Source organism: Microcystis wesenbergii NRERC-220 (assembly GCF_032027425.1).
Lineage (GTDB): Bacteria > Cyanobacteriota > Cyanobacteriia > Cyanobacteriales > Microcystaceae > Microcystis > Microcystis wesenbergii_A.
The window spans coordinates 632,596-690,266 of record NZ_JAVSJA010000001.1 but is presented as its reverse complement, the minus strand read 5'-3'; the positions used below and the strand labels follow the sequence as shown (position 1 = coordinate 690,266).

The window sequence follows — 57,671 nt, the reverse complement described above, 5'->3', positions numbered from 1 at the left end:
GCAGGTAAAATTTCTGTTCGTTTTGCCGGTAAACCCAACCAACTCAAAGGTAAATTAAGAGGAAAACTCCATTGATTAGGAGCAACATAAACTATAGCCTTAGGAAAATAACGGGCAAAAGGACCGACAAAAACCTTATGTTCAATCCCAGAAATCGTCGGCAAAATAATATATTTAACTTCCCCGTGTTCACCTTCCAACTCACGCATTAAGCGAATACATTCCGGAGTCGGGGCCACAGGTGCATAAACAAATAAACCCCCGGATGCTAACTTAATTACCGTCATGCGAATCGGCACGACCACATAAAAAATACCCTGCAATTGCTCAAATGTCCAGAGCGTATCTTTCACCACTTCTTGGCGAATTGTCCGTCTTTGACCGTAGGGATAAAGTGGTACAATTGGCCAAAAAGGCCATGATAAATCTTGCGGAGTTATTGCGGCTTTTGTCATCGTCTGATTCTATCGCTGAAAATCTCTATTTTAGTTATCATAAACCCTTCTAATCCCCATGACTAATAAACTGCCCATTGATTCTTTGGTCAATACTTGGAATAGTCTCACCGGGGAAGTGATGAAAAGACTCCCCATCGACCAGTTGACTAATACTGTCCTCCAGTGGTTTAGTGTTAGTGACACTCAAGTGGCGGAAATTTTAGAAAAAGTCCGTCAAGAATTACCCACCACCGAGGCGCTGTTAATCGGCAAACCGCAAACGGGAAAAAGTTCGATTATTCGGGGAATAACGGGAGTTTCGGCGGAAATCGTCGGGCAAGGTTTCCGTCCCCACACCCAAAACACCCAGCGCTACACCTACCCCGCGGAAGACTTACCCCTGTTGATTTTTACCGATACGGTGGGGTTAGGGGATGCCTATCAACACACAGACACGGTAATCGCGGAATTATTAGCAGATTTAGCCGAAAATACGGGACGGGCCCAGGTTTTTATCGTGACGGTAAAAATTAATGATTTTGCCACCGATAGCCTTCTGGAAATTACCAAACAACTGCGGCAAAAATATCCTAAAATACCCTGTTTACTGGCTGTCACCTGTCTTCATCAGCTTTATCCTCCTAATACCACCGATCATCCCCCTTATCCTCCCGATTGCGAGGATATCAATCGCGCCTATCAAGAAATTAAAGAAACTTTTAAGGATTTATATGACAATTCTGTGCTAATAGATTTTACCCTAGAAGAAGACGGTTATAACCCCGTTTTTTACGGTTTAGAGGCATTTAGAGACAATTTAGCCGATTTATTGCCAAAAGCCGAGGCTAACACCATCCACCAACTTTTAGATCGGGAAACCAGCAATAAATTAGGCAATCTCTATCGGGACGTGGCCCGACGCTATATGTTAGCCTTTTCCGTCATAGCGGCGACCTTGGCGGCGATTCCCTTACCCTTAGCGACTATGCCCGTTTTAACCGCCCTACAAGTGTCAATGGTGGGGGTTTTAGGCAAATTATACGGTCAAGTCTTAACCCCATCCCAGGCCGGTGGAGTCGTAAGTGCGATCGCTGGAGGCTTTTTGGCCCAGGCCATCGGTCGGGAATTGGTGAAATTTATCCCCGGTTTTGGCAGTGTTATCGCCGCTTCTTGGGCCGCCGCCTATACCTGGGCCCTAGGAGAGGGCGCTTGTGTCTATTTTGGCGATTTAATGGGGGGTAAAAAACCCGATCCTAAAAGGATTCAAATGGTGATGAAAGAGGCTTTTTCTGCTGCCCAAGAAAGATTTAAAAATGTCGCTACGGGAGGAGATAATTAAGCGGTATTCAAAGATTATAGCGGTAAGCGCTTGAGTGAGATACAGACCAAGCTTTGCCTAGCATGGTTTATAGCTTGTGACACTGTACCTAATACGACTGCACACCGCTATAAGCTAGTGAGGTACACATATTTTTCTTCCCTTTTGACTTTTGCCTCTTGCCTTTTGCCTAAAACCCATAACTTTTGTACCTCAGCAGACTGAAAAACGCTATATAGTCATTTCAAATAAATCTGATACACTCTAGAGCGATGGGAAAATATCTTAAGAATTTGTGGTATGTAGATATAGATTTGTCCAGTGTGCCAAAGTGAAATGACTAATAACAGTTATCAGTTAGACGTTTTCAGTGCAATACCGAAGGCACTGCCTAATACTGTGCCGAGCTTGTAGCCCACATTCCGCACCCTAAGTGTCACAACGTCTCAAAAGAGGAAGGGGCGTGAGTCATACTAAATCCAGTTATTAAAAACTGATTATTTATTCTCCCCTTTGCCTTTTGCCGTTCGGACCTCGGCGTGAGACTTCGGCGTGAGACTTCGGACGTTCGGCGAGCTCAGTCGAGCCGCGTGAGCTTTTGTCGAACGCTTTTGTCGAACGCTGATCTCACGGCCGAAGCCTGTTGCTTTTTGCCTGTCCTGATATGTAGCCTATACTCAACGGATTTAGTATCAAAATACTTATCTAGAGGAGTGAGTTGGCGGCAAGCTGCCGCCAACTAAGCCGAAATTTTCAGGGTTCCCCCGGTCATTCTCAATAAACAGTGCTTGTTGAGAATGACCGGTCCATCAGACTTAACATCTAGCGGGAGATGTTCGAGTTGCTCGCTTTGTTTTGTCACCCCTTGAAGTCAATCCATCTGGTCAAGATAAGAGATAATATTCCTGGCAAGGTTTGGGGAAAAATCTCAAAATGTTGCGCCTCTCGTCCGTTAAGTTGCTAATCTTTTGATTGTCTTGAATAGGTCGGAGATGAATTCCTTGGAAGCCCTGAAATATCCAGCGTAACGTCGGTCGGTCAGTCAACTTACCCAACGGATTTTTCAGTCCCGTCTCCTGCTGTTTTAAACTTAAACGAAGTTGTCTTTGACCAATAGTATAAACCAGCAGGCACAAGCCCCTTAGCCTGGCCAGGACCTCAATTCTCTGGGGAGATTTGAGAAAGACACTGTCGGCAAAAAAGCTGGGGTCTTTGAGAAAAGAAAATCCTCTTTCCGGAGCTTGTTGCCCTTTATATTTTTTGATAATATCCTCACTTTCAGACTTGAATTGGCCATTCATGGTCGAACAGCCCACTCGCCTAAGTTTTCCAACAATTCCTATTTTTTCATAATTAGGGGTCTCAAGACCCCCCTAGCGGACGCAGAGAAAATCCTCACCAGCTAAGTCTTTTTACTCAAGTCTCTAGACGGGGACAGCCAATGTGACAGTTGAGGATGCGGAATGTGGGTTACACGGATGTCGGCTGTACCTCAGTATGCCATAATGAATGTAGGAAAAGTATTGCAGACTACCAAATCATGCCAAATCCCAATTTCGATTCGGTGATTGATACGTTCACAATCGACGATCTGTTTTTTCTCCGTTATCAATATCGCGTCTACAAGGAATGGAACAACGATCCCCGTCTCGCCGTTCTGCCTGGCTTCAATCCGGGTGTGACGGGTGCCAAGGCCACCAGTGGCATCCGCTTTGTCGATGGCACGGATCAATTGCGTTACCAGGTGGGTGGCGGCATCACCCCCACCACGGCACCCTACCCCTTGTCCACCACAGATCCGAAATTCATGGCTGGGGGGACGGGCACGCTGTTTCGCCGTCTCACCAGCCAGAGCTTCACGCAAGCCACGGGTGGTTTCACGATCAACTTCCAGACGGGAGCGGTCGTCTACGACCAAAACTATACGCTTGATTACAGCCTTCGCGGCTATGCCAATCCCAGCAATCCCGACATCTTCGATGCCAGCCCCAGGCTGATCAGCAATCTGGTTTCCAATCAAAGCGGCAAGACAGCGCTGCAGGTGTTGGATGATCCCTACGCCAAGGAGTGGACCCAGGCCGGCACCCAGGCTGGCAAGCGGGTGAGCCAGAAAAACAACACCCGCCATGAAACCATTCTCACCGGTGGCAATGGGGTGAATGGCTCCAATACTGGAAATCCCCTGCCGAATTCAGGCTTTTTCGCCCTGTTTGGCCAATACAACGACCACGGCATGGATTTTCTCGCCAAGGGCAAGGATGGCAGCCTGCTGATCCCCCTGCTCCCTGGAGACAGCCTTTACAACCCTGGCTCGCCCACCAACTTCATGGCTCTCTCCCGCACCAACACGGTGCAGGTGGAGATCGGCGAGGGCAGCCGCGATGCCCTGGTGGCGGAGCTAGGCCTAGCGGGCTACAGCCGCCCCAGCCAATGGGATGTGGACAATGAGAACGCCGCCATCGGCACCAGCTTCACTGGCACCAGTGGGGGGACCTTGGTGCTCAATGAGCAGCTGATCGTGATCAATGCGGGCGCCACCCTCAACGATGTGGTGGCCACCATCAACAGCAAGGCGGCCTTCACCGGCGTGGTTGCCTCCACCACCACCAACGGCAGCAGCCAGAGCGTGCTGAAGCTCACCCCACGCAATGGCGAGAGCATCAACCAAACCTCCGCCTTTCTTGATCTCAACCAGGTCTATGGCTCGGTGGAGAGCCATGCCATTTTCATGCGGGAATACAAGGGCAATGGCGAACTCACGGGCCGGCTGCTCACCGATCCGCAAAACTCCACCGCCCGCTGGTTTGACCTGAAAAAGAATGCCGAGCGCATTGGCCTTACTTTGCGCGATCGCGATGTGCTGTCTGTGCCCCTGGTGGAGATCATCCCCCAAGGCCAGCCCAATGCGGGGCGCTATGCCTTTGTGGTGCTCGACAAGGTGTCGGGGCAGAAGAGCTACGTCTTTGATACGGCGGCCGTCACCTCCAATCAGGTGCTGGCCAAGGCCGGTTCAGCCTTTCTGATCGATCTGGCCAGTGACTGGAAAGGCTCTCCCCAGCCTGCTGGCAGCGATCCCTTCAAAGCCAACGGTGATCTGAAGGATCCCTCTCGGCTGAATCAACACGCTGTGGGCGGAGATGGGCGCCTGAATGAAAATATTGGTCTCACGGCAATGCATGAGATCTTTGTCACAACCCACAACAATATCCTGTCTCAGATTCAGGCCAATCTCGCCCAAAATGCCGGAAACAATGGTAATAACCAGGCCCTTTCCGGACAAGAGCTGTTTGAAATCGCCAAGCTGGCCAATGAAAACTTCTACCAACACCATGTGTTGCAGGAGTACGCGCGGCGCATTACCCCCAACCTGGGTGCATTCGCCGGTCCCAATGCGGGCAACAACAACAACGCCGGCTTCAATGCCAGCATCTTGGCGGAATTCGCCTCCAGCGCCTTTCGCTTCGGCCATTCCCAGCTCACCGAAACCGTGGCCCTCACCTCGGTGAACCAGCAAACGGGCCTGGCTAACCCCGGCGGGCAGATGGACATCCCGCTGCTGCAGGCCTTTCTCGCCCCCCAGCTCTACACGCGCGACACGGCAGGGCAGATCGCCGCGGGGATGAGCCAGCAGGTGGGCAACGCCACCGATGAATTCATCACCAACACCCTTCAAAACGCCCTGGTAGGCCTCCCCTTGGATCTGGGTGCCCTCAACATCGCCCGCGGCCTGGATACCGGCATCACGCCCCTCAATGAGGCCCGTCGCCAGATTCAAACCTACCTTCGTGGCGTGCGCACCTCTCCAGATGGGACCACCGGGTTGGTGCAGGCCAACAATGCCATTGACGCCAACCTGGCGGCCCTGGAGGCCAACCTGCGGCCCTATATCAGCTGGAAGGATTTTGGAGCCCATCTGCTTCATCCCGAATCGTTGAAGACGTTCATCATGGCCTACGCCCGCGATGCCATCCTCAGCGGCTATTCGGGCAATGCCGATCTCTCCTATTGGAATCAACTGCAAGCCAGTCCGGCTCCCGGCGCGGCAGCCACCTACGCCGCCGCCCTCTCCGCTGCGGCGGATTTGGCCATGGGGGATGACGCCTTCATGGGCCTGCTCTACAGCGGCAGCAGCACGGATGCCCTCAATCCCGCAGCGCCCGTGAACACGCCCAGCGGCAACCAGGACTTCCAAAAGATCTCCCTCTGGCTGGGTGGATTGGCAGAGGCCAAAACCCCTGGCGGTATGCTTGGCCCCACCCATGATTTCATCTATGCCTACCAGATGCAGCAACTGCAGCGGGGTGATGAGGCCTACTACCTGAGCAAGCTGGCTGCCACGGATCTGGTGGAGGAAATCAAGGGGAAGACGGTGGCCGACATGGTAATGGCCGCCACGGGAGTGAAGCATCTCTACCACAAGATCTTTGCGGTGAATGATGCTGATTATGAGCGATCCCTGCAGAGCTTCAACACCTATTCTTCTGAAGCTTTATTGCTTGGGGCCACTCAGACGGTGGTTGATATCACCGGAACTCAACGGTTGGTGGGCAGGGCTGGCTATGTGAATGGCGTGCTTGTCGGCAATGGTGGCAACTACCTTGATGCCCGCGGCGTGTTCAGTCCCAACGGGGAGGGCAAGGCCAGCGAGCTCTTTGGCGGCACCAGCGGCGCCGATCAATTCAAGGGCTTGGGTGGGGATGACTGCATGTGGGGCGATGCAGGCGCGGACACCTTCTGGGCCGGCGATGACAATGACTTTGTCGATGGCGGTGAAGGGGATGACACGATCTACGGTGAAAACGGCTTTGATATGTTGCGTGGGGATGCCGGCAAAGATCAGATGTATGGCGGCACCGGCAACGACGATATGTATGGCGGAGAGGGGAACGACAGCCTCTTCGGTGAGGATGGTGCCGATGATCTCAACGGCGGCAATGGCGACGACGTTGTCAGCGGCAGCCTCGGCAATGATCTGGTGAAGGGACAGGCTGGTAACGACACCCTCATCGGCGGCCAGGGGAACGACATCATCACAGGGGGTGGAGGAAACGATCTCTTCACCTTCAACGAAGCCCCAGGCCTCAATGGGGTGGATCAGCTGCGGGACTTCACCTCCGGTGTGGACAAACTGGTCTTCGACAAGATCGTCTACGCAGGCCTGAGCGGCTCCACCCTCACCGCGGCCCAGCTGCGGGCGGAGGCCGGGGCCACGGTGGCCACTACGGCGAACCAACGCTTCATCTACAACCTCTCCAACGGTGATCTGTTCTTTGATCCCGACGGCACCGGCGTTGTCGCGGCCACGCAGATCGCCAACCTGAACCGCTTCAATCCGGCCTTCCCCTCGGATGTGGCGTCGGCCAACGCGGTCTTCCCCAACCTGGTCAGCAGCGATTTCTTCCTGATGTGAGCGGCCCTGGAAGCGTAATAAATCATACTGGATTTTATTGCAATTGAGAATCAATTACGGCGGTTGCTTTATTCGTCTGGCACAGCTAATTCCTTATTGGATAAGCTTTTCCGCGTGGAGAATGTACCAGACTAATCCTGAATCCGCCGTAGTTATTGAGAATATGGAAGGCAATTATGAGCGTTTCAGAGACTACATTCTCAATAAGTTGCCACAAAATCTCGGCTTAATGAGAACCAGAAAATTTCAGGACTCACGGTTCGCTCATTTGAAAAGCGTTTAGCACATTGACACTCCCGTCGCTAAAAGCGAGGGATTCTTGGTTCCGCCGAGTTTCCTTAATCTGGCAGGACGTATCCAACATTCGCCAGGGGGGGGTTTCGGTATGCTCTACCGTACTTAGTCCTCTTTTCAGAATATTGATAGCGGCGTTAATGTCTCTATCTTCTACATAGCCACAATCGGGACAAATCTATGTTCTTGTAGATAGAGATTTAACGCGATGTGCAACTATATTTTTAGTCTTGATTTACAAGGCTTTCAGAAATTAGCAGAGATAAAGTATCCTCTGGAACCCTGATTCTGTCGTTTTTAGTTGCACATCGCGTGATTTAGGTACTTTTTGAGCACAATTAGAGCAATTTTGACTTGTGTTGTGAGGTGGTACGGCTACCGTAGCCTTACCATATTTAGGGTTTGCGGCAAAAAGTTTTTCGTGGGGGCAGGGTGTGGGCTTCGGCCGTGAGCTTTTGCGTTCGACAAAAGCTCACGCCGAGGTCCGAACGGGTGTAGGGTGTGGGGTGTAGGGTTTTACCCATTTTCAGGGAAAAAGTCCCGGAATTTTCCCCCCGATCCCTCCAATGGCTGGCACTTTTTGATGTCCAAAAAGTCTAAAAGTCTTACCCAACAAGGTTTTTAGATTTATTCAGCCAACCCTATCTCGATCGCATTTCCTATCAGCGCAAAATGAGTAAACGCTCGCTCCTCCCCCCATTGCCCACAGTTAAAAACGAAAGGAAAAAGGCAGTAAATCCGAGAGATTAAAACGATAATTTTGCTGGGTTCCACAGATAATAATCTCTGCTTTCGGCGCTAATTCGGCCATCCATTGACGACAGGCTCCGCAGGGAGTTAACTGACTAATATCATCCTTGTCCACCCCATCGATACAGGCTATAGCGATCGCCCGTACTTCTCGATCGCCCGCCGCGATTATTTGCGCTAAAGTTGCCCTTTCCGCGCACAAACTCAAGCCATAACTAGCGTTCTCTACATTAGTACCAGCATAAATCTTTTTATTTGTCAAGACCGCTGCCCCCACCCGAAAACGGGAATAGGGAGAATAGGAAAGTTTCGCCACTTCCCGAGCAGTGTCACAGAGTTGTTGTCTTTCTTGGTCAGATAGGGTCATCGGCTGCCGATAGCAGGGAGAGGGGAGAAAGGAGAAGGGAGAGGGGAGAAAAAAGCCGAATCCTGACTCCTAAATACTGACTCCTAACCCAATGGTAGATGTTGGATTGTTGCAGGAGTTCTATTTTCCGACAAAGATAAGCAAAAATTATTTATTGACTGCAAAAACTTGAGAATATTTAAATTAACATTCCGCAATATTTATAAAATCTTAAGAATTAATTGAGAAAGATTTTTATTTAACAACGATGTTATTATGGTAACAGCGATTTTACTGAATTTCATAATGGGGTATTCTGTGCTTTTTTGGGCAGCAGTGGTTGAAACCGTTGCCACACCTAGAAGGTGATCCTAATTAAGACGGGTAAATCAGTCAATTTCACCCACAACGATGATCTTTTTTTTATGTAGTTTTATTGCAAAAAAAAAGTTTTTTTGACAAAAAGCACAAAGTATGATATTCCCCAACGTATTTCTGGCTGCGAGTAATTATTGTAGAGAGGGGAGAAAAAAGCCGAATCCTGACTCCTAACTCCATCAACAAACTTTTTCAGCAAAACCTAACTTACCACTTAACATTTCCCTGACCATTTTAGCGGTAGCAGGGGCCAATAAAACCCCGTTACGGTAGTGTCCCGTGGCCAGAATAACGTTATCGTATCCGGGCAAATATTCGATGATGGGAGCGGATTTTTTCTCCGGTCGCGGTCGCTTACCGGACCAAGTACGCACGATCGCACCTGCAGCCAAAGAGGGACAAAAAGTGATCGCCTGTTGATACACTTGCTCTAATAGGGCAGTATCGGCGATAATTTCGCCCTTTTCGTCCATAAATTCCACCGTTGCCCCAATCCAGTATTCCGATCCAGCCAAAGGCAGAATATGCAGGTCATTTCCTGTTAAAATCGGCTTAAAATCGGAACTTTCTAGGGGTTGCGTCAATTTTATCTGTAAAGCTTGCCCTAAAACCGGTCGGATATCCACTGGATGGGTAAGAGTTTCGGTTAAAGCAGTGGCACCGATTCCCGCACAAAGAACCAAAAAGTCAGTTTCCTCTATACCATTGGAACTATAAACCTGGGTGCATTGCCTCAAATTAGAGCCTTGAAGCCCTGTCTTGCCGAAATTTTCCACTTTTAACCCAAATTGACATTTTACCCCCCTTCTTGCCGCAGCAGCGACGAGAGCCTCCGTCAGCAGGACCGGGTTAATTTGACGATCCCTGGGAGAATAGATAGCACCCTGGAGATGCTCCCCGGCCACCTGGGGACATTTTTGCTTCAAAGTCTCTTTATCCCAGATTTCTAGACAATATCCCTGTTCTTGGCGGATTTGGGCTAACTTGCGCCAATTTTCTTCGTCTTCGGCACTCGATCTCAGTAGGACAATACCATCACGGTTACAGGGAATAGTCAGTCCGGTGAGGGATTCTAGCTCAGGAAGGAGGGTTTCGTAACGTTTTAAACTTTCTTGCCGCAGTTTCCAGGCTCTACCTTTAGTTTTATGGCTGATAATACCCATTAAAATCCCTAAAGCTGCCCCGGTTGCTCCTTGTCCCGGTTTTTTTTCATCGATGAGGGTAATTTCTAATCCTTCGATGGCGCTTAATTCGTAGGCAATGGTGGCCCCCACTATCCCCGCACCGATGATGACAATTTTAGTCATAAACTCCAGAGGCTATTTTTCTAGTGGGAATAGGACTAAAAAAGGGTTGAACCGGTTTCAACCCCGATAATTAATTACAGAACCCGGAAAATAAAAGGATAACGGAAAACCTTATAGGCATCTTTCCAGACTTGCAGGATAGCAAGAATGGGGAGAACAATATTCACCACAGCAAGAATCGGTAAGAGCAAATAACCGATTAAAACCCAAACTAGAATCCCGGCAATTAGGTAGTATAACCACATATTCAGGTGAAAGTTTAAAGCTTCTTTGGCGTTTTCCTTCACCGTTCCATCATCAGAAATGAAATAAATAGCTAAGGGAATCCCCACCGATACCAGCGTAGCACTCAAAAAGATCGAGGCATGACAAGCCACGGATAGGAGTCTTTTTTTGGTTAAATCTTCACTCATGACCATCGGGTTTATCCCCCTAAAATTGGCGGAGAAAGCGGATATCACTATTATAACAACGGCGAATATCGTCTATCTCATGTAATACCATAGCAAATCTTTCCACACCAAAACCGGCAGCAAAACCCGTATAGATTTGGGGGTCATAACCGACTGCTTTTAAGACATTGGGATCCACCATACCACAGCCCATCACCTCCAACCATTTGCCTTTCCACTGCACATCTACCTCGGCCGAGGGTTCGGTAAAAGGGAAGTAGGAAGCGCGGAATTTAACCGGTAAATCAGCCCCAAACATTTGCTTAAGAAATTCTTTAATTGTTCCTTTCAAATCCGTAAAGGTTAATCCCCGGTCCACCGCTAATAATTCCACTTGATGGAAAACCGCAGAATGGGTTGCATCCACGGTATCGCGACGATAAACACGGCCCGGGGCCACAATCCGAATCGGGGGTTCGTGACTTTCCATGTAGCGAATCTGCACCGGAGAGGTATGGGTCCGCAATAAACGACCATCCCTCAAGAAAAAAGTATCCTGCATATCCCGGGCCGGATGGTCAGCAGGGATATTTAAAGCCTCAAAATTATAATAATCGGTTTCTACCTGCGGCCCAGTGGCGATGGTGTAACCCAGACCGACGAAAATATCGATCATGCGATCAACTGTGCTATTTAAGGGGTGAATTCGCCCTAAAGGACGGCTAAGAGCAGGTAGGGTGACATCGAGGGTTTCCGCCGCTAATTTCGCCTTAATTTGGGCATTCTGGAGACTTTCTCGCCGGGATTCCAGCAGCGATTGTACTAATTCTTTTACCTCATTAGCGATCGCACCGAGGCGCGGTCTCTCTTCGGGGGTTAATTTGCCCATTTCGCGTAAAATCTGCGATAATTCTCCTTTCTTACCGAGATAATTCACCCTTAGCTGTTCTAAGTCTTCTAGGGTTGTTGTTTGTTCGATGGAATTTTCCGCTTTCCCTGCCAGGGTTTTTAGGGCAGTTTCGATCGGATGGGGGGATAAACTCATAATTAGGGCATTTTATAGGGCAGCATTCTAGTCTAGTTTATCTGCTCGGGTGGCGGGAGAGGCAGAATCGATCAAAGCTAATAGCTATGTGCTAGGATGGGAGTCGAGAATAAAAGTCGGCACTGCGGCTCGTTGTCAGTATTAATGGTCAAAGCGTTTCTGTTTAGTATTGGTTCAGCTAGTTCCCGAAATCTTCGTTCTCTACAAATCTGTTGTTTTTATCTGTGCAAGGATAGGTTTTATGTCAATTTATGTTGGTAATCTCCCCTTCGAGGTTGACCAAGAAGACGTAGTGGAGGTTTTTACCGAATATGGTAAAATCAAGCGCGTTCACCTCCCCATGGATCGGGAAACGAAAAGAAAACGCGGGTTCGCTTTCGTGGAAATGGAAACCCCAGAGCAAGAATCGGCCGCTATTGCCGCTCTTGACGGCGCTCAATGGATGGGACGAGAATTAAAAGTCAATCAAGCTCGTGAAAAAGAACCCAGATCTTCCTTCGGTGCTGGCGGCGATCGCAATCGGGAGCGTCGCTACTAATCCCCGACCGTAACCATTCTAGGTTATCGGAAATTTGGGTTGAAAACCCCGTCCTTTTAGGACGGCTTTGTGCGAGAATGTTTGTCGGTGGTTCCGAGCGTGAGAACGTGAGGAAACAGGTTAAACGTCCTACTCCGTGATCTCAAAATTTCTAACAGTCAATGGTGTTCAATTAAGTCCAAACTGTAAGAACGCAAAACAATTAAATACTGTGGGACACACAGAAATTTACGCTTGGGGAGTAGTCCATAAGAGTGCTTGCCTTATCGGTGTAGTCGGACTAGACATGAAACCGTAAGACCAAAATTAGCGTTGCTAGTGGAGGCAGGATTCAGCCCAAGAATCTCCGCACTTTTAGGGCGGAGAGTGTCAATGTCAATAGGGGGAGCGAGCGCTCGTTTCCCCGCTTGTCTATCTAATATCCCAAGGAGATTCTTGTGGCCAAACGTCGTAATTTGAAAAAAGAAAAAGCGGAACGCAACCGCGCCTACGCTCGTCAATTCCGGGCCGCCTCTAATCGTACCACCACCAGAGGAGGTAGAGGCGGTTATTCCAGCGATCAAAGACAATCTTCGGAAAATGAAGGGGCAGCCGATACCTAATCTGCTGACTTAGTTAGGGTCTGCGGCAAAAAGTTTTTCGTGGGGACAGGGTGTAGGGTGTGGGGTGTGGGGTGTAGGGTTTTACCGATTCTCATCTGGTCAATTACCTAATTTTCAGAGAAAAAGTCCCAGAATTTTCCCCCTATCTCTCCCACAACTGGTACTTTTTGATTGACAAAAAGTCTAAAAGTCTTACCCAATAAGGTTTTTAGATTTATTCAGCAAGCCCGAGTTAATCTAGCAATAAAAGCCATAGCCTCGCTTTTATTGCTGACTATTCCATCTAAAGTTGCCCCCAAGACTGCCGCAAGTAACGATTTAAACTGGGGACCCGGTTGATAACCCAAAGCTTTTAGGTCATTGCCGTCGATAGGAGCCTCGATCTGCGACCATTTAGTTAAATATTGCCAGATTAAAGCCCGCATCCTAGTCTGACTCCGCATCGCCACCAGTAACAAACTAGGAACCTTATAACCATTGAAAAAGCTGACAATTTGACTAACGGGTCGAGCATAAGCAAAATTATTGCTAATCTCCCTTTCCATAACTTCTAGTTTTTGTAAACGCTCCACACTATCTTTGGGCAATTGTAAATTATTAGCGATCGCTATTCTTTCCCCCACAGCCAGAGAAGCGATTAATAATTCCAACCGCATTAACCAGGCATTCACCGGCAATTCCAGACTTAAACAATCTAACCAACGACTGAGAGAGCGCAATTGTCGCCATAAAGCCTGATTTAAACTTAAATCCCCGTGTAAACAGTGCAAAGCCCCCAACTCAGCCAACTTTTCTAAGGCACTTTCCCAGTAATCCGCCTCTAAAATATAATTCAACTCCGCTTTTAAACGGGACTGTAAAGCAGGTGCATTCTGATTTTGTTGCCGTGAGCGATCATAAACTCCACTTTCGATCGCATACCTAATATAGCTTTCTGTCAAGGGTTCAATAACAAATCCTAACCGAGTGGCAAAACGCACCGCTCGATAGATGCGCGTCGGATCCTCGATAAAACTATTAGCGTGTAAAACCCGGATTTGTTGGGCGCGTAAATCCAACATACCGCCAAAAAAGTCGAGTAATTCCCCCTCTTTCGGCGAAGTTAGGCGAATTGCCAGAGCATTAATCGTAAAATCCCTTCTATACAAATCCTGTCGAATCGAACTAGCCTCCACTTGGGGATTGCTGGCAGGATAGGGATAGAATTCCGTGCGTGCCGTGGCGATATCCACCCATAACGAGCCAAAACGCTCATCTTTGTGCCATAACAAAGCCGCCGTCTGAAATTCCCCGTGAATCGATAACCGGGCCCCCGGATAAATTTCCTGTAAACAATTAGCCAATTCTACCCCCGCACCCACATCGGCGGCGCGATGGCAGCCATCCACCACTAAATCGATATCCTGTAACAATAAAGTATCCCTTTCTGCCGCTAACAATAAATCGCGCACCGCACCCCCAACCAGATAGAGATGCCAACCGCGTTTTTGAGCGGCAGCGGCGGCAGCTTGCAGGAATGACCATAAAACCGGCTCTAAACGCTCTTTAATCGTCGGTAAAAGACAGGAAACCAAAGCAACCCCTTCAAAACGCACCCGCTCATTTTGATGAATCTGTCTTAATACATCTGTACGAGTGACGATACCGACTAACTGCCCGTTTTCTAGTACAGGTAAACGCCCCAAATCATACGTTACCATCAGCGACTCGATTTCCTGAAGAGAAGTGTCCGGGGTAATAGTTTTCGGATTACAAGTCATGTATCCCTTCACGGGAGAGTGAGAAAAGCCGTGATGGAGAGCTAAATCGAGGTCACGACGAGAAATCACCCCAACTAAGCGATCCTGCTCATCTACCACTGATAACCCCGAATGGCCGTAACGAAAAAGGATGCGCTCGGCTTGAGATATGGAAGTATCGGGACGAATTGTCCGCACCGGAGAAGACATTAAATCCCTAGCGGTGGGAGGAGGAGGAATTTGAGCAATTAAGTCCCCCAGTAGTTGATTTAACTGTTGAACTGGCTGAACATCGCGAAAACTCACCGAAGCGGCCTGAGCATGACCACCGCCGTTATAGGGGGAAAAAAGCTGATATAGATTCACCCCATCGATCCTAGAGCGACCAATCACAGTTAAACGCTGTCGGGAATTATCTTCCTCGTTTTTACTATAACTATGGCCGAAAAGTAGCGCATCACTATCGGATAATTCCAGTAGGCGCTCGGCCACACTAGACAAACCGGGGATAAAATCGGCAGTATGGAGAAGAACATGGGCGATTTTACGGCCATGGATCGTTTTAATCTCCAGATTTTCCCAAGCAAGGCTAAATAACTCCTGTAAGCGGGGGGAAAAACTCGGTTGACAGTATTGGGCGATCGTTTTAATGTTAGCACCATAGGTCATTAACCAGGCCAAAGCATAGGCATCCCTGGGGGTACTACCGGCAAAAGTCAGGGAACCCGTGTCAACGTGAATACCGAGCGCCATTACCGTCGCTGCCATCGAGTTTGGTTGAATATGGGCTTTTTGTAAAGCTTCGACAATTAAAGTCGTGGTAGCTCCCACTGCCTCTAAATGGACGCTAGAGGCATGAATATCACTTTCACTATCTAAATGATGATCATACAATTCGATCGCCTGTAAATGCCCTAAATCTAGCCACTGGGAGGCTTTTCCCAGACGCTCCCGCCACTGATTATCAACGACAATTAAAGAGCGAATACGGTCCGGATTGACACTACGCAGTTCAATTAAAGCGAATTCATCCCGATGCAGGGCCAAAAATTCCCTTACTGTTGGGTGCGCTCCCCCCGTTAACACAATGCGACTACCCGCTTTCAGCAACGATAAACCCACCGCTGCCCCCAAAGCGTCAAAATCCGCCGTTTGATGACATAAAATTAAATCCATAGTTTTTTTTGGGGTTTTAGGGGTTGAGGGTTTTTCGGTAATCAGTAATCAGTTTTTTTCTTCCTACTCCCCTACATTTCCATTAAGTAACAAAATTTGGTAGGGTACTATATCAGGGAGAATTATCTAATATCAAGTGTTTTAGGAGAACCCAATCATGTCTATTGTCTTTCAATTTTTTCTCATTGCCCTAGTTTTATTTTCCTTGCTAATGGTGATTGGTGTCCCCGTTGCCTATGCTTCCCCCCAAAACTGGGACCAATCGAAACCCCTTCTCTATGTGGGTTCGGCAATTTGGGCGATTTTAGTCGTTGCCGTCGCTATTTTAAACTTTTTAGTGATTTAGTCTTGATCAGGAGACGGGAGACTCCGAGACAGGAGACTATTTTTATTGATTCTCCCCTCTCCCCCTCTCCCCACTCCCTTCTCCCCCACTCCCCACTCCCCAACCCCTATCCCCTTCTATCTATGACTGTTTTTGAGGGAAATTTTACCGAGGATATATCCTCTTGGCGCTTTGCGATCGTGATTGGTCGTTTTAATGATCTCGTCACTGATAAACTGTTATCAGGCTGTCAAGACTGTCTCAAGCGTCACGGGGTTGATATTAATCCCGATGGCACTCAAGTGGATTATATCTGGGTACCGGGTAGCTTTGAAGTGCCAATGGTAGCCCGTCAAGTCGCCCTTTCCCACCGTTACGATGCCGTTATTTGTCTAGGGGCAATTATTCGCGGCCAAACGCCCCATTTTGATTACGTTGCCGCCGAGGCCGCTAAGGGTATCGCTGCGGCCGCTTTTCAGACAGGTGTTCCCGTTGTCTTCGGTATTCTCACCACTGATACCCTACAACAGGCCCTCGAACGGGCCGGTATTAAAAGTAATTTGGGCTGGAATTATGGCCTATCTGCCCTAGAAATGGCTAGTCTCATGCGTCAATTGCGCCCCCGGGATGAAGATAAACCCCTAGGATTATTGCAAAATAATCCCCAACAGGCACTGATAGAAGGCTAAGAAAATTCCCCCAGTATTTAGGGTTTTAGTTATCCCCACTCTCCAGGAGTTCCACTGATGAGCGAAGCCCAACAGAACAAATATATTAACCAACTGAGACGGCAATTAGTCAACGCTGTCGAGAGAATCAAGACTCTGGAATTAGATTTAGAACCAGAGGGGCGGATTACGGAAGCTTTTGACGCTATGGAACGCCATATCGCTGAAAAATTCGCCGCCATTGACAAGCGCTTTGATCGCTTGGAACATCAGTTCAACCGACTACAGGCTAAGATAGAAGTGGTTCTCGAAGCTATTACCGGTTTGGGGGATTTGCCAGAAGATGAATCATTGTCAAAAAATGCTGCAAACTACTTGACAAATGCTCTGAGATTTGGCATACTTAGGGAAGTGTAAAAAAACGGCTTGCGGGCATAGCTCAGTGGTAGAGCGTCACCTTGCCAAGGTGAATGTCGCGCGTTCGAATCGCGTTGCCCGCTTGAAAAAATCTTGAAATAGATTTTAAAATTGGGATGAATAATTTAGAGGTATCCCTTAAGATAGGAATTACCCGTGAGAAACAGGTTTCAGGATTTTGGGCAACCATTGAATCCCTGAGCTATTGCTCACGAGCGACTAAAAACAACCGTTTATAAACAAAAAATTAGCTTGTGCGACCGCATAAATATACCAAAATCGACCAACACCAAGACTATCCCTGTCCCTGTCGTCGGAAAGGGACATTATGCCCGATTTTATTGACCGATGCCTTTGGATGCGATCGCTGTCAACAGATATTTGTGGTACAGGAAAACGGCCAAATTATCGAACAATTAGCCCCCCACTATCCCTATAAACGCACTTGGCGCTGGACGGGATTTCGTTGGGTGAGTACCAATCAGCGGCTTGGGCAAGAGGTATTACCCCTAATGATGGGGATAATTCTGTTATTATCGATCGTGTGGCTACCCTTAATTTTGAAATCACCGCCCCTTCGACTTGGCTCAGGGCAAGCGGGGGTAAGCGTGATTTTTGGGGCAATTCTAGTTATGCTATTAGTTATTTTGCCCGCATTCATCTTTTGGTTAGCCTATCGACGCTAGACAAGAATCTATGATCGAAAGTTCCTCCACCCCCCCCCTGACGATCTTTAAGCAAGCATACAATGCTTTTCTGGCTCTAGGTCAATTTAATGGCAACGAAAGAAATCGCGGAGTAATTGCGATCGCTAAGGGCATTAAAACTGGCTTTGATCGCATTTTAGAAGCCAATACCCTCGATTTAGAAGTCAGTCGAGAGATGGCCGTCTCAGAACAAATGATTCGCTGGTTACGGTTAACTCCCGAACGTTTAGAGACGACGGTGGAGGTATTGCAACAACTAGCGGAAGCATCGGATCCGCTGCAACAGGTAATTAACGCTGCCTATCAACTGAATCCTTCCCAAACCTATTGCCAAAGGATGCCTTTAGGAGTGATTGCCTTCGTCTATGAAGGTTTTCCCGAATTAGCAATGGTAGCGGCGGGATTTTCCCTAAAAAGTGGCAATAGTTTGATTATTCGCGGTTCCAATGCCTCTAGTCATTCCGATGGGGTGATTACGGAAATCATCCAAGAAGCATTGGAAGATGTGGGTTTACCCGTGGATTGTGTGAGTGGTTTGCCCTGTGATTCTAGTCCCTCCCTAGAGGAGTTGCTGACCCAGGAAAATTATGTTAATTTGATTATTCCCTACGGTCGCCCTAGTTTAATCGGTCGGGTAAGTCAATTGGCCACGGTTCCCGTTTTGCGCGCGGCGATGGGAAACTGTTATTTGTATTGGTCTCCTAGTGGCGATTTGGAGTTAGCCCGTCAGGTAATTATCGATAGTCATGGCAGTATACCCGATCCGGTTAATGCGATCGAAAAAGTTTTAATTAGTCCCCATCAGAATTCTTCGACTTTAAGTCGTTTGTTTAAAAGTTTGCAGGAAAAAGGCTTTAAATTGCGGGGAGATACCCGATTAGCGGCGGATTTTCCGGAACATTTAACCATTGCTACCGATAATGATTGGCAAAGACCCTATTTAGAAAAAACCCTGGCCTTTAGGTTAGTGGATACCCTCACTGATGCGATCGCTTGGATTAATAAGTATAGTAGCGGTCATGCCGATTGTATTGTCACCGAATCCTATCGAGAAAGTCGTCAATTCGCCATGGAGTCCGATAGTGCTTTAGTTTATATCAATTCTTCACCCCGATTTGATCGCAATCCCAAACAGGGAGAATCGGTATTTTTGGGCATTTCCAACCAAAAAGGCCAGCGCCGGGGGTTAATCAACCTAGAAACCTTTACCACCCTTAAACAGGTAGTGCAGGGCTAGTTTTTTTCAGTGATCAGTCCACAGTAAACAGTAATCAGTGAACTGAAAACTCACATCTGATAACTGATAACTGGTAACTGATAACTGAGAAAACGGTAGCAATTTCTACCAAAAGTCAGAATAAAATTCGTTATTGTCATAAAGTCATGAGGGAATGTAATTAAAACGAGAAAGAATGCGGATTGAGCAATTGCAAGCCTTTTTAGCCGTAGCCGATACGGGCAATTTCGGTCAAGCAGCGCGCCAGTGTGGAGTCACCCAATCGACTATCAGCCGCCAGATTCAATCCCTAGAAACCGATTTGGGCTTACCTCTTTTCCATCGTACCGCCCAAGCGAAGTTAACCATTGCCGGGGAGAAATTACTGCCCCGGGCGAAACGGATTTGTCAAGAATGGACGAATGTTCACGAGGAAATCACCGACCTACAGGCAGGAAAACAGCCAGAATTGTGCGTGGCGGCGATTCATTCCGTGTGCGCCCATTATTTACCGCCGATTTTGCCGAAATTTTGTGCTGAATACCCAGAAGTTCAGTTAAGAGTGACAGCCCTAGGCAGCGATCGCGCTTTAAAAGTCTTGCGGGATGGTTTAGTAGATGTGGCCTTGGTAATGAATAATCGTTTTCTCACCTCTAGCCCGGAGATGGTGGTAGAAATATTATATGAAGAAGCGATCGAAATTCTCATGGCCGCTAATCATCCCCTCACCCAATACAAAGAAGTGCCATGGTCAGAATTAATCCCCTATCCGCAAGTGGTTTTCAAAGATGGCTACGGAATGCAAAGATTAGTACAAGAATGGTTTTCCCGTCAGGATGCCCACCTGAAAACTGTCATGGAATTAAACACTCTCGATGCTTTTCGCGGTGTGGTGCGTCAGGGTAATATTATCGCTCTTCTGCCCCAATCTGCCCTGATGGAGGCTCGTAGCGATGCTACCCTCGCCATTCGTCCCCTTCGACTTGGCTCAGGGCAAGCTCTTGCTTCCCCTAGTGGCGAAAATCCCCATCTTAATAATGGTAAATTTAGTCATCGTCTCACCCGTCAGGTAGTCCTTGTCACCACCAGCGATCGCCTACAGATACCACCGATCGCTCATTTTTGTCAATTAGTGCGGCAAATGAAGCAAAGTGTGGTTAAAAGCTGAGAAAATCCCCCTGTCCAGCCTTAAAAATCCCAATCAATCCTATTTACTCTTTATTTTCTTCCTTGAGATGAGCGATACTTTTCGAGAATTATTAAAAGCGATCGGTAGTGGCACCCATACGGGCAAAAATCTAACCCGTCCTGAAGCGGCGATGGCCACCAAGATGATGTTAACCCAAGAAGCAACTCCTGCTCAAATCGGTGCTTTTATGATTGCCCATCGCATTAAACGCCCCACCAGCGATGAGTTAGCGGGAATGCTTGATGCCTACGCCGAGCTTGGCCCGCAAATAACCCTAGAATCAGCCTCTTTTCAGCATCCGATCACTATTTTGGGCAATCCCTACGATGGACGTTCTCGCACTGCCCCGGTTACTCCGATCACTACTTTAATCCTAGCGGCGGCAGGGGTTCCCGTAGTCCTGCACGGGGGCGATCGAATGCCGACTAAATACGGTATTTCCCTCAGGGAAATCTGGCAGCAATTAGGAGCAGATTTTAGTCAATTATCCTTAGCAGCAGTGAAAGACTGTTTAATCACCACAGGATTGACTTTTTTCTATATTCCGCGCCATTTTCCCCTAGTACAGAATTTTGTTACCTATCGGGAGCAAATCGGTAAACGTCCCCCCATGGCCACGGTAGAGTTAATCTGGTCGCCTTTTGTCGGTAATATTCATCAAATATCGGGTTTTGTTCACCCCCCCACCGAAGATCGTTTTCGCGAAACTTTTGCCCTGAGAAATATCTCTCACTTCACCACCGTGAAAGGATTAGAGGGGAGTTGTGATTTAGCCTGTAATCGGACGGCGATTATCGGTCTGGGAAATCCCACCGATCCCCCTTCCTTTCAGCGATTTTTCTTAAATCCTCGCGATTATGGCTTCTGTCCTTCGGATTATCCCCTCGAATCTTTAGAGATGCTCACCGCTAAATTAAAGGGTTTATTAGCTGGAGAACATAATGAATTAACCGATGCGGCAATTTTTAACGGTGGTTTTTATCTTTGGCGCTGTGGAATTGCCCCAGATCTACCCACGGGTTTCCAACAAGCACAAAAATGTTTACAGTCGGGAAAAGCTCTGGCTAAACTGCAACAGATCAGTAATTATCTGGAAAATCAGGAATAGATAGGAATAGGGCTGTAGGGGAAATTACTTCTAAATCAATCATTAATTCGAGAAGTTGGACTAAGAAGGTAAACCCCAGACTTGGTGTAACTTCTAGGTTTAAAGATCAATACTTTTGAGAAAAAAATTTTCCCGACTGCATCATTTCCTCGCTCAAGTGGGAAAGCTATGACTAAGGTGAACGATTTAGAAGTTTCTAATTCCTATCACAGTCGCCCGTAGAGAAGCCGCCATGTCTGCAATTAATCCCTCGACGCTCGAAACTGAATTCATCTCTCCCTCTTTTTCTGTCCTAAAATTGAAGGAAAACTCGATCGACCTAGATGAAGATTTTCTCGGCAGTGATTTAGAAGATGATTTAGTATCTAGTCCTGAAAAAAGCTACAGCAAAGGGACAACTACTGATTTAGTACGTTTATATCTACAAGACATTGGCAGAGTGCCTCTACTCAAACAGGAGGAGGAAGTTGAACAAGCGCAACGGGTGCAGCGTCATCTGTCTTTACTGAAATTACGCGCCGCCGCCGTTAAACAAGGTGATGCACAAGTACAGCAATTTGTCAAGTTAATTGAGATTTGCGATCGGCTAACCGCTCGATCAGCCCATCGTCCCTCCCTAGAACGTTGGGCAAAAACCGCCCAAATCACCGTGTCTGAGTTAAAAAATGCTTTAAAAGCAGGAAAACAGCGTTGGGCGCACCTAGCGGGCTTAGAAGTGGGGAAATTAGAAGAAATTATTACCCTTGGTACCCGTGCCAAAGAACAGATGATCAAGGCCAATTTACGTCTAGTGGTGTCGGTGGCCAAAAAATATCAGAATCGCGGTTTAGAATTATTGGATTTGATTCAAGAGGGAACCCTGGGTTTAGAACGGGCCGTCAAGAAATTTGATCCCAGCAAAGGCTATCGTTTTAGTACCTATGCCTACTGGTGGATCCGTCAAGGAATGACGAGAGCGATCGCAACTCAAAGCCGGATTATTCGCTTACCGGTTCATATTACCGAAAAACTCAACAGAATTAAGAAGGCACAAACGAAAATCTCGCAAATGCGCGGTCGCACTGCGACCGTAGAGGAAATTGCCCAAGAGTTAGCTCTGACTCCTGAAGCTGTGCGGGAATTGTTGATGAAAGTGCCGCGTTCGGTTTCCTTAGAAATAAAAGTAGGTAAGGAAAAAGATACGGAATTATTAGACCTTTTGGAAACCGAAGCACTGTCTTCAGAAAATCATCTTGTCTATGAATCTTTGCAAAGAGATATGAGAGAATTATTGGCAGATTTAACCGCTCGTGAACGAGAAGTGATTGAATTGCGCTATGGTTTTCTCGATGGTAAATCCCATTCTTTGGCTGATATCGGTCGCACTTTGGAATTATCCCGGGAAAGGGTACGACAAATTGAGTCGAAAGCGTTGCAAAAACTGCGTCAATCCCAGCGACATCATCAAATTTGCGATTATTTTGAAGCGTTGAGTTAGTTAGGGTATGTGGAAAAAGTTTTTCCTGGGGGCAGGGTGTGGGGAGTATTTTCAGTGAACAGTAAACAGTAAACAGTAATCCTAAATCCTGTTATTAAAAACTGATTAGTTATTCCTCCTTTTGCCTCTTGCAAGAGTGCCTCTTGCCTATCCTGATATGTAGCCTATACTCAACGGATTTAGTATTAATATGTCCAATTTTGTTTCGTCTGTAGGGTGTAGGTTCCGTCGCGCACATTGACCCGATGGGGGATCAGCTTCAGGTCTCGGAAGATATGAGCTTGGTGTTGTAGGGCCGTCAGAGAGCGATCATCGATCGGGATAATGGCACGTTCAGAGGCCCGTTGTTCGAGATTAGCCACGATCGCCGGATCGATCTCGTGGTGGGCTGCCAAGCGTCTCGTCGCCTCTAACTCCTGTTGTTTCGCCCAGGCCCCCGCCTCGTTCACCTCTTCTAAAATCACCTTCAGTACATCGGGATAATCTCGCACCAATTCGGGAACCGCATAATAATAGGTCGGCACTTCTAGAGAGGCGTTTTCCCCGAAGATGCTCTCCAAATCGGCCAACGATCTTCCCGGATAGGTGCGCGTCTCCGTGGGCGAGTAGGGAACCCACACCACCCAAGCGTCGATCTCACCGCGACGGAAAAGCACCAGTGCTTCCGGTTGGGTTGCATACACCGGTTCGATATCGCTTAATTCTAGATTCACTCTCATCAGGGCGCGGATGAGGACGTAATGGGCGCTCGAACCCCGATCGAAGGCGATTCTTTTTCCTTTTAAATCCGCCAACGTCTCTATTGGCGAATCCTCCGGCACGAGGATCGCCTGACCTTTGGGGGCGGTATATTTTTCCTTGGCTACCCGGACGAAGACGTGTTCGGCCGCTTGGGAGAAAATACTCGCCGTACCGCCACCACCGCAGAAGTCGATCATTCCGTTACTCAAAGCCTCGATCAGAGAGGAAGCGGCCAGAAAACTCGTCCACGTTACCGTCACCCCAAAGGGTTTTAAGCGTCTTTCCAGAAAGGCCTGGGCGCGGAGAACTTCCAGATTGGTCATGCCCTCAGGGTAGCCGATCTTGAGGGTTCCTAACCGCCGCGCTTGTTTGGCGAGGGGAGTGATAGGGTCGGGGGTTGAGCGCTTGAACCAGCGATCGATCAGGATACAGAAGAGAATTCCGGCGATAAATAATCCCACGGTTTCCAATAGCCGGGGAGTGGTATTCCGGGGGAATTTAAAGCTATCGACGAGGTTGAGAATCGGGTTATCGGATCGAGAATTTTGACCGACGGCGATCGTGTGGGAAAATCCAGCCAGGAGAAAGCTCCCGACCAGGCTGGTCACAAAAAGCACCGCGGGACGAACTCCCCGCCAATTTCGCCACGGTTTCCAGAGACACTTGATCGAACGGTGGAGCATGGGATTTCTCGCAGAAAACAAGATTTATCGTCGGGCAAGGAGACAAGAGGGAAGGGTTTCCCAACTCGATCCCTTCGACTTGGCTCAGGGCAAGCGGGAGAGGTTCCATTAGTTTTATCTACATACTATAGAAATCCACGACTCCTAGATTGTGTAGTGAATTACATTTATAAATGTATTGAAAATGATATAGTTTTAAAATTAAATTGCGCCCGCATTTGAGAGATCGAGGTGGTATGGATGGATTGGTTGATCGAAATCGTCAAAATCGCGGTGGCCACCGGCATAGCCACCACCTTCGACGACAATATTTATCTAACTGGCTTCTTTAGCGAGGTAAATCGTACCTTTCGCCCGGTTCACGTCGTCGTCGGCGAGCTAGTCGGGTTTACGGCCTTAGTATCGGTTAGCTTGCTGGGTTTTCTACTCGGCCTAATCATCCCGCCGATTTATATCGGTCTTCTCGGAATCTTGCCGCTCCTCATCGGTGTGAGAAATTTAGTGACTTTAAATCGCGATAACGAGAGGGAAACCGCAGATCGCAAGGTGAATTTGCAAAGAAACGCCCAATTTCATGGGTTCGCCTCCCGCAGACTATCCCTCGCTCAAGTCCTCAGAGATCGCCAAACCTATCGAGTCTCCGCGGTCACGATATCCAATGGCGGCAATAATCTCGGTATCTACATTCCCCTATTCGCCAATAGTACCGTGGCGCAGTTAGCCGTAATCATCCCGATCTGCTATTTAATCGTCTGTACTTGGTTATTTCTCTCCTATAATCTAACCCGCCAACCGGGGATCGCAGTTGTCCTCAGCCGTTATGCGAGTAAGCTTTTCCCTTTTGTGCTGATGTGGTTGGGCCTACGGATTATTCTCGATAACGGCTCCTATCGCCTGTTGATTCCCATCGGCTAAATTAGACCCCCCGTAAACGCCAATCTCCGGCTCCCACGGGAGTCAAAATTCAGGAAGAGAGAATAAAAATTAGTTGGTTTAGATCAACCTTATCGAGAAAATCCCGATGAATGTATCACTGTTGTCAATTCGATCGCTGTTTCGTCGCTTTCGTTCCCTTTCGGGGAGGAGCTTCCTTTCCTTCCTGTTAGTGGGACTGTTGGCAAGTCTCGCCCTCGCCTCCTGCGGCGGGATCGGCTCGAAACCGGAGGTGAAACTGAATCTCGTTTCCTTCTCGGTCACGAAAGCCGCCCACGACCAGATTATCCCGAAATTCGTCGAGAAATGGCGGAAAGAGCATAACCAAAAAGTCATTTTCCAGCGGAGTTACGGCGGTTCCCTAGCCCAGGCCGATGACGTGAACGCAAAGCGCTCGCTACGCGAGATCGCCGGGAAACAAGAGGCGGACGTGGTACATCTCGCCCTTCCCCTCGACGTGATGCGGATATCTCAAGCCGGCCTGATTAATCGCGGTTGGGAAGATCGGGTGCCGCGGCGGGGGGTGGTGAGTCACTCGGTGGCGGCGATCGTCACGCGGGCGGGAAATCCGAAAAAGATTCAATCTTGGGCGGATCTGGCTAGAGAGGACGTTACGGTTCTATCCGCCGATCCGAAAACTTCTGGGATCGCTATTTGGCAGTTATTAGCCCTCTGGGGTTCGGTGACGCAAACGGGGGGCGAACCGCAACAGGCATGGGATTTTGTCCGCCGGATCTATCAAAAGATTCCCACCCTAGACAGGGACGCGCGGGAAGCCAGCAATGCCTTTTTCCAAGAAGGAAAGGGGGATGTTTTAGTCACCTACGAAAACGAGGTAATTCTAGCGGCAAGAAATCAACCCGATACCAGTTACTTAGTCCCCCCGGTCAATATCTCGATCGATAATCCCGTGGCGGTGGTGGATAGAAATGTCGATAAACACGGCACGCGAGAGGTGGCCGAGGCCTTTGTGGATTTCCTCTATTCCGAACCGGCACAACAGGAATTGGCCAAATTGGGCTATCGATCGGTCAATCCCTTCGTGGCCAAGGATGAAGGATTACAATTCCCGCCGATCGAAACTCTTTTCAACGCCCAAGATCTCGGCGGCTGGACGTTGATCCAAACAGAATTTCTCGCCGATAAAGGCATCTTCGAGCAAATTAAGAACCAGTCCGCTTCTTAACATTTTTCCCGCTTTAAGTACCTAAGCAAAATTAATTACACATATCTAACCACCTCTTGCCTCTTGTCTCTTGCATGAGTGCCTTTCTTCACTAGGAAATTTATTTTGCACGACTACTTAATCTATGAAATTCTCTCATTATTTTTTCCTAATCTCCCTTCTGATGGCCAGTAATTTGATCGCCGGTTGCGGTCGCCCGGCCGACTCGGCCGAGAAAGAAGCGCCAGTCTCGATCGACGGTGGTGCGGTGGGTTTCGCCCTCTCCCTCGCCGTTGCCGAAGAATATCAGAGAATCCATCCCGAAGCGCGGGTAAGCGTCGCCACCAGTGGAACCGGGGGCGGTTTTAGTAAGTTCTGCGCCGGAAATCTCGACATCGCCGGGGCATCGCGGGTGATCCGGAAAGAAGAGATCGAGAAATGTCGGGAAAACGGCGTGGAATTTCTGGAATTACCGATGGCGATCGACGGATTGGCGGTGATCGTCAATAAAAAAAATCAATTCGCCAAGTGTTTAACGATTAAAGAACTCGATAAAATGTGGAACACGAAAGCGGAGGGTAGGATTACCAGTTGGAAACAGATTAATCCCAAATTTCCCGACGAAAGATTATTACTTTTCGCGCCGCCTTCCGATACGGGAACCTTCGATTATTTCACCCAAGCGATTACGGGAAAACGGAGAAATAGCCGTACCGATTTCACCCCGAACCGCAATCAAAACGCCCTCGTACAGGGGGTGATCGGCAATCCATCCGCGCTTGCCTATTTAGGCATCTCTTTCTATATGCAGAACCAAGATCGATTGAACTTGGTGGCGATCGAAAATAATGAAGGAAAATGCGTCAAACCGGTCCCCATCGATAACGTTCTCCGCAATGTCTATAATCCCCTTTCCCGTCCCCTGTTTATCTACGTCAACAAGAATAATTTAAAAACGAATCCATCCCTGGAAAAATTCGTGCGCTTCTATTTAGAAAATTCATGGAAATGGGTCGATGGCGTGGGTTACGTCGCTTTACCTGATGAGGCCTACGTCAAAACCCTGCGGAAATTCGAGCGCGGGGAAACGGGATCGAAATTCGGCAAAGCTAAACCGGGAGAACCGATCACGAACTTTATCTAAAAAAGGAATTTTGTCAAACCATGACCTTAACCCCGAGTTCTTTCGATAATTCTTTTTTCGCGGGAGATAATTCACTCCTCAAGCACCCCGGCGACGATATTCAAGAGAAGATAATCGCGCTCAGCAATTCTCATTTTAAAAAGTAACAAGTGATACAGACAGAAACAAAGCTTTAAGCAAGCTACAAAATGCGCTCCCGCGAGTGCGACTGCATCGCAGAGAAGTGAGTATATAGAGTATTTATACTCAAAATATTTGAAAGATGGGAGAAATCTAGAACAAAAGTTCTCTACATCAGAAAGAGAACCAAATAAAAATTGATGATTGTTGTCTGTTGAGGTAAAATTATTAAGTTGGAAATATTAATTAATCAAACTGTTCTGCGATGACGAAAAAGGCTGTGACTTTAGAAATTCCTGAATTAATACAATTTTTAGTTCAAGAATTACATGACTTACCCGATGACAGAAAACCAGGAAACAATACCAAATATCAGGTAGAAGATGCAGTTAAGGCGGCTTTTTCGGTTTTTTTTACTCAGTCACCTTCTTTTTTAGAGCATCAACGTTTGATGAAAATTAGTAAGGGAAAAGATAATGCTTCAAGTTTATTTGGTATCAAAAAAATACCTTGTGATAATCAAATCAGAAACCTGTTAGATCCTATCCCAGCTGCCACAATATTTGGCTCTTTTCAACAAGTCTATCAATGGTTAAAAAAACAGGGAGTTATTAAAAATTTTTTCTACTTAGATGAGGAAATTTTAATAGCTTTAGATGGTACGGAATATTTTTCTTCAAAGAAAATTAGTTGTCCCCATTGTAATTGCCGCAATCATCGTAAGGGAACGACAACTTATTTTCATGGTTGCGTCACGCCAATTGTGGTTTCTCCTGAGCAAAAACAAGTGATTAATTTAGAACCAGAATTTATTAAAAAACAAGATGGGCAGCAAAAACAAGATTGTGAAAATGCGGCTGTTAAAAGATGGTTAGATAAGAATCATCAAAAGAAGTATGGTTATCCTGTAACCCTGTTAGGAGATGACTTATACTCTCGCCAACCTATCTGTGAGTTAGCTCTAAAACAAGGTTATAATTTTATTTTTGTTTGTCTTGAAACTTCTCATAAAACCTTATATGAATGGCTAGAATTTTTAGAAAAAAGTGGAGAAGTTAAAACCGTAGAAAAGAAACAATGGGATGGACGAAAGAATCTCATTTATCGTTATCGTTATGTTTCTAGAGTTCCTCTGAGAGAGGTCGAGTCAAGTCTCGAAGTTAATTGGTGTGAAGTCACGGTCATTAATGAAAAAACACAGAAAATTATCTATCAAAATAATTGGATTACCAATCATCAAATTACTGAAAATAATGTTGAAAAAATTGTCAAAGCTGGACGCAGCAGATGGAAAGTTGAGAATGAAGGAAATAACGTTCTTAAAAATCACGGTTATAATTTAGAACATAATTTTGGTCATGGTCAAAGTCATTTATGCGAGTTCTTGTTGTCTTTAAATTTACTAGCTTTTTTATTTCATACCGTTTTAGATTTAGTTAATCATACTTATCAAAAGATTCGTGAGTTATTAGTTACTCGCACCAGTTTTTTTAATGATATTCGTACTTTATTAAAATATTTTTGTTTTAAGAATTGGTCAGAGTTTTTCTTGTTTATTCTTACCGAATATGTCCCGCTCAAAAAAATAAATTCTAGTTAAAAATGTCAATTTTTCGAGAGAAGGAAAGATTATTTTATTCATTGAAAAAACCACAAATTAGGTCAGAATTTCAGCTAAATTTATGAGTTGAGATAAGTTTTTTATGGGCAGATATTTTAAAACTGTCTCTTGAAGCTAATTATGATGATTATCTTGAAAAAAAATGATAATTAGACAGAAGTTCTCTTGTTCACATAGAGAACTTTATCTTCTTTTGTTTTCAAAATGAGAATTGCTGAATCGCGCTAATTCTCTTTGTTTGCGCTTTCGTTTCCGTGGCGACGACGCTCGGCATCGTGGCGATTATTTTTAGTGAAACCTGGGGATTTTTTCAAGAGGTATCTTTCGCCCAATTCTTTCTCGATACCCGTTGGACTCCACTGTTCGCCACCCCTCATTTCGGCATCTGGCCGCTGATTAACGGGACATTTTTAACCACAGCGATCGCTATGTCCGTCGCGGTTCCTTTAGGCCTATCTTCCGCGATCTACCTCGCCGAATACGCGAAACCGAACCTGGCGGCGATTTTACACCCTGCGGTGGAACTTCTTGCCGGGATTCCCACGGTGGTGTACGGGTACTTCGCCCTACTCGTTGTCACGCCCACTTTGCGGAATCTTTTCCCCGTCGAGATTTTTAACGCCCTCAGTGCCGGGCTAATGATGGGGATCATGATCACTCCCACGGTGGGATCGATTAGTTTAGACGCGATCCGAGCGGTTCCCCGTTCCCTGCGCGAGGGTTCCTACGCCCTAGGAATTACCAAGCTGGAAACGATTTTTAAAGTGGTTCTCCCCGCCGCCCTCTCCGGGATCATGGCCTCGATTATTCTGGGAATGTCGCGGGCGGTGGGGGAAACGATGACGGTGTTGATCGCCGCCGGCTCGCAACCCCGGCTTACCCTCAATCCCTTCGAGTCGATCGCCACGATGACCGCTTTTATGGCCGAGATTTCCGGGGGAGATGCGCCCCGGGGCAGTCTCAGTTTTAAAACCCTCTACGCAGTCGGCGCGGTGCTTTTTTTGATCACGCTGGTGCTGAATCTAGCCAGTTACTGGATATCCCACCGTTTTAAAGAAAAATACGATTGATTTCCCATGGTTAAATCCTCTGTCAAATCCGATACCGTTGAATTTATCGACCATCTCGAACGCCGCGAGGCGATCGGCAAATTCTGCGAGTATCTTTTCCTCTTCGGTTTACTGATCGGTTTGTTCGTTCTGGCGCTGTTGGTGTTGAATATCGCCCACGATGGACTCGGACGACTCTTAACCCCCGGATTCCTCACGGAAACGCCTTCCCGTTTCCCGGAAAGGGGCGGTATCCGTCCGGCGATCATCGGTAGTTTCTATCTGGGGATTATCGTGCTTCTCGTGGCGGTGCCGATCGGGGTCGGGTCGGCTTTGTATCTAGAGGAATACGCCCCGAAAACTTGGTGGACGGCACTGATCGAGGTGAATATCGGCAATCTGGCTGGGGTTCCCTCGATCGTCTACGGCTTATTAGGATTAGCGGTTTTTAACTATCTGCTCAATTTTGGCCCGACGCTGATTTCCGGCGCGTTAACCCTTGCGCTTCTCTCGCTGCCGGTGATTATCGTCACGGCGCGGGAGGCGATCCGGGCGGTTCCCGATTCCCTACGCCAAGCCTCCTACGGTCTAGGCAGTACCAAATGGCAAACGATCCAACACCATGTTTTACCCTACGCGGTGCCAGGGATTCTCACGGGGGTGATTATCTCCGTGTCGCGGGCGATCGGGGACGCGGCTTCCTTAATGGTCGTCGGCGCGGTTAGTTTCCTCACTTTCGATCCTGGTTTATTCCAACGCTTTATGGCACTACCGATTCAAATTTTCAGCTATATCACCCGTCCCGAACCAGGTTTCGCCAATGCGGCGGCGGCCGCGATTATCGTTCTGATCCTGTTAATTCTCGCCCTCAACGCCATCGCCATCTATCTACGTCAACGTTATTCGACACTGAATTAGGGAAGGCAGCGGGCAAGGGGGTAGATACAGAACCTTCCCTACTCCTGCACTCCCCACTTCTCCAGTACGGGAGGGTTTGCAAACCCGCCCCTCTAAAAAAACCATCGATCTTTAATAAACGATCAGGAGAATTTTTGCCATGACTACCCACCTTAACCCAGATCACAGTGTTTTCGAGGCGGAAGGAGTGAAAGTTTTTTATAACGGGTTTCTCGCTCTTGTGGACGTTCATATTAAAATTCCCGCACGAAAAATCATCGCCTTTATCGGCCCGTCTGGTTGCGGGAAAAGTACCCTCTTGCGCTGCTTTAACCGAATGAATGATCTGATCCCCGGTGCCAAGGTGGAGGGAAAACTACTTTACCGAAATCAGAATATTTACGATCCGCAGGTCAACGCGGTCAAGTTACGGCGACAGGTGGGGATGGTTTTCCAACGTCCGAACCCTTTTCCCAAGAGCATTTACGAGAATATCGCCTACGCGCCCCGAACCAACGGTTATCAGGGCAATCTGGACGAATTGGTCGAGTATTCCCTGCGGCAGGCGGCGATCTGGGAGGAAGTAAAGGACAAACTGAAAGAAAAAGGAACGGCACTATCGGGGGGACAACAACAGCGTCTCTGTATCGCCCGTGCGATCTCGCGTAGCGAGCGCGTTGCGACCGCTATGAAGCCAGATGTTTTATTGATGGATGAACCCTGTTCGGCCCTCGATCCCATCTCTACCCGTCAGGTGGAGGAATTGTGCCTACAACTGAAGGAAAGTTACACGATCATTACCGTTACCCACAATATGCAGCAGGCATCGCGGATCGCCGACTGGACGGCATTTTTTAACACCGAAACCGATCCGTCCGGGAAACGCCGGGGAAAATTAGTCGAATTCAGCCCCACGGAAGTTATGTTCGGCAATCCGCAAACCGACGAGGCCCGGGAGTATATTACTGGGCGATTCGGGTAATCGAAACAGAAAAAAGGCTGATAGTCTGTTTTTCAAAACCGTCCGCGGTTTTATGCCGAAACAAACACCCCTTGGTATGAATATAAAGAACCGGATTTTCGCCATTTTGTTGGTTTTTGTCCCGATCTCGATCGCTGGGAATTTCCTCCATTGGGACGTGACGCTCGTTTTCCTGAGCGCCTGTCTGGCGATCGTTCCCCTGGCCGCTTACATGGGAAAAGCGACCGAGGAAATCGCCGTCGTGGTCGGTCCCAATCTCGGCGGTTTACTGAACGCCACCTTCGGCAACGCCACCGAATTAATTCTCGCCTACGCCGCCCTGGAAGAGGGTTTGATCGAGGTGGTGAAAGCGACGATTACCGGTTCGATTATCGGGAATCTGCTGCTGGTAACGGGCTTATCGATGTTTTTCGGCGGCTTACGCTATAAAGAACAGAAATTCCAGCCCGTGACCGCCCGTTTAAATTCCTCGTCGATGAATCTCGCCGTGGCAGCGATCCTCCTACCCACGACCGTTCAATACACCTCCGCCGCAATCGAGGAGAGCGTCCTACAGCGTCTCTCGGTAACGGTGGCGGCGGTATTAATTTTTGTGTATTGCCTGAGTCTGCTGTTTTCGATGAAGACCCATACCTATCTTTACGAGGTGGGGGACGCAGATCTCGATCAAGAGTCGGGGGAAGCGGTAAGCGTAAAAAAGCCGAATCTCTGGCTCTGGGTGGGGATATTACTGCTCGTGACGCTCGGTGTGGCGGTCGAATCGGAATTATTAGTTAATACCCTAGAGGAAGCCACGCATAAATTAGGATTAACGACCCTTTTCACGGGGGTGATCCTGCTGCCAATTATCGGCAACGCGGCCGAACACGCCACCGCGGTTAGGGTCGCCTTAAAAGACAAAATGGATCTGGCGGTTTCCGTGACGGTGGGTTCGAGTCTGCAAATCGCACTTTTTGTCGCGCCGGTTCTCGTAATCGCGGGTTATTTCCTCGGTCAGCCGATGGCTCTCGATTTTGATCCGTTTGAATTGGTCGCCGTCGCCGTCGCGGTGTGGCTGACTAACTCGATCAGTAACGACGGTCGCTCGAACTGGCTAGAGGGTATATTACTCGTCGCGACCTACGCGGTGATCGCCCTCGCTTTCTTTTTCCATCCCGCAGCGGCCTAGGGCGATCGGTCGTGCGAAATACAGTTTCTCAATCGGGATAGGTAGTAAAATTCTCCCGTTCCAGAACCTTTGAAGGAAAAGCCGAACGCCGAATATTTCGGTTTCCCCTGTCACGGTGAAGGTGTAACGAACGGACGAACCCGACGGCCATCTTAAGGAAAAAACCATGATCGAGATTGTGATCGCGATATCTACTGGTGTAGCAGCATTCGTCGCCACCAACCTCGACGATATATTGATCCTGACGATTCTCTTCAGCCAAACGGGAAAACTCTTCCGTCATCGCGATATCGTCATCGGTCAGTATATCGGCTTTAGTCTGCTGGTTATTGCCAGTTTGGCGGGATTTTTCGGCTGTTTTCTCATCCCTACCCCCTGGATTCGCTATCTAGGCCTCGTTCCTGTGATTCTCGGCATCGTTTCCCTTCTCAAAGAAGAGGAGAAGGAGGAAGAGCCGGAGAATGTCGAATTGGACCTGGAGGGTGCGAAACATTCCCCCTTCGGCGTAGCTCAGGGTAAACCCTTCGGCCGTTGGTTTGACCCGCGCACCTATAGCGTGGCTGCGTTGACCGTCGCCAACGGGAGCGATAATATCGGTATTTACGTTCCCCTGTTCGCCAGTAGTAGCATAACAAGTCTGATCGTTATCGTCAGCGTTTTTTTGATTCTGGTGGGGGTTTGGTGTGCGTTCGCCTACGGGTTGACCAGTGTGCCGACCATCGCCACTATCTTAACCAGTCAGGGAAGTACCTTCGTTCCCTGTGTGCTGATCGGTCTGGGTATTTTTATCGTCAAAGAAAGTATTCCCCTCGCGTTTTTGGCCTTAGGAATTAGCTATCTCTGGGCGATCATCGGTCGCAGTCAGGGACTGGCAAGAAAATAAAATACCATTTATTTACTAGGCAGAATTATCACATTAAATCTGGTTATTAAAAACTGATTATTTATTTCTCCTTTTGCCTCTTGCCGTTCGGCTGAGCTCACGGCCGAAGCCTTTTGCCTTTTGACTGTCCTTATAAGTAGCCTATACTCAACGGATTTAGTATTACTTCCCACTTGATCACTCAATCCAAGCTTTTGGGGGGTTCTACCCCCCAAACCCCCCGTTGGGGACGCAAGCGCCGTCCCCAAACCCCTCGCGCATTAGTTTTTCGGTGGGATGCTTACACGCAGCTGCTGACGCATCTGTAATAATTTAAGAGTCACTCCCCTTGCAGGAGTACCTCTCCTGATATGTAGCTTATACTTAACGGATTTAGTATGATCGACGAATTTGCGTTATTTCAGTTTCTATTTCCCAGGCAGAATTATCACATTAAATCTGGTTATTAAAAACTGATTATTTATTTCTCCTTTTGCCTCTTGCCGTTCGGCTGAGCTCACGGCCGAAGCCTTTTGCCTTTTGACTGTCCTTATAAGTAGCCTATACTCAACGGATTTAGTATCACATCCCAAGGGGTGATTCTGAGTAGGGTGTAGGGTTAGGAGATTTTAACTCACTGAGAACAACGATTTGATGAGTTGCATTCCAGACGTTTTTGACGCTCTGCTAAGATTGTTTTTACATTCGGTCTTCCGGTTAAGGTTAATCGCCAAGAAGCCCAAATTTCATAGATAATATCCACTAGAAACCCAATAACCGGCCATTTGGTAGCGGCATAAATCCAACCGATGCCCAAAATATCATAGACTTGGCGAAACACTTCCACATTTTGGAGGATAGTACCATCGGCTAGTACAGCGTGGATTCGTCCCATGGCCGCCGCGAAGGAAATACCGCCATTTTCCTCCGGATTATAGTTTTCGGCGGCAATATCGACAAAAGCAACTAATCCTCTCCCAGCATCCCGTTTTTGCAGAAAATTAACCTCCCGCAAGCAGAGGGGACATTCTCCATCGTAGAGGAGTTTAATTTTCCAAGAGGGCGATCGAGTAGAATTTTCTAAGGTATCAGCAGATGGAGTCGGTAAAGATGACATGATCTTCTAGGGATTCTCTTTTCAGTGGTCGGTAATTATTGAGGGGTTGAGAAGTAGGGAGTGGGGAAGTGGGGAAGTGGGGAGAATAAATAAAAGCAATCTCCTGAATACTGGCTCGGAGAATACTGACTCCTGATGATTATTTTATGGCAATTTATCAGATTGGATGGTATCACTCTCTATTGGTTCTCGATCGTTGCGTTTTGAGAAACCCCAAGCAAAGAGGATAGCAATTAAACTAATCATAATCCATTCTGGCGGCACAAAATCGGGGCTAATCACCCGCAACAGCAATCTTAAACCCACCAAACCGACGGTGACAAAACCAGCATCTTCTAGGTGGGTGTATTCCTCTAACCAGCGAATAAATAAACCCGCCATAAAGCGCAGGGTAACTACTCCGATCGTACCACCAAGCAGAATTAACCAAGTATCATCGGCCACGGCGATGGAGGTGGTGACACTATCGAGGGAAAAAGCTAAATCGGTAACGGCAATTAGGGGGATAGCTTGCCAGAGAGAGTGAAACTGGAGACTATGATGGCTGTGATCCTTGTCTTCAGGGGAGGCAAAGTAATTAAAGACTAACCAGAGCAAATATACTGCTCCCAAAAGTTCAAACTGCCAGTATTTAACCACCCAGGTGGCGGTAAGAATCAAGATCATACGGAGAATATAGGCGAAAACTAAGCCAATATTCAAGGCCTGACGTTGACGCTGATGATCTCCTAATCCCTGTGCTATGGAAGCGAGAGCAATGGCGTTATCTGCTGATAATACCGCTTCTAGGGCAATGAGAACCAACAGAATTAACGGGGTTTTTAGACTAAGGGTTAGAGATGAATCAAGGAGCGAGTCTAACATTGAGGCCGCAGGTAAAAATAAATGTAATCATGGCAATACCCCAGCTTAACGCTTTTACAACTTTCTTTTCTAGGGGAGATAACCGTCATCGGGGTGGGGAGATATGAAGTCTTGTAACGAAATGATGCAGAGGACCCCGATGATGTCGGAAAGTATTGGATGAATATCTTTATGAGGAGATAATCAGCAATGCTTTCTGATACTCAAGTTTTGGTCGCTCTGGTAATTGCTTTAATCCCCGGGATTTTGGCTTTTCGTCTAGCGACGGAACTTTATAAGTAAAACCGCTTTCAATAAACCCTAATCCCGTCTGACCTAGCTATAGGATAGACCGATTAGGGTTTTTCAGTTATCGGTCATCAGTTACCAGTTGTCGGTGATTGGGTGTAAATTGAAAGTAATTAGCCACTTTTCTGACCGATTTTACTTATACTCGTAAATCTATGACCGCACGAACAGTTAATCGAAATCAAACCGACAAAAAACCACGAACAAAGCAAAAAAGCGGCAATAAATCCCAAAAATGGCAAGTTATCGAGATTTGGCTGCGAATTATTGCCTATAGCGCTCTTTCCATCACGGCAGTTTTTGCGATCGCTCGTTTGCTACCCTACCAACAGATGCAACAGGCAAAACTGGAAGAAGTGCGTTTGGCGGTCGAAGAAAAGGAGGAACGCGTCAATCAATTACGCGGTCAATTTACTCGCAGCTTCGATCCTAGTCAAGCGCGGCAAGTCATGGGGGAACAAAGTCCCCGACGGGATCCTAATCAAAGACGCATTTTTTGGGTTTCTCAGTAGATTAGCTGCCCGTGCATCTCAATTACTTGTTAAGAATCTAGGGGAGAGGAGATATCCACAGAGTCAGGATAAAACTAATGACCACAGCGACACAATTCTTAAGCATTTCTGCCTTGACAAAAGAGGATTATTATGGGTGCATCTGAATTTTGGAGAAATATCTATATTACATTTGGGCGCACGCAGTTCGATAAACTCACTGACCACGATGCGCCCCTACCATTGGCGCAATAATATGATTGTCGGGGCGAATTGCCTTCGCCCTCTTTTAATAATTTCTGCTGCTCACCTATAGGTGAGAGAAAATCACAAAATATGAGATGCACCCATTATTATGCTTGTGATTGCGTAAAATTTTCCGATGCACTAAATCCTATGACATTAGTCGATTTTAACTGACTTGAGGGAATCAGATAGGGAATTTACAAGGGGATAAAAATTAAAATCTTTCTGATTTCAAGCTACCAACGACCGGCGCTAGTCACTGAAAACTGAAAACTGAAAACTGAAAACTGAAACCTGAAACCTGAAACCTGAAACCTGATAACTGATAACTGATAACTGATAACTGATAACTGAAAACTGAAAACTGATAACTGAAATGACTCGATCCTATTTTGCTACTACCGCTAGGGGACTAGAAGAAATTGCCGCTAGGGAATTAGAATTCCTAGGGGCTAAAGAAGTGAAACCAGTATTCACGGGAGTCCATTTTCAGGGAGATCTGGCCCTACTCTATCGAGTCAATCTTTGGTCAAGAATTATTTTTCGGGTTTTGGTTCCCATTGCCGAAATTCCCTGTGGGGATGGGAAGGAACTTTATGATGGCATTCAAGCCATTGATTGGCGCGATTATCTCAGCAGTGAGGAAACTTTAGCGGTACAATGTACGGGAACGAACGATCGCCTCAATCACACCCATTACACCGCCTTAAGCATCAAAAACGCTATTATCGACCAACAGCGTCAACAGGGGAATCCCCGTTCTTTTGTGGATACAGAAAATCCCGACCTGCAAATTAACGCTCATATCGAGAAAAATCGCTGTGTGCTTAGTTTAGATAGTTCTGGCCACAGTTTACATCGTCGCGGGTATCATCGGGCCATGGGAGTCGCACCTCTGAAAGAAAGTCTCGCCGCTGCTTTGGTAGAATTATCGGCATGGCAGGATGATATGGCGCTTTTAGACCCTTTTTGTGGTTCGGGAACTATTGTCATCGAAGCGACCTTAAAAGCTTTAAATATTGCCCCCGGTTTATCTCGTTCCCAGTTCGGATTTCAGAAGTGGCCAGACTATCAACCGGATTTATGGCAATCTTTGCTTAAGGAAGCTAAAGAAAAACAAAAATTTCAGCTAAATGCGCCAATTTATGCTAGTGATGCCGATTACGAGGTTCTACATCAGGCCGAGGATAATGCCTATTTTTGTCAAGTGCAGGACCATATTAATTTTAGCTTGCAAAGCATCACCGATTTAGAACCGACGAGCGATCGAGGGATTATTCTCTGTAATCCCCCTTACGGCAAAAGATTGGGCAATACCGAAGAATTAGGGGCCTTATATAAATCCTTCGGTGATGTCTTAAAACAGAGGTTTAAGGGTTGGACAGCCTATATTTTATCGGGAAACAAAGAACTGACTAAACAAATCGGTCTGCGTTCTTCCCGTCGCACTCCCTTGTATAACGGTTCTTTGCCCTGTACCCTCTTAAAATACGAATTGTATTAACTACATCAAAACCTTGAGACTGTCAAGGGCTAAATGAACATTCTGACGAACTGAGGCGGCAGAAGTGTGTAAATCCAGACGTTCAGCATCGGTCAAACGCACTTCCAGAATACTTTCCACACCCCGACAGCCTAAGCGACAGGGAACCCCCAGATAGACATCCTGTAAACCGTATTCACCTTTAAGATAGGCTGCCGCCGGCAGTAAACGGGATTGATTTCTCAATATCGTCTCGACCATGATACAGGCAGAGGAAGCGGGGGCGTAATAAGCGCCGCCAGTTTGCAGTAATTTGACGATTTCAGCCCCACCGTTGCGAGTTCTCTCCACTAGACGATTAATCGTTATCTCGTCCATTAATTCGGTAATCGGCACACCACTGACGGTACAGTAACGGGGTAGGGGCAACATTAAATCACCGTGACCACCCAAGACCATAGCATGAACGTCGGCGGTACTAACCCCCAATTCCATGGCGATAAAGGTTTGTAAACGGGAAGAATCGAGGACTCCGGCCATTCCCATCACTCTTTGGGGGGGTAAACCGGTTGATTGCCAGACTAGATAGGTCATCACATCAAGGGGATTAGTGATGACGATAAAAATGGCCTCTGGAGAATACTGGAGGCATTTAGTGGCGGCCTCGACAACAATTTTGGCATTGACATTCATGAGATCATCGCGACTCATGCCCGGTTTTCTGGCTAATCCGGCCGTAATCACGACAATATCCGAGCCTGCCGTGTCTTCGTAGTTATTAGTGCCAATAATCTCGCTGTCGTGCAGTTCTATGCCCTGGGCTTCCATCAAATCTAGGGCAATACCCTGGGGCAAACCATTGACGATATCGAGGAGAACCACATCGGCGAGGTTTTTTTCGGCGATGCGTTGGGCCAGGGTGCGTCCGACGTTGCCAGCACCAATAACCGAGACTCGGGGCGATTGACAGGGGATGGGTGTATCGTAGAAGTCAACCATGGTTTATGGATGAGGCAATTCCTCATCAGGCGGGTTCCAGTTGTTCGAGCTTTAGCCACACACTGGGGGTAGGAACGTAGAATTTAACCAAAGCGTAATCATCTTTTATATCCAAGACTTCTGCTGTCGAGTTGAACATATAACTGGGTAAACGGCGATCGCTGGCTAGGGCTTCGAGGCTATTTTCTAGGTTTCCCGTCACCACGCGGACTAAAGCTCCTTTCTTAATTGTAGCTGCCATGTTTTTCTCGTTAAATTTGCTTGGGGTTTCTCCCATAAATTGTTACATATTCCGGCGGGCCTCTGACAAGAGAGTGTAGAATGTGGGGTGTGGCAATGATGAATTATGAATTGGGGAGTGGGGAGAATAAATAAAAGCTGTCTCCTGTCTCCTGAATCCTGTCTCCTGAATCCTGTCTCCTAACTCCACCAATAAACTTTTTGGGCAAACCCTAATTAAAACTCAACCCTTTGACCATAACTTAAGAGACCTTGTAGGGTGGCGAGGCGATTTTCCCAGACTTGTATTTGATAGGGAGATAAATCTTTTTGTCGGGACATCACAGATTTAAATTGATAGCTAAATCGCTTTAAGGCATTTTGAGTTAAAGTCCAATTGCGAGGGCTGGGATTATTAGCTAATTGCTCTAATAAATTAGCCATTTCGTCCACTTCTTGCCCCCAAGTTTTTAAGGTTAGCTCCTCCATTGCCCATAAATTATTCGTTATTAAAAAACTCCACTCTTGACGCAGGAAATTAAACCGCGATGCTGCCGTTTTAAAGGGTTGACGGTGGGGTAAAGGTTCGGCTTTTTTCGTAATTATCGATCCCTGAATGCGATTAAGAATTGTTTGCAGGTTGGGATTGAGATTTTCTGTGGCAAAAAGAGCGAATCCCGAAGTGGGAAGATTGCGAATAAATTGTAGTTGATCGATGGTGACTTGATCGGGTACTTTTAACAGACGGATACCGGGTATAATCAGAGCATTTCCTGCTATTTGGCGATCAAATAAAGACTGGGTTTTATCTTCTAAAGTCCCTGTATCGAGCGCATAAGTCATTAAAAATATCAGGTCTATCCATTGATTTTGTCCCCATTCTTCCCAGTTTTGTTGAATACGATATAATCGTTCTTTTTGTTCTAGGGGAAACACCGCCGCCGACATTTTTAAGTGGGGGCGGATCTGTTTTAATCGAGTGGAAACTTGCGAGACAAAAGTATCAACCTGACGGATTTTAAAGCTAGTCCATTGTTCCCATAAAGCACCCCGGGTATTTAAAGTAATGGGATCAACTCCTGTCATTTGTTTAAATAACCAACGGCTGGATTTACCATAACCATAGGTTTGATGAGAATTTTGACTCTGGAAGGGATAGCGAATATAATCTAACTGCAAGCCATCCACATCGTAATTCTTGACAATTTCCTCGTAAAGAGATAAAAGATAGTTCTGTACGTCGGGATTAGCAGGATCAAAAAAGGCTTTTTTCGTGCCTTGACTGTAATCAAAAGAACCACCACTTTTATTAGTTGCCCGCCAATCGGGATTACGCGATAAAACTGGACCCAGATAATCTAATGGTTGCCCTAATACTTTATTATGAGCTTGATTAGCCGCCGCAAAAACCCACACCCAGGCGTGGATTTCCATATTGCGTTCATGGGCTAATTTAACGGCAACTTTAAGGGGATCCCAACCTCTAGTTAAAGGGTTTTGTTCGGGGGCAACTTGACTGGGATAAATAGTATAACTAGCATTAACTGTCTCGAAAAAGACCACATTAATACCCGCTGCCGCCATGCGATCGAATACTTTAGCTAAATCCTCCTCGTTTTTAGCTTCTACGATCGTGCCTCGATCTAACCACATTGCCCGTATTTCTGGTTGGGCAAATTGTCGATTAGTGGGATAATTATCCCAAAGATTTCGCCGCGCTTGTAACCAAAATTCCCTCGCTTGGGTATAGGAACCCTGGACGATTAAATTCTGAAAATTATTTAAGGTTCCTTGGGCATTTTCTAGAGCTAAACGGAATCGTCTGGCTGTATCTGTGGTGGGGGAATTTTTCCCACGATTATGAAATGCTTGTGCTAAGGATTTATCAGTATTGGATATATTACTATTACTGGCCTCTGAAGCTAAGAGAGTCACCCCATAACGCCCGATTAATCCCTGCAATTCCGCAGTCATCTGGCTAATTTGTTGGGGAGTTAGGCTCGCTTTGGGGGGAATTTGCCCGGTACTCGGACTTAATCTCGCCGTTTCCCTGGGGGGATTTTCTGAAATCTGCGGTAGAGGGCGACGGGGTGCGGTCGCAACGCGCTCGCTACGCGAGATCGCTGTTGGGGTATTATTAATATTATTAACTATTGTTGATTGGCCTTGACAATAGGGCGCAATTGTGTTAAGAGAAGAACTGCGATTAATGCCGTAGCGTTGCAGGGCGGTTTCTAGCCAAGCGCTATCGAGGGCGAGATTAGCGACGGCATCGCTGCCCCAGCGCCAACCGAGAAAGATCGAGTTATTATTGAGGACAACGGCGGGGGGATTATTGCGCGCCCCCCAGACGGCAACGGTTTGGCTATTAACTCCCGTGGGGATAACCACACCACCGAGGAGACTGCTGGCTAAAGGTTTTTGGTTTTTCAATTCACCTAAATTAGTCGGCCGCAGGGTGTAAGCTTGGGAGTGGGGATAGGCCCAGTAGGCCCCAAATAGCGATCGCAGTTGATTACGCACAGCAGGTTCCGAAAGATTCCCCGCCGGACCGGTGACAATAATTTTACCACCGCGATTAAGCCAACGACTCAAGACACCAGCTTGTAAACCGGAAATAGTCTCGACGTTGGGGATGATGAGAACCTTAATTTTATTTAAATCCTTGTCAGTTTGCCACTGATTACTCTGGAGAATGCAGTAATTAACGCCGACATTTTGCAAACGATTGGTGATAGCTGTCCATTGATTGGCATTTTCTTGACTTTTTAACACTGCCACCGGTGTCGCTAAAACTGGGATCGGCAGCAAGACACCCACACAGGACAAGAGACCGGCAATTAGGGGCTTGTTAAAAAGATGATCAAGACGGAAGGACGATCCCAGCACGTTTTTTTCTCTTAATTTTTTTGGTTAACTCCTCCTGATTTTACCCAACTTAGCCAAAAAAGAGTATCTTTGGGAACAAAAATTGCGTCTTAGCTGTCGGCAACAGGGTTTCAGGGTATTGGGGTGTTAGGGTTTTAGGGTGTTAGGGTTTTAGGGTGTTAGGGTGTTGGGGTTTTAGTTGAAATTCCCCACTTCCCTACTCCCCCACTTCCCCATTCCCCCACTTCCCTATTCCCCATCTCCCTACAACTGTAGAGACAATTGCCGAAAGTGATCGCCGCGATGTTCAAAACTTTGGTATTGGTCAAAACTAGCGCAAGCGGGGGATAATAACACCACTTTAGCCTCTTTTGCCAGTCCTAGTTCGGCTGCGCGTTGAACTGCCCTGTCCATCGTTTCTACACATTCATAATCTTGATAACCAGCTGACTGTAAACGACGGGCAAAATCGGCGGCAGCGTCACCAATAAGCAGCACAGTGGCGACTTTTGCCTTAATTTCAGCGATCCAAGCCCGATCATCCCCTGCTTTCGCTTCTCCCCCCGCGATTAAAATCACCGGACTCGGGACGGATTGTAAGCCTACTGCGGCCGCATCGTAGTTAGTTGCTTTACTATCATTAATAAAGTCTAGTCCTTTATAAGTACAAATATACTCTAAGCGATGGGCAACTCCGGGGAAAGTGGCGATCGCTTCGGTAATGGCTTTTTTCTCGATTCCTGCCAATCTAGCGGCGGCCACAGCCATAAGCAAATTCTGCTGATTGTGACTACCCACCATTTTCAGGAGATTAACTGGGGCAATTAACTCCCCAAAAGCCACGATCCAGTTATCTTGCAGATAAACACCACGACTAGGATCGCCCAAAAGCGCATCTTTGCCCTGCACAGAAGTCCAGTAAGCTTGTTGCCATTGACTAACACCGATTTGACGCAGATAGGGATCATCACCGTTGAGGATTTGGCGATCGCTTCTTTGCAGTAAAGAGGCTTTAATCTGATAATAATTTGCCAGGGTTTGATGACGACTGAGGTGATCGGGGGTAAAAGTTGTCCAGATGCCGATTTTCGGCGATAAATCCCGACTAGACTCGATCTGATAACTACTAATCTCCGCAATAATCCAATCGTATTGATCGGCTTTTAAAGCCAATTCACAGGCAGCATAGCCGATATTACCGCAGGAAGGGGCATTTAACCCCGCTTTTTGAAAAATAGCGGCACAGAGGGCGGTGGTGGTGGTTTTGCCGTTAGTTCCCGTAATCCCCAACCAAGGAGAAGATTGCAGATAACGCCAAGCTAATTCTAATTCTCCGATCGTATCGATGCCTTTTTCTCTAGCGGTAATTAAAATCGGGGCATCCCAAGGCACGCCGGGGCTAACCACGATAAGATCGGGCAAGTCCGAAGCCTCTAGACTGAGATTTTGACCAAGATTGACAATAATTCCTTCCCTTTCCAGATTGGTTTTGGTTGCTTGTAAACTGGGAGAATCGGAGCGATCGCTTAATGTCACCTGCCAACCATCCCGTTTTAAGCATCTTGCCGCTGCTATTCCCGATCTTCCCAATCCAATAATCGCCGCTTTCGCCATCTTGTTGCCACTCTACTCAAGAGTCAATTTTTAGCAATCTCTATCCTACTGTGGATTGTTACCTTATTTCTGCCCCTAGATAAGCGATAATCTTAGTCTATTCTGTCTGCTCCTTGCAGTCTAATAAAATAGAATGCTTATAATTTAGTCCTTGAACTGACAAAAATTAGTATGAATATTCAACTAAAACCCAATCAAGAAAAATTTATCGAAGAACAGTTAAAAAGTGGCAGATTTGATCATGTAGAGCAGCTCATAGATACCGCTTTACACTTGCTGGACACCATCAATGAAGATTATTTACAATGGCGAGAAGAAACTGGTCATCAAATTGATATTGCTGTAGCCGAATTAGACAACGGGGAAGGATTAGAGGTCGAAACGGTTATCAACAATATTTTAGAAAAATTTCAGAAAGAGCGTCAATCCTAATCATGAATCTTTATATTATTGCCCCATCAGCCAGTCAAGATTTAAACGTGGAAGCTGGGGAAAAACTATTGATAAAATTTTCCCCAAAGTGTCAACAATTAGCACAATTTCCCAATTGAGGACGTAGTTACAGTCATATTAGACCATCCTTGAGAGGTTTACCTTTAGATGGATATATTATTTTCTCTTGAGTTATTGATGACACAGTAGAGATTTTAAGAATAGTTAAGTACCTAAGCAAAATTAATTACACATATCTAAACACCTCTTGCCTCTTGCAAGAGTGCCTCTTGCCTATCTTCACTAGGAAATTAATTTTGCACGACTACTTAGCGGTCGTCAAGACTTAGAAGCTTTATTCTCCGAGATAAAATAAATCCTTAGCAAAAATCCAGCAGAATTGGACAGACTCCAAGACCTTTCAATTGGCATGATTGCCTTTCCTGATGGCTGACGGCTGATAGCTAAAAAGCTGACGACTGAATCATAAGTACCTAAGCAAAATTAATTACACATCCAAGCCGTCACCCGTCAGCCAAAAGCTTTTTGCTGTGACCAGTAAACAGTGAACTAAAAATTCAAATCTGATCCCTGATAGCTGTCCCGGAGTCCCCGTCTCCTGACGACCGTCTCCTGACGACCGTCTCCTGTCTCGACTAGGAAATTAATTTTGCACGACTACTTAAAACTATTTCCCCTAGGAAAACAAAATTCTCTCGCTTGCGTCTAGATCGATAAAATAAATGCAAGTACGATCTCCATAACAACGCACTCTATTTATGAATCTAAAATCATCCTTAAAATTTACCCTACTGTTTTCACTTCTGGGGGGTTGTCTCCTGACTACACCTAGTCAAGCGACTCTCTTTGAACAACGAGAAGTTAATCAAGAGGATTTTATCGCTATTGCCCGACCCTACGGTAACGGTAAATACGATTTACTGATTTTGCAACAAATCCCAGGAAAACGCCAATGTTGGGCGGTAAATGGCACAGAACCGACCATTGTTCAGCCTCTGCTCCTCGATTTCGATTTTACCGGCAGTTGTGAACGGGCCACCGACAGTAACGGTTATTCCCTTCGCATTCAGGGCAAAGATTACGGTTTAGAATACCTGCTGCGTATCGTACAACGCAACGGGGAATTAGTCCTCGTGGGAACCCCCCGCAATCCCAGGCAATCGGAGGTAATTATTGGACGGACAAAAGGTTTAGGGACCGGTTTAATGCAAATTTATCTCATCGATGGCTGGCGCTTTACTAAACGCAGTCTAGCCAGTCAAAATCTCAGTCATATCTATCTAACTGCCGATAGTCCCAATTTCAATCCTCCCCCGGAATTACTCGCGGGTACCCAATCGTCTATCCCCCCCACACCCCTCCCCAGAGAATCCGTCAAAGCAGAAACACCGGTTAATCCTGCTGCTAATCCCGAAGTGCGAGAATATACCTTTACGGCTGCAGAAACAGCAGTACAGAGCAATCCTCGGCCAGGGGTCACTAATCCAGTACCAGAGCCAAATTTTACGCCACAGACCCCTGTTACCCCTAATTTACCTCCCCTGACTCCTCCCCTTCGACTTGGCTCAGGGCAAGCCAATGCTCAGAATAATAATGCAATTGTACCACCACCGCCGCCGCGCAACCTAGGCAATCAGAGAAGTTTATCGGATGTGATTACTTTTAATCGACCGGCTGCTAATCCCAGTAGTGGTAATATGAGCAATAGTGGCCGCAAAGGCTTTAAAGTAGTAATTGAAGCTAAAACCGAAAGCGATCGCACTAAGGTTCGTTCTCTCTATCCCGACGCTTTCCCCACTTCCCACCAAGGTCGTCGCGTCTGGCAAATAGGCGCGTTTAGCAGTCGCGATAAGGCTGAAAACGCTTTACAAACTCTTGCCCCCCTGCGCGGATCGATCGTACCATTTTAGCCTTTAAAAATTGTTAGATGCCCCCCTTATTAAGGGGGGATTAAGGGGGGATCGGCACCCCCCTTATCAAGGGGGGCAGGGGGGATCGAACCCAAAATCTATCGTTTAATTAGAACCACTTACTTAACTGATAACATGGAAATATCGGAACTAAAAAAAGGTATCGAGATAGTAGGATTGCGCCTGGGTAAAACCCAGGACTATCTTTGACTTACCCACTTTAAGGGCGAAAATTAAAGACTTAGAACAGGTGGCAGCCGTCCCCACTTTTTGGGATAATCCCGATACTGCTCAAAAAACCCTGCAAGAACTAAACGAATGTAAATCTTCTTTAGAAACCTATCAGGGTTGGTGTGAACAATTAGAAGATACCAAGGCAATTATCGAGTTATTAGAATTAGAGTCCGATCGAACTTTACTAGAAGAAGCGACGGACAATTTAACTCATTTACAGCATGACCTCGATCATTGGGAATTGCAACAGCTTTTAAATGGTCCCTACGACCCAAAAGGAGCAGTTTTAACGATTAATGCGGGGGCCGGGGGAACCGATGCCCAGGATTGGACAGAAATGCTCCTGAGAATGTATTCTCGCTGGGCCGAGAAACAGGGTTATAAAGTCACTTTAGCGGAAATATCAGAAGGAGATGAAGCGGGAATTAAATCGGTGACAATTGAAATTGCCGGAACTTATGCTTACGGTTATCTGAAAGGAGAAAAAGGCACCCATCGGTTAGTAAGAATATCCCCTTTTAATGCTAATGGTAAACGTCAAACCAGTTTCGCCGGGGTGGAAGTGATGCCAATTTTGGGCGATGATGCGGTGAGGGTAGAAATTCCCGATAAAGATTTAGAAATTACCACCACTAGATCGGGGGGAAAAGGTGGACAAAATGTTAATAAAGTGGAAACTGCCGTGCGTGTAGTTCATCTTCCCACAGGTATCGCTGTGCGTTGTACCCAAGAGCGATCGCAATTACAAAATAAAGAAAAAGCCCTAGCTTTATTAAAGGCGAAATTGTTAATTATCGCTCGGGAACAACAGGCTCAAGCGATCGCCGAAATTCGCGGCGATATGGTGGAGGCCGCTTGGGGCAATCAAATCCGTAACTATGTTTTTCATCCCTATCAATTAGTTAAGGATCTCCGCAGTAATGTGGAAACCACTGATGTTACCGGGGTAATGAATGGGGATTTAGATAGCTTTATTGAAGCCTATTTACGTTTGGGCGGGAACAGTGCGGGTTATACTGATTCCTAAGATGAGAGCAGCTCTATTTTCTTGCAAATTCTGTTCTTATTGCTTGTTAAGCTATTTGTCCTCTACTAAGAAGAAAAATCAATGGTTATTATCGAGATTACCAATGTGGAAGAAATATTGAGCGCAAAAATTGGCTCTTTCGCCGCTAAAATCGTCCAAGCTCTAGCAGATGATGAAGGGAAAGTGGAAGAGGTTCTCATCAAAGAATTACAGGCTAATTTTCAGGAAAGGGGGATTAAAGCTAATCTGTTTAGCGTCACTGGGTTAGATATGCTCGGCAATGGCAGGCTAGAAGTTAACGTTAATGTTCGTTCTGCTAATATGATGTCCTAAGAGATAAAATCGCCAATGGTTGGGTTAAATATAGTTAAACCCAACCTTATTTTGGTAGTTACCATCAAAAGCAATGGCAGCGAAGATCGAGGTTATAATAAACCAACAAAATGTAACGGTCCTTGACCGGTAATTAATTCGATAATAATTGCCAGAAAACCGATCATCGCTAATCGACCATTCCACACCTCAGCTGCCGTTGTCATCCCCCATTCCCAACGCTCCTGGGGATACATTTTCATATTCGCTTTCGGATGGGTAATTTGCTCGAAAGTGGTGGGTTTTTCCTCTAAGGATTTGACCACTAACTGGGAGAGAGATTCGATAAACATCGGGTGAGTGTTAAGAGCCGGTACTCGCTGAAAATGTTCAATTCCCGCTTCTTCCGCCACTTCTCGGTACTCTATATCAATTTCTTGCAGAGTTTCGATATGTTCCGAGACAAAGCTAATCGGCACGACCAGTAAATGCTTAATTCCCTGCTCTCCCAACCCTTTTAAAGCATCTTCAGTATAGGGTTTTAGCCATTCCACCGGACCGACGCGACTTTGATAGGCTAAAGTGTACTGATTGGGTCGGTTTAGCGTACGCATGATCGCCCTAGTGCATTCTTCAATTTCCCTTTGATAAGGATCTCCCGCTTCCTCCACATAACTTTGGGGGACACCATGGGCGCTAAAAAAGATATGTACTTGGTCAGGATTAGGACACTGCTCTAATTCTCGCGCAATCAGATCCGCCATAGCGCTCAGATAAGTGGGATGATCGTACCAAGAGGGGATGAGAGTATATTCCGTCAAACGCAGATAGGGATCCTGCTGCCACATTTCCTCCAGTACACGAAAACTGGAACCACTGGTGCTGATGGAAAATTGGGGATAAAGGGGAAGAATAACCAATTTTTTGATATGATCCCGTTTAATCCGCTCGATCGCCTCTTCGGTGAAGGGATTCCAGTAACGCATCCCGATATAAACGCTCACCTCGCGCCCCATTTCCGCGAGACGTTGTTGCAGTGCCGTGGCCTGTGCTTCCGTAATCTTGAGTAAAGGGGAGCCACCACCAATCTGACGGTAATTTTCCCTGGATTTACTCGCTCTTAGCGTCGATATTAACCAAGCTAACGGTTTTTGTAATCCTTTGATCGGTAAACGGATGATCTCTGGGTCAGAAAAAAGGTTAAATAGAAAAGGACGCACATCCTCTAACCGCTCCGGCCCACCCAAATTTAATAATAAAACGCCAACGCGACCCATAGTGTTAACAGATAATTTTTAAATTTTCAGATTCTTTACCAAGTTTAACAATATATCGGTGGAACCGTTAAAACAAATTACAGGCTACAGAGAACTTAATCAAATCTTGGAGGTTGATCTTGGCTACAATTTTACGTCCCCTCAGTTATCAATATCAATGGCTTTACGATGGTATCTCCCGTCTGGCTGCCCTAGCGGTGGGTGGGGAAAACCGTTTTCGGCAATTGGCCCTAGAAGGTTTAAAAATCGCTAAAAATGACCCTATCCTCGATCTCTGTTGTGGTGCGGGTCAAACCACCCGTTATTTAGTACCCCTATCCGATCGCTGTACCGGTTTAGATGTCTCTCCCCGGGCCCTGGAGCGAGCTAGTTTAGCGGTGCCGCAAGCGCATTATGTGGAGGGATTAGCCGAAAAAATGCCCTTTAGTGCCGGAGAATTCGCCCTTGTGCATACTAGCACCGCTCTCCACGAAATGGAACCGGAGCAGTTACAGGAAATCCTTAAAGAAGTGTATCGAGTTCTCAGACCGGGGGGAATTTTTGCCCTCGTGGATTTTCATCGACCCACTAACCCGCTTTTTTGGCCTTCTTTGGCCCTATTTTTGCAATTATTTGAAACCCATACCGCTTGGCAATTTATCGATACGGATCTGATCCAATCTTTACAGGCGCTCGGTTTTCGTGATTGTCAACAAAAATTATACGCTGGTGGCAGTTTACAGGTGATTCAAGCGGCCAAGTGAAGGGATTGACCGGGGAAGATTTTCAGAGGCAGTCGGTCATTTATACTAAATAAGGCAACGGTTTTTTGATCAAGCTGAGTTTGATCGACTCAGTGCCAGTTATTTTTGAGAAGTTAATGACTAGAGCAAAAATTCTACAACCTGATTTAATTTTAGGGGATACGATTCTCGGTCTCAGTCTGGAGATTTTGAGTCAGCGTCAGATTAAGGGATTGATTCTCGATGTGGACGACACCCTTGTTCCCCTCCAGGAAACCACGGTTTCTGAGGATTTACAGCGTTGGGTCGATTCCTTGCGTCTTTATCTACCGATTTGGTTGGTCAGCAATAATCTGAGTGAAAATCGGATCGGTGCGATCGCTGATAATTTACAACTTCCCTACCTTCTCGGTGCGGTGAAACCCTCTCGACGCAAACTTCGGCAAGCGATGGCAGCCATGGGACTTCCCCCCCAACAAATTGCTATGGTTGGCGATCGCTTGTTTACCGATGTTTTAGCGGGAAATCGTCTGGGAATGTTTACCATTCTGGTGAAACCAATGGTAAATCCCTTGACGGGGGGGCAAGCTTATCCAATCCACGATTTTGAGGTGTGGATATCACAAATTCTCGGCGTTTCCCTCCATCCGCAGCATTACTTAATCAAACCTGACCAATCCTCACAAAAGTAAATATTAAAAAATAATTAAGTATAGAGGGAAATAGCGAAAAGTAGGAGATACTATAGATAATTTGAAATGAGGTCAGCCAAGATAAAGACCTTAAATATATGAAAGTCAGTAGATAGACGGTGCCAGTTTTTGCGGATATACGCCAAAAGCTGGTGCTACTGTTTTTTAGTTTTATCTGTTTGGATGTCATACTAAATCCGGTTATTAAAAACTGATTATTTATTCTCCGTTTTGCAAGAGTGCCTCTTGCCTCTTGCAAGAGTGCCTCTTGCCTGTCCTGATATGTAGCCTATACTCAACGGATTTAGATCACATTACCGTGCGGTCTTATCGAAAAAATCAATCATTGCCCGAAGAAGATCAAACCAGAGGATGATAGGCTGAAATCTCCCCCCCCTTGCCACCCCGACGTCGGGGGGGTTGGGGTGGTGTTGCCTCTTGCAAGAGTGCCTCTTGCCTGATCCCAACAAGCAATTTAAATTCTTAACAGCTTATGACCCTAGATATTATCCCCGAAGGGGAAGAACGCAAAGTGGAAGCTGTCAGTAGTGCCGCTATTGATGGTGCGCCGATCGCCTATATTGTCGTCTTAGCCGCCATTGTCACTACCCTTTCTTTTATTCCCTTCTCGATTGTCCTCGCTTCCGGCGGTAGTATGCCCCTCAGTCAAGCGGTTTTTCCCCTCTTGGGTTGGTTACTCGGCCCGATCGCTGGAGCGATCGCTGGTGGCATCGGGGCCTTAATTGGGGCTTTCCTCGCCCCCTACACGGCAGGAATTCCCGCTATTTCGGTCTTTGGGGCAATTATAGCCAGTTTTGTGGCGGGAACGATGGTTTTAGGCAAAAAACGCCGTTATTGGTGGTTAGGATTAACGTTAATTTTTCTGATTCCCCTGTTTATCTACGCTAACCGGGCGATCGGACTGAACGGCATTTCGCCACGAATCTTTATTGCTGGGGCTTTCGTCGATTGGTCGGCTTTGGTATTATTTATCCTACCAACCCGGACTCTTTTTACCCATTGGATCAAAGGTAGCAATTTTGTCCTAGTAGCGGCGGGAATTTTTGGGGGTACCTGGACCGCCAGCGGCCTCTCCCATTTAGGGGTCGTCGCCATTACCTACTCGATTTTTAACTGGCCCGAAGAAGTCTGGATCGCTTTAATTGGGATCGTTCCCGTAGAAAATCTGATTCGTTCCTTTGTCGGTATGGTGATCGGTTGTGGTGTGATTGCCGGTTTACGGGCGATCGGTCTGGTCAAATCAAGAGAGGCGATCTACTAAAATGGAAATAATCGGCTAACAGTTATAAATAAACTTTTGCGCCGAATCATCAAGAGTATGCCTAAGAGATTTATTTCCGTCATCCTACTCTTTGGTGCCCTCGGTTTCGTCACCGTCGGCGATATTTTTTTGCCTCGACCTTGGAGTAGCTATAGCCGCAATACCAGAGAACAAATTAATCGGTTGATAGTGTCCCTAATGCCCAAACCCACCCCAGAACCCCCCAGTCAGCAGAGGGAGACGCAACAGGAAGAATTCCTGCGTCGCGTCCAACCCTCCACCGAAAAAAAAGAGAACTAGCGTTTTAGCCAACTCATCATCGCCCGCAGATCTTGGCCGACTTCTTCGATCGAATGTTCTGCCTCTTGACGACGCATCGCAGTGAATCCAGGTTTACCTGCTTGATTTTCGAGGACAAACTCTCTGGCGAATTGTCCCGATTGAATTTCCCGGAGGATTTTTCGCATTTCGGCCTTAGTCGCTTCCGTCACCACCCGCGGACCGCGAGTATAGTCACCGTACTCGGCTGTATTGGAAATACTATCGCGCATTTTGGCCAAACCGCCCTCGACGATCAGATCGACGATCAGTTTTACCTCGTGTAAACACTCAAAATAGGCTAATTCGGGCTGATAACCGGCTTCCACGAGGGTTTCAAAGCCAGCTTTAATTAAAGCGCTTAAACCGCCGCATAATACTGCCTGTTCGCCAAAAAGGTCGGTTTCTGTCTCCTCGCGGAAAGTGGTTTCCAAAACCCCGGCCCGAGTGCCACCGATACCTTTAGCGTAGGCCATTGCCCGATCGCGTGCTTGGCCGGTAGCATCTTGATAGACGGCGAATAAACAGGGGACCCCTTGACCTTGTTCGTAGGTGCGACGGACGAGATGGCCAGGTCCTTTGGGAGCAACCATAACCACATCGACATTATCTGGGGGAACCACTTGACCGAAATGAATATTAAAGCCGTGGGCAAAAGATAACACCTTGCCTGCGCTTAAATTCGGGGCAATTTCGTTGATATAAATCGTTTTCTGCACTTCATCTGGTAAGAGGATCATGATCCAGTCGGCAATTTTAGCGGCTTCGGCCACATCATAAACCGGAATACCAGCTTCTTTGGCTTTGATTGCCGATTTACTGCCGGGATATAGACCAACAATCACATTAACGCCACTATCCTTGAGATTTAATGCGTGGGCATGACCCTGGGAACCATAACCAATAATAGCGATCGTTTTTCCCGCTAATAAATCTAAATTGGCATCCTCATCATAGTACATTCGTGCCATCGAACTCGCTCCTTAACTTCTTTTGTCACTGTGCAAACTCCTAATTATACGGGAAAATCACGCCCGTCAGAAGCATTTGATCGCCGGTTTCCTGAAGTCACGAAAAAATAGTGTCTAGAAAAAATGAACTAGGCTAATCCGCTTCGCGCTTGATTAGCTTTGGAAACGCTAATCTCACAGATTTTGTGCTTTTGACGCTTCCTTTGGCAGACTTACCGTTTGAGTCCTGACGGCTCGACTAGGCAACGGGAGTGTCAACATCCACGTCTGACGACGCTAAGCTGTTCGTAATTTAAATTGCTTGTTGAGACGAGGCAAGAGGCAAGAGGCAAAAGGCAACAGTAAAGGGATTGGGGGCGGTTCGGCTAATCTAAGAGTAAGCGGTTTAAATGCGTCTTAGCTTAGTTCCTAACACCGTGGCTAAATATTTAGTTTTAGCCAGAAATATCTAAGGGGACAAAACCTAATTGACCAATTGTCAATAGAGTTTTAGCTGCACTCACCCTGAGACTTTCTTGAGTATTTATATTTAGTGAATTGTTCGGCTTTTTCTGTCTTTTCCTTTGTCTTTTTCCACCTGCGGAATTTGGGTTGTATTGATTCGGACAATACCCGATGAGCCTTTTTCTGTTAAATCTTGAGGAGTCGTGCGTTTCATTTTTGAATTGGCGTTGTTTTACTCCCTGATGGAAAAAGTCCTGAGCAGTTGAGGCAGCATTGACTTAAGCGATCGCATTTAAAGGTAAAGATTAAACGGGCCGAATGTTTTAGGTTTACCTTGAGTTTATTGCTGTAATTCTTTCAACAAATCTAAGACTTTTTGAGCTTTTGCCGTGTCACCCTGTTGCCGATATAAATTGGCTGCTTTTTGCAAGTCGGCGATCGCTTTTTGACGGTTTCCTGACATTCCATAGACAAGCCCTCGCAGGTTGTAAGCATCAGCATAGTTAGGATCGAGGCGAAGAGTTTGGGTGTAGTCGGCGATCGCTTTTTGATATTCTTTTAATTGACCATAGGCATTACCTCGAAAAAGGTAAGCACTAGCATCGTTAGGATTGAGACGTATCACCAGGTTAAAACCTGCGATCGCTTGCACAAAATCTCCTTTTTTCCATTCCTCTATTCCCTTATTTAAAAAGAACTGGGCAAAGGCTAGTTTAGAATTAGGATTTGATCGAATGCTATCGATCAAATCCTGAGTTACTTTGATTAAATCTATGGTTGTCTGGTATATTTCCGTATCTGTATCTCCCTGTTTTTGAAGTAATTCTGCCGCTTTTCGTAGCTCTGTGATCTGATTTTCTAAATCTCCTAAACCCTTATATGCCATTGCCCTGCCCATGTAAGCTTGAGCATAGTCGGGTTTGAGTTGAATCGCTTGGCTAAAATCGACAATTGCACCATCAAAATCTGCTTTGTCATATTTATCCATCGCCTGAACAAAAAAATTCTCAGCAGTGCTTCCATTGGAAAAATATTGAGCGAGTACGTTAGTATTGGAGATACTTTGTTGAGGTGTTCTTAATTTATTCTGAGCAATTTCTCGGCCCCTAATTGCTTGAGTGAAATTAGGATTCAGTCGTATTGCTGGATCATAATCGGCGATCGCTTTTTGAGAATCTCCCAATTTATCATACAAAGTTGCTCGGTTATAGTAAGCTGCTGCTGAATTGGGATTAAAGCGAATAAATTGGTTATAATCAGCCAGGGATTGGTCATATTGCTGTAAACGACTATAGGCAATTCCTCTGTTGCCATAGGCTTGAGCATAGTTAGGATTAAGACGAATGGCTTCATTAAAATTATTAATGGCAGCCTCTAGATCACCTTGTTGTAATCTTTTTACTCCCTGATTGAAAAAGTCCAGAGCAGTTGAGGCAGCATTGACTTTAGCGAGCGCATTTAAAGGTAAAGATTGAACGGGCCCAGGGAGAGAAAGGAAGCCTAAACCGAGACAGAGGGTGATTAAGATAGAGAAAGGACGGAGAAACATGATTGATTTTCCCTGGCAATGTTTTAGGTTTACGTTGAGTTTATTTTTGTATTATTTTAATAACTTCTAAGATTTCTTGAACTTTTGTCTTGAGGAGTCCTGCGTTTCATTTTTGAATTGGCGGGCCGTGAAAATGCCTCTTAGCTTAAAACCCGATGCCCGACACCCGACACCCTGCCCCCACGAAAAACTTTTTGCCGCAAACCCTAACTAGGGAAAGCTGACTTGATCTAGTGGAGTAGAAAAAAAGGGGGGGGTAATGGCCGATTTTTAGCTTGGACTTGGTTCTTTCACCAAAATTGATTACAATGTCACCATCAATAGGCACTTCCTCTCCTCTCACCCCCTCGAGATTAACCTCGAGCTGAACAAAGATAATCGGGTTACGGCGGTTCCTCTATCTATCTGGCACAGACAACTCCTTATTGGATAAGCCTTGACCCTTAGAAGATGTACCAGACTGAGCCTGAATCCGCCGTAGCGAGTACAGGAATAGGTTCTCTACTCCTCGATTTTCACCTTTTCTGGGTAATTTACCCAGTCAAGATCGTTTATAGACTGATTTACTGCCTTGATCGGGACTAGATGAAATCAGGTCAAAAAATTGTTTGCTTTGTTAATCACCAATTCCCTTAGAGCTGCCGAGGAAAATCTATGGTAAGTTTTTTTAAGAAGCTGTTGACAAGAAAATCTCCAGGTGTTGGCTTAGAGATTACCCCAGAGCGCATTAACGTCGCTCAGATCGCCAAACAGGGACAAAACTATAAATTAGTTAAATATTGTTCGTCGGATATCCCGGAAGGCATCTTTGAGGAGGGAAAAATCGCCGATTCCCCCGCTTTAGCGCAATTAATCCAAGAATTACTCAAGGAAAATCAAATTACTAGCAAACAAGTCGCTACTGGTGTCCCCATGCGCGAGTCAATTATCCGGATTATCCCCATTCCCTCGGAATTGGACGATCAGGAATTGCACGATACAGTCTTAAATCATGAGGCCAGTTTATATCTGCCCTATCCTCGCGAGGAAGTGGATCTCGACTACCAAAAACTGGGCTACTTTCAGGGTGAAGACGGGATTGAAAAGGTACAAGTCTTATTAGTTGCCACTCGTCGGGAAATCACCGATGCCTATAGGTCAACCTTCCAACAGGCAGGATTACAGGTAGATGTGCTAGAAATTAATAGTTTTGCCCTAATTCGGACAATTCGCGAACAGTTGCGACAATTTAGTTCCAATGAAGCCGTCGTGATTGTCGATATAGAATTTGATAACACGGAAATTGCCATCGTGGTGGATGGAGTTCCCCAATTTTCTCGCACTGTCCCCATCGGTACTTTCCAGCTACAAAATGCCATGGCCAGGGCGCTGAATTTGCCCACCTCTCGCAGTCCTGAGATTCTTTTGGGGATGACAATCCCGATTACTGGCTTTGATAGTCTTAGCACCAATACTGGCACTTCGCAAGTCTCTACTAACGCTGGGATAATGGCACTGATGCGGGTTTTAGGAGAATTAACCGATGAATTGCGGCGATCGATTAACTTCTATGTTAACCAAAGTGAGCAACTGGAAATCGTCCAGTTACTTTTAGCCGGTCCCGGGGGGGGAATAGCACAACTAGACGAGTATTTTACCCGACATCTCAGCGTCCCCACCATGCCAATCGATCCGATCGCAGCGCTAAACTTAGATATCAATCAAGAGATTCCCAATACCCGAAGACCGGGGTTAGGAACAGTTCTCGGTTTAGGATTACGGGAGGTATAGACAAAAATTATGTATAGTCTTGACGTTAATTTTCTCAAGGATCGCCATCTTAAGCAAACGGGCGAAAAAACCACCGCGGACAAGATGCCCACCGCTATTAACCTGAGTAAACAAAAACCCCTGTTGATCGGTGTGGGAGTGGGGGCCGGATTATTGGCCCTGACGGGATTACTCGGTTTAATCGTCGGTTGGCAAACCAGCGCAACTCAGGCCACAATTCAGACACTGGACGGGAAATTAGGTCAACTGCAAGGCCAAAGTAAAAAAATAGAGGATTTAAAAGGGCAATTAACGGCGGTAGAAGCAGAAAATCAAGC

General features: G+C 46.6%; 48 protein-coding genes, 1 tRNA gene and 5 pseudogenes (2 of these 54 only partly in view). 35 read left to right on the top strand and 19 right to left on the bottom strand.

Annotated elements, in window-relative coordinates:
- Positions 1 to 455 carry the beginning of a DUF4336 domain-containing protein gene (locus RAM70_RS03485; protein ID WP_312672309.1) on the bottom strand. Its footprint begins 721 nt before the window's first position, so only the first 455 of its 1,176 coding nucleotides appear in the window; its start codon is at positions 453 to 455; its stop codon lies beyond the left edge, outside the window.
- Positions 456 to 513: 58 nt separating this feature from the next.
- Here RAM70_RS03485 and RAM70_RS03480 point away from each other — a divergent pair, with 58 nt between their 5' ends.
- Entirely contained in the window at positions 514 to 1,776 is a 1,263-nt protein-coding gene (locus RAM70_RS03480; protein ID WP_045361161.1) for a YcjF family protein, read from the top strand.
- 863 nt (positions 1,777 to 2,639) lie between these two features.
- On the opposite strand, the pseudogene RAM70_RS03475 reads toward RAM70_RS03480, so the two are convergent.
- Positions 2,640 to 3,032, bottom strand: a pseudogene (locus RAM70_RS03475) (IS1634 family transposase); the annotation flags it as partial.
- 263 nt (positions 3,033 to 3,295) lie between these two features.
- Here RAM70_RS03475 and RAM70_RS03470 point away from each other — a divergent pair.
- On the top strand, positions 3,296 to 7,165 hold the full coding sequence (locus RAM70_RS03470) for a peroxidase family protein (RefSeq protein ID WP_288000760.1): 3,870 nt from the start codon (positions 3,296 to 3,298) through the stop codon (positions 7,163 to 7,165).
- A 253-nt stretch (positions 7,166 to 7,418) separates the two neighbouring features.
- Here RAM70_RS03470 and RAM70_RS03465 read toward each other — a convergent pair.
- The 5 genes and pseudogenes from RAM70_RS03465 to pheS all read right to left on the bottom strand — a co-directional run.
- A pseudogene (locus tag RAM70_RS03465) lies at positions 7,419 to 7,661 on the bottom strand (zinc ribbon domain-containing protein); the annotation flags it as partial.
- Between the two features lie 507 nt (positions 7,662 to 8,168).
- Positions 8,169 to 8,576: a cytidine deaminase gene (gene cdd, locus RAM70_RS03455; protein ID WP_045361157.1), complete on the bottom strand. Its 408-nt coding sequence runs from the start codon at positions 8,574 to 8,576 to the stop codon at positions 8,169 to 8,171.
- A 536-nt stretch (positions 8,577 to 9,112) separates the two neighbouring features.
- Positions 9,113 to 10,240: an NAD(P)/FAD-dependent oxidoreductase gene (locus tag RAM70_RS03450; RefSeq protein ID WP_312672304.1), complete on the bottom strand. Its 1,128-nt coding sequence runs from the start codon at positions 10,238 to 10,240 to the stop codon at positions 9,113 to 9,115.
- Between the two features lie 74 nt (positions 10,241 to 10,314).
- Positions 10,315 to 10,659 carry a DUF4870 domain-containing protein gene (locus RAM70_RS03445; RefSeq protein ID WP_080754337.1) on the bottom strand — a complete coding sequence of 115 codons (345 nt, stop codon included), beginning with the start codon at positions 10,657 to 10,659 and terminating at the stop codon, positions 10,315 to 10,317.
- Positions 10,660 to 10,672: 13 nt separating this feature from the next.
- Positions 10,673 to 11,677 carry a phenylalanine--tRNA ligase subunit alpha gene (pheS, locus tag RAM70_RS03440; protein ID WP_045361152.1) on the bottom strand — a complete coding sequence of 335 codons (1,005 nt, stop codon included), beginning with the start codon at positions 11,675 to 11,677 and terminating at the stop codon, positions 10,673 to 10,675.
- A 241-nt stretch (positions 11,678 to 11,918) separates the two neighbouring features.
- Between pheS and rbp the strand changes: the two genes are divergently transcribed.
- Both rbp and RAM70_RS03430 read left to right on the top strand, forming a co-directional pair.
- Positions 11,919 to 12,215 (top strand): RNA-binding regulator, encoded by a 297-nt coding sequence (gene rbp / locus RAM70_RS03435; protein ID WP_045361151.1) that lies wholly within the window; start codon positions 11,919 to 11,921, stop codon positions 12,213 to 12,215.
- 437 nt (positions 12,216 to 12,652) lie between these two features.
- Positions 12,653 to 12,817, top strand: a complete 165-nt coding sequence (locus RAM70_RS03430) for an Asl3888 family RNA-binding protein (protein ID WP_002733784.1) — start codon at positions 12,653 to 12,655, stop codon at positions 12,815 to 12,817.
- Between the two features lie 218 nt (positions 12,818 to 13,035).
- Here RAM70_RS03430 and RAM70_RS03425 read toward each other — a convergent pair whose 3' ends face one another.
- On the bottom strand, positions 13,036 to 15,732 hold the full coding sequence (locus tag RAM70_RS03425) for a CBS domain-containing protein (protein WP_312672303.1): 2,697 nt from the start codon (positions 15,730 to 15,732) through the stop codon (positions 13,036 to 13,038).
- Positions 15,733 to 15,889: 157 nt separating this feature from the next.
- On the opposite strand from RAM70_RS03425, the gene psbZ reads away from it, so the two are divergent.
- From psbZ to sigC, 9 genes and pseudogenes are all read left to right on the top strand, one after another.
- Positions 15,890 to 16,078: a photosystem II reaction center protein PsbZ gene (psbZ, locus tag RAM70_RS03420; protein ID WP_002732865.1), complete on the top strand. Its 189-nt coding sequence runs from the start codon at positions 15,890 to 15,892 to the stop codon at positions 16,076 to 16,078.
- 122 nt (positions 16,079 to 16,200) lie between these two features.
- Positions 16,201 to 16,746, top strand: coding sequence for a 6,7-dimethyl-8-ribityllumazine synthase (ribH, locus tag RAM70_RS03415; protein ID WP_045361263.1), 546 nt, complete (start codon positions 16,201 to 16,203; stop codon positions 16,744 to 16,746).
- A gap of 57 nt (positions 16,747 to 16,803) precedes the next feature.
- Positions 16,804 to 17,079 (top strand): annotated as a pseudogene (locus RAM70_RS03410) (hypothetical protein); the annotation flags it as partial.
- A gap of 74 nt (positions 17,080 to 17,153) precedes the next feature.
- Positions 17,154 to 17,225, top strand: a tRNA-Gly gene (locus RAM70_RS03405).
- Positions 17,226 to 17,396: 171 nt separating this feature from the next.
- Positions 17,397 to 17,828 (top strand): hypothetical protein, encoded by a 432-nt coding sequence (locus tag RAM70_RS03400; RefSeq protein ID WP_045361149.1) that lies wholly within the window; start codon positions 17,397 to 17,399, stop codon positions 17,826 to 17,828.
- A gap of 10 nt (positions 17,829 to 17,838) precedes the next feature.
- Positions 17,839 to 19,086 carry a glutamate-5-semialdehyde dehydrogenase gene (locus tag RAM70_RS03395; protein ID WP_045361148.1) on the top strand — a complete coding sequence of 416 codons (1,248 nt, stop codon included), beginning with the start codon at positions 17,839 to 17,841 and terminating at the stop codon, positions 19,084 to 19,086.
- Between the two features lie 175 nt (positions 19,087 to 19,261).
- Positions 19,262 to 20,233 (top strand): LysR family transcriptional regulator, encoded by a 972-nt coding sequence (locus tag RAM70_RS03390; protein ID WP_045361147.1) that lies wholly within the window; start codon positions 19,262 to 19,264, stop codon positions 20,231 to 20,233.
- A gap of 67 nt (positions 20,234 to 20,300) precedes the next feature.
- Entirely contained in the window at positions 20,301 to 21,362 is a 1,062-nt protein-coding gene (locus tag RAM70_RS03385) for an anthranilate phosphoribosyltransferase family protein (protein ID WP_312675790.1), read from the top strand.
- Between the two features lie 232 nt (positions 21,363 to 21,594).
- A complete protein-coding gene (gene sigC, locus RAM70_RS03380; RefSeq protein ID WP_045361146.1) occupies positions 21,595 to 22,839 on the top strand; it encodes an RNA polymerase sigma factor SigC in 1,245 nt (414 codons plus the stop codon).
- A gap of 185 nt (positions 22,840 to 23,024) precedes the next feature.
- Here sigC and RAM70_RS03375 read toward each other — a convergent pair whose 3' ends face one another.
- Positions 23,025 to 24,263, bottom strand: a complete 1,239-nt coding sequence (locus RAM70_RS03375) for a sulfonate ABC transporter substrate-binding protein (RefSeq protein ID WP_312672296.1) — start codon at positions 24,261 to 24,263, stop codon at positions 23,025 to 23,027.
- 240 nt (positions 24,264 to 24,503) lie between these two features.
- Here RAM70_RS03375 and RAM70_RS03370 point away from each other — a divergent pair, with 240 nt between their 5' ends.
- The 9 genes and pseudogenes from RAM70_RS03370 (at position 24,504) to RAM70_RS03330 (ending at position 34,225) form a co-directional block, all read left to right on the top strand.
- Positions 24,504 to 25,178: a cadmium resistance transporter gene (locus RAM70_RS03370; RefSeq protein ID WP_045361144.1), complete on the top strand. Its 675-nt coding sequence runs from the start codon at positions 24,504 to 24,506 to the stop codon at positions 25,176 to 25,178.
- A 106-nt stretch (positions 25,179 to 25,284) separates the two neighbouring features.
- Positions 25,285 to 26,382 (top strand): sulfate ABC transporter substrate-binding protein, encoded by a 1,098-nt coding sequence (locus tag RAM70_RS03365; RefSeq protein WP_312672294.1) that lies wholly within the window; start codon positions 25,285 to 25,287, stop codon positions 26,380 to 26,382.
- Between the two features lie 124 nt (positions 26,383 to 26,506).
- Complete coding sequence (locus RAM70_RS03360) at positions 26,507 to 27,505, top strand: PstS family phosphate ABC transporter substrate-binding protein (protein ID WP_147071477.1); 999 nt, start codon at positions 26,507 to 26,509, stop codon at positions 27,503 to 27,505.
- 385 nt (positions 27,506 to 27,890) lie between these two features.
- Positions 27,891 to 29,139: pseudogene (locus tag RAM70_RS03355) on the top strand (ISNCY family transposase).
- A gap of 325 nt (positions 29,140 to 29,464) precedes the next feature.
- Positions 29,465 to 30,316 (top strand): annotated as a pseudogene (pstC, locus tag RAM70_RS03350) (phosphate ABC transporter permease subunit PstC); the annotation flags it as partial.
- 6 nt (positions 30,317 to 30,322) lie between these two features.
- Positions 30,323 to 31,213 (top strand): phosphate ABC transporter permease PstA, encoded by an 891-nt coding sequence (gene pstA, locus RAM70_RS03345; RefSeq protein ID WP_002738206.1) that lies wholly within the window; start codon positions 30,323 to 30,325, stop codon positions 31,211 to 31,213.
- 139 nt (positions 31,214 to 31,352) lie between these two features.
- A complete protein-coding gene (gene pstB, locus RAM70_RS03340) occupies positions 31,353 to 32,174 on the top strand; it encodes a phosphate ABC transporter ATP-binding protein PstB (RefSeq protein ID WP_190381631.1) in 822 nt (273 codons plus the stop codon).
- Between the two features lie 76 nt (positions 32,175 to 32,250).
- Positions 32,251 to 33,342, top strand: a complete 1,092-nt coding sequence (gene cax, locus RAM70_RS03335; RefSeq protein WP_312675786.1) for a calcium/proton exchanger — start codon at positions 32,251 to 32,253, stop codon at positions 33,340 to 33,342.
- Between the two features lie 166 nt (positions 33,343 to 33,508).
- The gene (locus RAM70_RS03330; protein ID WP_312672289.1) at positions 33,509 to 34,225 is read left to right on the top strand and encodes a cadmium resistance transporter; all 717 of its coding nucleotides are present in this window, start codon (positions 33,509 to 33,511) and stop codon (positions 34,223 to 34,225) included.
- A 613-nt stretch (positions 34,226 to 34,838) separates the two neighbouring features.
- On the opposite strand, the gene RAM70_RS03325 is transcribed toward RAM70_RS03330, so the two are convergent.
- Complete coding sequence (locus RAM70_RS03325; protein ID WP_045361139.1) at positions 34,839 to 35,321, bottom strand: thiol-disulfide oxidoreductase DCC family protein; 483 nt, start codon at positions 35,319 to 35,321, stop codon at positions 34,839 to 34,841.
- A 144-nt stretch (positions 35,322 to 35,465) separates the two neighbouring features.
- A complete protein-coding gene (locus RAM70_RS03320; RefSeq protein ID WP_079206768.1) occupies positions 35,466 to 36,185 on the bottom strand; it encodes a TerC family protein in 720 nt (239 codons plus the stop codon).
- A gap of 189 nt (positions 36,186 to 36,374) precedes the next feature.
- On the opposite strand from RAM70_RS03320, the gene psaM reads away from it, so the two are divergent.
- From psaM to RAM70_RS03305, 3 genes are all read left to right on the top strand, one after another.
- Entirely contained in the window at positions 36,375 to 36,467 is a 93-nt protein-coding gene (gene psaM, locus RAM70_RS03315) for a photosystem I reaction center subunit XII (RefSeq protein ID WP_012264462.1), read from the top strand.
- Between the two features lie 161 nt (positions 36,468 to 36,628).
- Positions 36,629 to 36,985, top strand: coding sequence for a slr1601 family putative cell division protein (locus RAM70_RS03310; RefSeq protein WP_045361137.1), 357 nt, complete (start codon positions 36,629 to 36,631; stop codon positions 36,983 to 36,985).
- 601 nt (positions 36,986 to 37,586) lie between these two features.
- Entirely contained in the window at positions 37,587 to 38,714 is a 1,128-nt protein-coding gene (locus RAM70_RS03305; RefSeq protein WP_045361136.1) for a THUMP domain-containing class I SAM-dependent RNA methyltransferase, read from the top strand.
- Here the strand turns inward: RAM70_RS03305 and mdh are convergent, their stop codons facing one another.
- From mdh to murD, 4 genes are all read right to left on the bottom strand, one after another.
- A complete protein-coding gene (mdh, locus tag RAM70_RS03300; RefSeq protein ID WP_045361134.1) occupies positions 38,715 to 39,692 on the bottom strand; it encodes a malate dehydrogenase in 978 nt (325 codons plus the stop codon).
- 25 nt (positions 39,693 to 39,717) lie between these two features.
- On the bottom strand, positions 39,718 to 39,933 hold the full coding sequence (locus RAM70_RS03295) for an NAD(P)H-quinone oxidoreductase subunit O (RefSeq protein WP_288002636.1): 216 nt from the start codon (positions 39,931 to 39,933) through the stop codon (positions 39,718 to 39,720).
- A 215-nt stretch (positions 39,934 to 40,148) separates the two neighbouring features.
- A complete protein-coding gene (locus tag RAM70_RS03290; protein WP_190380868.1) occupies positions 40,149 to 42,800 on the bottom strand; it encodes a family 10 glycosylhydrolase in 2,652 nt (883 codons plus the stop codon).
- 243 nt (positions 42,801 to 43,043) lie between these two features.
- A complete protein-coding gene (murD, locus tag RAM70_RS03285; RefSeq protein ID WP_312672279.1) occupies positions 43,044 to 44,393 on the bottom strand; it encodes a UDP-N-acetylmuramoyl-L-alanine--D-glutamate ligase in 1,350 nt (449 codons plus the stop codon).
- A 171-nt stretch (positions 44,394 to 44,564) separates the two neighbouring features.
- On the opposite strand from murD, the gene RAM70_RS03280 reads away from it, so the two are divergent.
- The 4 genes from RAM70_RS03280 to RAM70_RS03265 all read left to right on the top strand — a co-directional run bounded on the left by RAM70_RS03280 (position 44,565) and on the right by RAM70_RS03265 (position 48,350).
- Positions 44,565 to 44,825: a ribbon-helix-helix domain-containing protein gene (locus RAM70_RS03280; protein WP_045361252.1), complete on the top strand. Its 261-nt coding sequence runs from the start codon at positions 44,565 to 44,567 to the stop codon at positions 44,823 to 44,825.
- Positions 44,826 to 45,604: 779 nt separating this feature from the next.
- On the top strand, positions 45,605 to 46,756 hold the full coding sequence (locus RAM70_RS03275) for a DUF3747 domain-containing protein (protein WP_045361126.1): 1,152 nt from the start codon (positions 45,605 to 45,607) through the stop codon (positions 46,754 to 46,756).
- Positions 46,757 to 46,891: 135 nt separating this feature from the next.
- Positions 46,892 to 48,017 (top strand): peptide chain release factor 2 gene (prfB, locus tag RAM70_RS03270; protein WP_152607030.1). Its coding sequence is split into 2 segments (ribosomal slippage): positions 46,892 to 46,963 and positions 46,965 to 48,017, totalling 1,125 coding nucleotides; the frame shifts between segments, so codons are not numbered across the junction.
- An 81-nt stretch (positions 48,018 to 48,098) separates the two neighbouring features.
- Complete coding sequence (locus tag RAM70_RS03265; RefSeq protein WP_002739055.1) at positions 48,099 to 48,350, top strand: DUF8653 family protein; 252 nt, start codon at positions 48,099 to 48,101, stop codon at positions 48,348 to 48,350.
- Between the two features lie 92 nt (positions 48,351 to 48,442).
- On the opposite strand, the gene hemH is transcribed toward RAM70_RS03265, so the two are convergent.
- The gene (hemH, locus tag RAM70_RS03260; protein ID WP_045361122.1) at positions 48,443 to 49,606 is read right to left on the bottom strand and encodes a ferrochelatase; all 1,164 of its coding nucleotides are present in this window, start codon (positions 49,604 to 49,606) and stop codon (positions 48,443 to 48,445) included.
- 119 nt (positions 49,607 to 49,725) lie between these two features.
- On the opposite strand from hemH, the gene RAM70_RS03255 reads away from it, so the two are divergent.
- The 4 genes from RAM70_RS03255 to RAM70_RS03240 all read left to right on the top strand — a co-directional run bounded on the left by RAM70_RS03255 (position 49,726) and on the right by RAM70_RS03240 (position 52,602).
- Positions 49,726 to 50,349 (top strand): class I SAM-dependent methyltransferase, encoded by a 624-nt coding sequence (locus RAM70_RS03255; protein WP_312672271.1) that lies wholly within the window; start codon positions 49,726 to 49,728, stop codon positions 50,347 to 50,349.
- Positions 50,350 to 50,465: 116 nt separating this feature from the next.
- The gene (locus tag RAM70_RS03250; RefSeq protein ID WP_045361120.1) at positions 50,466 to 51,020 is read left to right on the top strand and encodes a YqeG family HAD IIIA-type phosphatase; all 555 of its coding nucleotides are present in this window, start codon (positions 50,466 to 50,468) and stop codon (positions 51,018 to 51,020) included.
- Between the two features lie 493 nt (positions 51,021 to 51,513).
- Positions 51,514 to 52,302, top strand: coding sequence for an ECF transporter S component (locus tag RAM70_RS03245; RefSeq protein ID WP_045361119.1), 789 nt, complete (start codon positions 51,514 to 51,516; stop codon positions 52,300 to 52,302).
- Between the two features lie 57 nt (positions 52,303 to 52,359).
- Entirely contained in the window at positions 52,360 to 52,602 is a 243-nt protein-coding gene (locus RAM70_RS03240; RefSeq protein ID WP_045361117.1) for a hypothetical protein, read from the top strand.
- On the opposite strand, the gene ilvC is transcribed toward RAM70_RS03240, so the two are convergent.
- The 3 genes from ilvC to RAM70_RS03225 all read right to left on the bottom strand — a co-directional run bounded on the left by ilvC (position 52,599) and on the right by RAM70_RS03225 (position 55,584).
- Positions 52,599 to 53,591 (bottom strand): ketol-acid reductoisomerase, encoded by a 993-nt coding sequence (gene ilvC, locus RAM70_RS03235; protein ID WP_045361115.1) that lies wholly within the window; start codon positions 53,589 to 53,591, stop codon positions 52,599 to 52,601. The genes RAM70_RS03240 and ilvC overlap by 4 nt on opposite strands.
- A gap of 529 nt (positions 53,592 to 54,120) precedes the next feature.
- Positions 54,121 to 54,249: a hypothetical protein gene (locus RAM70_RS03230; RefSeq protein WP_260441226.1), complete on the bottom strand. Its 129-nt coding sequence runs from the start codon at positions 54,247 to 54,249 to the stop codon at positions 54,121 to 54,123.
- Between the two features lie 126 nt (positions 54,250 to 54,375).
- Positions 54,376 to 55,584, bottom strand: a complete 1,209-nt coding sequence (locus RAM70_RS03225; RefSeq protein ID WP_080754336.1) for a tetratricopeptide repeat protein — start codon at positions 55,582 to 55,584, stop codon at positions 54,376 to 54,378.
- A gap of 654 nt (positions 55,585 to 56,238) precedes the next feature.
- Between RAM70_RS03225 and pilM the strand changes: the two genes are divergently transcribed.
- Together pilM and RAM70_RS03215 are read left to right on the top strand one after the other, a co-directional pair.
- On the top strand, positions 56,239 to 57,354 hold the full coding sequence (gene pilM, locus RAM70_RS03220) for a type IV pilus assembly protein PilM (RefSeq protein WP_045361113.1): 1,116 nt from the start codon (positions 56,239 to 56,241) through the stop codon (positions 57,352 to 57,354).
- 9 nt (positions 57,355 to 57,363) lie between these two features.
- Positions 57,364 to 57,671 carry the 5' portion of a PilN domain-containing protein gene (locus tag RAM70_RS03215; protein WP_045361110.1) on the top strand. The gene runs 463 nt beyond the window's last position, so 308 of the gene's 771 nt are visible here — the first part of the coding sequence; its start codon is at positions 57,364 to 57,366; its stop codon lies beyond the right edge, outside the window.

Coding starts and splice junctions, on each gene's coding strand:
- RAM70_RS03480 (WP_045361161.1), top strand. CDS start 514: ATGACTAATAAACTGCCCATTGATTCTTTGGTCAATACTTGGAATAGT.
- RAM70_RS03470 (WP_288000760.1), top strand. CDS start 3,296: ATGCCAAATCCCAATTTCGATTCGGTGATTGATACGTTCACAATCGAC.
- cdd (WP_045361157.1), bottom strand. CDS start 8,576: ATGACCCTATCTGACCAAGAAAGACAACAACTCTGTGACACTGCTCGG.
- RAM70_RS03450 (WP_312672304.1), bottom strand. CDS start 10,240: ATGACTAAAATTGTCATCATCGGTGCGGGGATAGTGGGGGCCACCATT.
- RAM70_RS03445 (WP_080754337.1), bottom strand. CDS start 10,659: ATGGTCATGAGTGAAGATTTAACCAAAAAAAGACTCCTATCCGTGGCT.
- pheS (WP_045361152.1), bottom strand. CDS start 11,677: ATGAGTTTATCCCCCCATCCGATCGAAACTGCCCTAAAAACCCTGGCA.
- rbp (WP_045361151.1), top strand. CDS start 11,919: ATGTCAATTTATGTTGGTAATCTCCCCTTCGAGGTTGACCAAGAAGAC.
- RAM70_RS03425 (WP_312672303.1), bottom strand. CDS start 15,732: ATGGATTTAATTTTATGTCATCAAACGGCGGATTTTGACGCTTTGGGG.
- psbZ (WP_002732865.1), top strand. CDS start 15,890: ATGTCTATTGTCTTTCAATTTTTTCTCATTGCCCTAGTTTTATTTTCC.
- ribH (WP_045361263.1), top strand. CDS start 16,201: ATGACTGTTTTTGAGGGAAATTTTACCGAGGATATATCCTCTTGGCGC.
- RAM70_RS03395 (WP_045361148.1), top strand. CDS start 17,839: ATGATCGAAAGTTCCTCCACCCCCCCCCTGACGATCTTTAAGCAAGCA.
- RAM70_RS03390 (WP_045361147.1), top strand. CDS start 19,262: ATGCGGATTGAGCAATTGCAAGCCTTTTTAGCCGTAGCCGATACGGGC.
- RAM70_RS03385 (WP_312675790.1), top strand. CDS start 20,301: ATGAGCGATACTTTTCGAGAATTATTAAAAGCGATCGGTAGTGGCACC.
- sigC (WP_045361146.1), top strand. CDS start 21,595: ATGTCTGCAATTAATCCCTCGACGCTCGAAACTGAATTCATCTCTCCC.
- RAM70_RS03375 (WP_312672296.1), bottom strand. CDS start 24,263: ATGCTCCACCGTTCGATCAAGTGTCTCTGGAAACCGTGGCGAAATTGG.
- RAM70_RS03370 (WP_045361144.1), top strand. CDS start 24,504: ATGGATTGGTTGATCGAAATCGTCAAAATCGCGGTGGCCACCGGCATA.
- RAM70_RS03365 (WP_312672294.1), top strand. CDS start 25,285: ATGAATGTATCACTGTTGTCAATTCGATCGCTGTTTCGTCGCTTTCGT.
- RAM70_RS03360 (WP_147071477.1), top strand. CDS start 26,507: ATGAAATTCTCTCATTATTTTTTCCTAATCTCCCTTCTGATGGCCAGT.
- pstA (WP_002738206.1), top strand. CDS start 30,323: ATGGTTAAATCCTCTGTCAAATCCGATACCGTTGAATTTATCGACCAT.
- pstB (WP_190381631.1), top strand. CDS start 31,353: ATGACTACCCACCTTAACCCAGATCACAGTGTTTTCGAGGCGGAAGGA.
- cax (WP_312675786.1), top strand. CDS start 32,251: ATGAATATAAAGAACCGGATTTTCGCCATTTTGTTGGTTTTTGTCCCG.
- RAM70_RS03330 (WP_312672289.1), top strand. CDS start 33,509: ATGATCGAGATTGTGATCGCGATATCTACTGGTGTAGCAGCATTCGTC.
- RAM70_RS03325 (WP_045361139.1), bottom strand. CDS start 35,321: ATGTCATCTTTACCGACTCCATCTGCTGATACCTTAGAAAATTCTACT.
- RAM70_RS03320 (WP_079206768.1), bottom strand. CDS start 36,185: ATGTTAGACTCGCTCCTTGATTCATCTCTAACCCTTAGTCTAAAAACC.
- psaM (WP_012264462.1), top strand. CDS start 36,375: ATGCTTTCTGATACTCAAGTTTTGGTCGCTCTGGTAATTGCTTTAATC.
- RAM70_RS03310 (WP_045361137.1), top strand. CDS start 36,629: ATGACCGCACGAACAGTTAATCGAAATCAAACCGACAAAAAACCACGA.
- RAM70_RS03305 (WP_045361136.1), top strand. CDS start 37,587: ATGACTCGATCCTATTTTGCTACTACCGCTAGGGGACTAGAAGAAATT.
- mdh (WP_045361134.1), bottom strand. CDS start 39,692: ATGGTTGACTTCTACGATACACCCATCCCCTGTCAATCGCCCCGAGTC.
- RAM70_RS03295 (WP_288002636.1), bottom strand. CDS start 39,933: ATGGCAGCTACAATTAAGAAAGGAGCTTTAGTCCGCGTGGTGACGGGA.
- murD (WP_312672279.1), bottom strand. CDS start 44,393: ATGGCGAAAGCGGCGATTATTGGATTGGGAAGATCGGGAATAGCAGCG.
- RAM70_RS03280 (WP_045361252.1), top strand. CDS start 44,565: ATGAATATTCAACTAAAACCCAATCAAGAAAAATTTATCGAAGAACAG.
- RAM70_RS03275 (WP_045361126.1), top strand. CDS start 45,605: ATGAATCTAAAATCATCCTTAAAATTTACCCTACTGTTTTCACTTCTG.
- RAM70_RS03265 (WP_002739055.1), top strand. CDS start 48,099: ATGGTTATTATCGAGATTACCAATGTGGAAGAAATATTGAGCGCAAAA.
- hemH (WP_045361122.1), bottom strand. CDS start 49,606: ATGGGTCGCGTTGGCGTTTTATTATTAAATTTGGGTGGGCCGGAGCGG.
- RAM70_RS03250 (WP_045361120.1), top strand. CDS start 50,466: ATGACTAGAGCAAAAATTCTACAACCTGATTTAATTTTAGGGGATACG.
- RAM70_RS03245 (WP_045361119.1), top strand. CDS start 51,514: ATGACCCTAGATATTATCCCCGAAGGGGAAGAACGCAAAGTGGAAGCT.
- RAM70_RS03240 (WP_045361117.1), top strand. CDS start 52,360: ATGCCTAAGAGATTTATTTCCGTCATCCTACTCTTTGGTGCCCTCGGT.
- ilvC (WP_045361115.1), bottom strand. CDS start 53,591: ATGGCACGAATGTACTATGATGAGGATGCCAATTTAGATTTATTAGCG.
- RAM70_RS03230 (WP_260441226.1), bottom strand. CDS start 54,249: ATGAAACGCACGACTCCTCAAGATTTAACAGAAAAAGGCTCATCGGGT.
- RAM70_RS03225 (WP_080754336.1), bottom strand. CDS start 55,584: ATGTTTCTCCGTCCTTTCTCTATCTTAATCACCCTCTGTCTCGGTTTA.
- pilM (WP_045361113.1), top strand. CDS start 56,239: ATGGTAAGTTTTTTTAAGAAGCTGTTGACAAGAAAATCTCCAGGTGTT.